The sequence below is a fragment of the Pseudomonas sp. GW822-FHT07A10 genome (assembly GCF_058798795.1).
The window spans coordinates 55,267-112,416 of the sequence record NZ_JBXAKV010000019.1 but is presented as its reverse complement, the minus strand read 5'-3'; the positions used below and the strand labels follow the sequence as shown (position 1 = coordinate 112,416).

Annotated in this window: 52 protein-coding genes (1 of these 52 only partly in view); 23 read left to right on the top strand and 29 right to left on the bottom strand. The window is 60.0% G+C overall.

Annotated features, from left to right (window positions below; all coding sequences use genetic code 11):
* The first annotated feature begins 24 nt into the window (after positions 1–24).
* The gene (gene bglX / locus AC1RL4_RS26010) at positions 25–2,316 is read left to right on the top strand and encodes a beta-glucosidase BglX (RefSeq protein WP_018926848.1); all 2,292 of its coding nucleotides are present in this window, start codon (positions 25–27) and stop codon (positions 2,314–2,316) included.
* A 54-nt stretch (positions 2,317–2,370) separates the two neighbouring features.
* Here the strand turns inward: bglX and AC1RL4_RS26005 are convergent, their stop codons facing one another.
* The 5 genes from AC1RL4_RS26005 to AC1RL4_RS25985 form a co-directional block, all read right to left on the bottom strand.
* Entirely contained in the window at positions 2,371–3,528 is a 1,158-nt protein-coding gene (locus AC1RL4_RS26005; protein ID WP_018926849.1) for a phospholipase D-like domain-containing protein, read from the bottom strand.
* A gap of 1 nt (position 3,529) precedes the next feature.
* On the bottom strand, positions 3,530–4,120 hold the full coding sequence (locus tag AC1RL4_RS26000; RefSeq protein ID WP_028939271.1) for a YceI family protein: 591 nt from the start codon (positions 4,118–4,120) through the stop codon (positions 3,530–3,532).
* A gap of 99 nt (positions 4,121–4,219) precedes the next feature.
* A complete protein-coding gene (locus tag AC1RL4_RS25995; RefSeq protein ID WP_028939270.1) occupies positions 4,220–4,549 on the bottom strand; it encodes a hypothetical protein in 330 nt (109 codons plus the stop codon).
* Entirely contained in the window at positions 4,546–5,640 is a 1,095-nt protein-coding gene (locus AC1RL4_RS25990; RefSeq protein WP_028939269.1) for a serine hydrolase domain-containing protein, read from the bottom strand. The genes AC1RL4_RS25995 and AC1RL4_RS25990 overlap by 4 nt, the downstream gene beginning before the upstream one ends.
* Positions 5,641–5,705: 65 nt before the next feature.
* Complete coding sequence (locus AC1RL4_RS25985) at positions 5,706–6,593, bottom strand: acyl-CoA dehydrogenase middle domain-containing protein (RefSeq protein ID WP_493120459.1); 888 nt, start codon at positions 6,591–6,593, stop codon at positions 5,706–5,708.
* A 154-nt stretch (positions 6,594–6,747) separates the two neighbouring features.
* Between AC1RL4_RS25985 and olsB the strand changes: the two genes are divergently transcribed.
* Together olsB and AC1RL4_RS25975 are read left to right on the top strand one after the other, a co-directional pair.
* Positions 6,748–7,503: an L-ornithine N(alpha)-acyltransferase gene (gene olsB, locus AC1RL4_RS25980; RefSeq protein ID WP_019580897.1), complete on the top strand. Its 756-nt coding sequence runs from the start codon at positions 6,748–6,750 to the stop codon at positions 7,501–7,503.
* Complete coding sequence (locus AC1RL4_RS25975) at positions 7,503–8,297, top strand: lysophospholipid acyltransferase family protein (RefSeq protein ID WP_028939268.1); 795 nt, start codon at positions 7,503–7,505, stop codon at positions 8,295–8,297. Before olsB ends, AC1RL4_RS25975 begins: the two co-directional genes overlap by 1 nt.
* A 112-nt stretch (positions 8,298–8,409) precedes the next feature.
* Here the strand turns inward: AC1RL4_RS25975 and AC1RL4_RS25970 are convergent, their stop codons facing one another.
* Positions 8,410–8,979, bottom strand: coding sequence for an acyl carrier protein phosphodiesterase (locus tag AC1RL4_RS25970; RefSeq protein ID WP_028939267.1), 570 nt, complete (start codon positions 8,977–8,979; stop codon positions 8,410–8,412).
* A gap of 155 nt (positions 8,980–9,134) precedes the next feature.
* Here AC1RL4_RS25970 and AC1RL4_RS25965 point away from each other — a divergent pair, with 155 nt between their 5' ends.
* The 3 genes from AC1RL4_RS25965 to AC1RL4_RS25955 are packed head-to-tail and all read left to right on the top strand — an operon-like array spanning position 9,135 to position 11,700.
* Complete coding sequence (locus AC1RL4_RS25965; RefSeq protein ID WP_018926857.1) at positions 9,135–9,437, top strand: ArsR/SmtB family transcription factor; 303 nt, start codon at positions 9,135–9,137, stop codon at positions 9,435–9,437.
* Between the two features lie 25 nt (positions 9,438–9,462).
* Complete coding sequence (locus AC1RL4_RS25960; protein ID WP_028939266.1) at positions 9,463–10,629, top strand: MFS transporter; 1,167 nt, start codon at positions 9,463–9,465, stop codon at positions 10,627–10,629.
* A 21-nt stretch (positions 10,630–10,650) separates the two neighbouring features.
* Positions 10,651–11,700, top strand: a complete 1,050-nt coding sequence (locus AC1RL4_RS25955; RefSeq protein ID WP_028939265.1) for an alkene reductase — start codon at positions 10,651–10,653, stop codon at positions 11,698–11,700.
* A 300-nt stretch (positions 11,701–12,000) separates the two neighbouring features.
* Here AC1RL4_RS25955 and emhR read toward each other — a convergent pair whose 3' ends face one another.
* A complete protein-coding gene (gene emhR, locus AC1RL4_RS25950) occupies positions 12,001–12,633 on the bottom strand; it encodes an efflux system transcriptional repressor EmhR (RefSeq protein WP_019580902.1) in 633 nt (210 codons plus the stop codon).
* A gap of 264 nt (positions 12,634–12,897) precedes the next feature.
* Here emhR and emhA point away from each other — a divergent pair, with 264 nt between their 5' ends.
* Genes emhA through emhC form a run of 3 tightly spaced genes read left to right on the top strand, consistent with a single transcriptional unit; the run spans position 12,898 to position 18,680 of the window.
* Positions 12,898–14,055, top strand: coding sequence for an efflux RND transporter periplasmic adaptor subunit EmhA (gene emhA / locus AC1RL4_RS25945; protein WP_019580903.1), 1,158 nt, complete (start codon positions 12,898–12,900; stop codon positions 14,053–14,055).
* Positions 14,056–14,058: 3 nt separating this feature from the next.
* Positions 14,059–17,220 (top strand): efflux RND transporter permease subunit EmhB, encoded by a 3,162-nt coding sequence (emhB, locus tag AC1RL4_RS25940; protein ID WP_230175631.1) that lies wholly within the window; start codon positions 14,059–14,061, stop codon positions 17,218–17,220.
* A complete protein-coding gene (gene emhC, locus AC1RL4_RS25935; RefSeq protein WP_019580905.1) occupies positions 17,220–18,680 on the top strand; it encodes an efflux RND transporter outer membrane subunit EmhC in 1,461 nt (486 codons plus the stop codon). The genes emhB and emhC overlap by 1 nt, the downstream gene beginning before the upstream one ends.
* Before the next feature lie 71 nt (positions 18,681–18,751).
* Here the strand turns inward: emhC and AC1RL4_RS25930 are convergent, their stop codons facing one another.
* The 4 genes from AC1RL4_RS25930 to AC1RL4_RS25915 all read right to left on the bottom strand — a co-directional run bounded on the left by AC1RL4_RS25930 (position 18,752) and on the right by AC1RL4_RS25915 (position 22,765).
* Positions 18,752–20,722, bottom strand: coding sequence for a multinuclear nonheme iron-dependent oxidase (locus AC1RL4_RS25930; protein WP_230175632.1), 1,971 nt, complete (start codon positions 20,720–20,722; stop codon positions 18,752–18,754).
* Between the two features lie 16 nt (positions 20,723–20,738).
* Entirely contained in the window at positions 20,739–21,899 is a 1,161-nt protein-coding gene (locus AC1RL4_RS25925; RefSeq protein WP_019580907.1) for an aKG-HExxH-type peptide beta-hydroxylase, read from the bottom strand.
* 14 nt (positions 21,900–21,913) lie between these two features.
* Positions 21,914–22,390: a GNAT family N-acetyltransferase gene (locus AC1RL4_RS25920; RefSeq protein WP_026286480.1), complete on the bottom strand. Its 477-nt coding sequence runs from the start codon at positions 22,388–22,390 to the stop codon at positions 21,914–21,916.
* 111 nt (positions 22,391–22,501) lie between these two features.
* The gene (locus tag AC1RL4_RS25915) at positions 22,502–22,765 is read right to left on the bottom strand and encodes an Os1348 family RiPP precursor (protein WP_018926867.1); all 264 of its coding nucleotides are present in this window, start codon (positions 22,763–22,765) and stop codon (positions 22,502–22,504) included.
* A 619-nt stretch (positions 22,766–23,384) separates the two neighbouring features.
* On the opposite strand from AC1RL4_RS25915, the gene AC1RL4_RS25910 reads away from it, so the two are divergent.
* Positions 23,385–24,644: an OprD family porin gene (locus AC1RL4_RS25910; RefSeq protein WP_230175513.1), complete on the top strand. Its 1,260-nt coding sequence runs from the start codon at positions 23,385–23,387 to the stop codon at positions 24,642–24,644.
* 112 nt (positions 24,645–24,756) lie between these two features.
* On the opposite strand, the gene pcaC is transcribed toward AC1RL4_RS25910, so the two are convergent.
* The 12 genes from pcaC to AC1RL4_RS25850 all read right to left on the bottom strand — a co-directional run bounded on the left by pcaC (position 24,757) and on the right by AC1RL4_RS25850 (position 36,282).
* Positions 24,757–25,149, bottom strand: coding sequence for a 4-carboxymuconolactone decarboxylase (gene pcaC / locus AC1RL4_RS25905; RefSeq protein ID WP_028939260.1), 393 nt, complete (start codon positions 25,147–25,149; stop codon positions 24,757–24,759).
* Positions 25,150–25,159: 10 nt separating this feature from the next.
* Positions 25,160–25,966 (bottom strand): 3-oxoadipate enol-lactonase, encoded by an 807-nt coding sequence (gene pcaD, locus AC1RL4_RS25900; RefSeq protein ID WP_230175514.1) that lies wholly within the window; start codon positions 25,964–25,966, stop codon positions 25,160–25,162.
* A gap of 11 nt (positions 25,967–25,977) precedes the next feature.
* Entirely contained in the window at positions 25,978–27,342 is a 1,365-nt protein-coding gene (locus tag AC1RL4_RS25895) for a 3-carboxy-cis,cis-muconate cycloisomerase (protein WP_230175515.1), read from the bottom strand.
* 45 nt (positions 27,343–27,387) lie between these two features.
* Positions 27,388–28,683 (bottom strand): MFS family transporter, encoded by a 1,296-nt coding sequence (locus tag AC1RL4_RS25890; RefSeq protein ID WP_019580913.1) that lies wholly within the window; start codon positions 28,681–28,683, stop codon positions 27,388–27,390.
* Positions 28,684–28,915: 232 nt separating this feature from the next.
* Entirely contained in the window at positions 28,916–29,482 is a 567-nt protein-coding gene (pcaG, locus tag AC1RL4_RS25885) for a protocatechuate 3,4-dioxygenase subunit alpha (protein WP_018926873.1), read from the bottom strand.
* 1 nt (position 29,483) lies between these two features.
* Positions 29,484–30,188 (bottom strand): protocatechuate 3,4-dioxygenase subunit beta, encoded by a 705-nt coding sequence (gene pcaH, locus AC1RL4_RS25880; RefSeq protein WP_230175516.1) that lies wholly within the window; start codon positions 30,186–30,188, stop codon positions 29,484–29,486.
* 37 nt (positions 30,189–30,225) lie between these two features.
* Positions 30,226–31,431, bottom strand: a complete 1,206-nt coding sequence (pcaF, locus tag AC1RL4_RS25875; protein ID WP_172901227.1) for a 3-oxoadipyl-CoA thiolase — start codon at positions 31,429–31,431, stop codon at positions 30,226–30,228.
* Positions 31,428–32,207: a CoA-transferase subunit beta gene (locus AC1RL4_RS25870; protein WP_019580916.1), complete on the bottom strand. Its 780-nt coding sequence runs from the start codon at positions 32,205–32,207 to the stop codon at positions 31,428–31,430. The genes pcaF and AC1RL4_RS25870 overlap by 4 nt, the downstream gene beginning before the upstream one ends.
* On the bottom strand, positions 32,207–33,064 hold the full coding sequence (locus tag AC1RL4_RS25865) for a CoA transferase subunit A (RefSeq protein ID WP_018926877.1): 858 nt from the start codon (positions 33,062–33,064) through the stop codon (positions 32,207–32,209). Before AC1RL4_RS25865 ends, AC1RL4_RS25870 begins: the two co-directional genes overlap by 1 nt.
* Before the next feature lie 293 nt (positions 33,065–33,357).
* Complete coding sequence (pcaK, locus tag AC1RL4_RS25860) at positions 33,358–34,704, bottom strand: 4-hydroxybenzoate transporter PcaK (protein WP_019580917.1); 1,347 nt, start codon at positions 34,702–34,704, stop codon at positions 33,358–33,360.
* A gap of 288 nt (positions 34,705–34,992) precedes the next feature.
* Positions 34,993–35,835: a pca regulon transcriptional regulator PcaR gene (pcaR, locus tag AC1RL4_RS25855; RefSeq protein ID WP_007935836.1), complete on the bottom strand. Its 843-nt coding sequence runs from the start codon at positions 35,833–35,835 to the stop codon at positions 34,993–34,995.
* Between the two features lie 261 nt (positions 35,836–36,096).
* On the bottom strand, positions 36,097–36,282 hold the full coding sequence (locus tag AC1RL4_RS25850; RefSeq protein WP_138866217.1) for a hypothetical protein: 186 nt from the start codon (positions 36,280–36,282) through the stop codon (positions 36,097–36,099).
* Positions 36,283–36,492: 210 nt separating this feature from the next.
* Here AC1RL4_RS25850 and AC1RL4_RS25845 point away from each other — a divergent pair, with 210 nt between their 5' ends.
* Both AC1RL4_RS25845 and AC1RL4_RS25840 read left to right on the top strand, forming a co-directional pair.
* Positions 36,493–36,693 carry a hypothetical protein gene (locus AC1RL4_RS25845; protein WP_007935837.1) on the top strand — a complete coding sequence of 67 codons (201 nt, stop codon included), beginning with the start codon at positions 36,493–36,495 and terminating at the stop codon, positions 36,691–36,693.
* Positions 36,694–37,070: 377 nt separating this feature from the next.
* Entirely contained in the window at positions 37,071–38,546 is a 1,476-nt protein-coding gene (locus AC1RL4_RS25840) for an inorganic phosphate transporter (protein ID WP_019580918.1), read from the top strand.
* Between the two features lie 192 nt (positions 38,547–38,738).
* On the opposite strand, the gene ccoM is transcribed toward AC1RL4_RS25840, so the two are convergent.
* The 3 genes from ccoM to AC1RL4_RS25825 form a co-directional block, all read right to left on the bottom strand.
* The gene (gene ccoM, locus AC1RL4_RS25835) at positions 38,739–38,855 is read right to left on the bottom strand and encodes a cytochrome c oxidase subunit CcoM (protein WP_018926882.1); all 117 of its coding nucleotides are present in this window, start codon (positions 38,853–38,855) and stop codon (positions 38,739–38,741) included.
* Positions 38,856–38,999: 144 nt separating this feature from the next.
* The gene (locus AC1RL4_RS25830; RefSeq protein ID WP_007935839.1) at positions 39,000–39,161 is read right to left on the bottom strand and encodes a hypothetical protein; all 162 of its coding nucleotides are present in this window, start codon (positions 39,159–39,161) and stop codon (positions 39,000–39,002) included.
* A 104-nt stretch (positions 39,162–39,265) separates the two neighbouring features.
* Positions 39,266–39,607, bottom strand: coding sequence for a hypothetical protein (locus AC1RL4_RS25825; RefSeq protein WP_019580919.1), 342 nt, complete (start codon positions 39,605–39,607; stop codon positions 39,266–39,268).
* A gap of 229 nt (positions 39,608–39,836) precedes the next feature.
* Here AC1RL4_RS25825 and rapA point away from each other — a divergent pair, with 229 nt between their 5' ends.
* Positions 39,837–42,683 (top strand): RNA polymerase-associated protein RapA, encoded by a 2,847-nt coding sequence (gene rapA / locus AC1RL4_RS25820; protein ID WP_028939254.1) that lies wholly within the window; start codon positions 39,837–39,839, stop codon positions 42,681–42,683.
* Between the two features lie 145 nt (positions 42,684–42,828).
* Here the strand turns inward: rapA and AC1RL4_RS25815 are convergent, their stop codons facing one another.
* The gene (locus tag AC1RL4_RS25815; protein WP_269210591.1) at positions 42,829–44,196 is read right to left on the bottom strand and encodes a spinster family MFS transporter; all 1,368 of its coding nucleotides are present in this window, start codon (positions 44,194–44,196) and stop codon (positions 42,829–42,831) included.
* 262 nt (positions 44,197–44,458) lie between these two features.
* Between AC1RL4_RS25815 and AC1RL4_RS25810 the strand changes: the two genes are divergently transcribed.
* A complete protein-coding gene (locus AC1RL4_RS25810) occupies positions 44,459–44,824 on the top strand; it encodes a YkgJ family cysteine cluster protein (protein WP_018926887.1) in 366 nt (121 codons plus the stop codon).
* Positions 44,825–44,972: 148 nt separating this feature from the next.
* Positions 44,973–47,249, top strand: a complete 2,277-nt coding sequence (locus AC1RL4_RS25805) for a putative bifunctional diguanylate cyclase/phosphodiesterase (RefSeq protein WP_028939253.1) — start codon at positions 44,973–44,975, stop codon at positions 47,247–47,249.
* Here the strand turns inward: AC1RL4_RS25805 and AC1RL4_RS25800 are convergent.
* Positions 47,140–48,036, bottom strand: coding sequence for an NAD(P)-dependent oxidoreductase (locus AC1RL4_RS25800; protein ID WP_172901171.1), 897 nt, complete (start codon positions 48,034–48,036; stop codon positions 47,140–47,142). The two genes, AC1RL4_RS25805 and AC1RL4_RS25800, sit on opposite strands and share 110 nt — an antisense overlap.
* Positions 48,037–48,233: 197 nt before the next feature.
* Between AC1RL4_RS25800 and AC1RL4_RS25795 the strand changes: the two genes are divergently transcribed.
* Positions 48,234–50,432 carry a hypothetical protein gene (locus AC1RL4_RS25795; protein ID WP_019580924.1) on the top strand — a complete coding sequence of 733 codons (2,199 nt, stop codon included), beginning with the start codon at positions 48,234–48,236 and terminating at the stop codon, positions 50,430–50,432.
* A gap of 238 nt (positions 50,433–50,670) precedes the next feature.
* Here the strand turns inward: AC1RL4_RS25795 and AC1RL4_RS25790 are convergent, their stop codons facing one another.
* A complete protein-coding gene (locus tag AC1RL4_RS25790) occupies positions 50,671–50,976 on the bottom strand; it encodes a DUF2288 domain-containing protein (RefSeq protein WP_026286481.1) in 306 nt (101 codons plus the stop codon).
* Positions 50,977–51,326: 350 nt separating this feature from the next.
* On the opposite strand from AC1RL4_RS25790, the gene AC1RL4_RS25785 reads away from it, so the two are divergent.
* The 7 genes from AC1RL4_RS25785 to bufB all read left to right on the top strand — a co-directional run.
* Entirely contained in the window at positions 51,327–52,454 is a 1,128-nt protein-coding gene (locus tag AC1RL4_RS25785) for a branched-chain amino acid ABC transporter substrate-binding protein (RefSeq protein WP_019580926.1), read from the top strand.
* Between the two features lie 227 nt (positions 52,455–52,681).
* Entirely contained in the window at positions 52,682–53,605 is a 924-nt protein-coding gene (livH, locus tag AC1RL4_RS25780; RefSeq protein ID WP_018926893.1) for a high-affinity branched-chain amino acid ABC transporter permease LivH, read from the top strand.
* Positions 53,602–54,858 carry a high-affinity branched-chain amino acid ABC transporter permease LivM gene (locus AC1RL4_RS25775; RefSeq protein WP_019580927.1) on the top strand — a complete coding sequence of 419 codons (1,257 nt, stop codon included), beginning with the start codon at positions 53,602–53,604 and terminating at the stop codon, positions 54,856–54,858. Before livH ends, AC1RL4_RS25775 begins: the two co-directional genes overlap by 4 nt.
* On the top strand, positions 54,855–55,622 hold the full coding sequence (livG, locus tag AC1RL4_RS25770) for a high-affinity branched-chain amino acid ABC transporter ATP-binding protein LivG (RefSeq protein WP_230175518.1): 768 nt from the start codon (positions 54,855–54,857) through the stop codon (positions 55,620–55,622). The genes AC1RL4_RS25775 and livG overlap by 4 nt, the downstream gene beginning before the upstream one ends.
* Positions 55,623–56,324 (top strand): ABC transporter ATP-binding protein, encoded by a 702-nt coding sequence (locus tag AC1RL4_RS25765; protein WP_019580929.1) that lies wholly within the window; start codon positions 55,623–55,625, stop codon positions 56,322–56,324.
* Between the two features lie 223 nt (positions 56,325–56,547).
* Entirely contained in the window at positions 56,548–56,853 is a 306-nt protein-coding gene (locus tag AC1RL4_RS25760) for a BufA1 family periplasmic bufferin-type metallophore (protein ID WP_019580935.1), read from the top strand.
* Positions 56,854–56,879: 26 nt separating this feature from the next.
* Positions 56,880–57,150, top strand: partial view of an MNIO family bufferin maturase gene (gene bufB / locus AC1RL4_RS25755; protein ID WP_204125340.1) — the 5' portion only. The gene runs 584 nt beyond the window's last position; only the first 271 of its 855 coding nucleotides appear in the window; the start codon lies at positions 56,880–56,882; its stop codon lies beyond the right edge, outside the window.

The window sequence follows — 57,150 nt, the reverse complement described above, 5'->3', positions numbered from 1 at the left end:
TTGGGCCTTTTGAGAAGAACATTCATGAAGAAGCTGTGTTTGCTGGGCCTGTTCGTCAGCCTGGCCAGTCATACTGTATTGGCCGCCACGACGCCCGCACCGATAGAGAACAAGGACGCCTTCATCAGCCACCTGATGAAACAAATGACCCTCGATGAAAAAATCGGCCAGTTGCGCCTGATCAGCATCGGCCCGGAAATGCCTCGGGAGCTGATCCGCAAGGAAATCGCGGCCGGTAATATCGGTGGCACCTTCAACTCGATCACCCGCGCCGAAAACCGCCCGATGCAGGACGCGGCCATGCGCAGCCGGTTGAAGATCCCGATGTTCTTCGCCTATGACGTGATCCACGGCCACCGCACCATTTTCCCGATTCCCCTGGCCCTGGCCTCGAGTTGGGACATGGACGCCATTGGCCGGTCCGGGCGCATCGCCGCCCAGGAAGCCGCGGCTGACAGCCTCGACATCACTTTCGCGCCGATGGTCGACATCTCCCGCGACCCACGCTGGGGCCGCACCTCCGAAGGCTTCGGCGAAGACACCTACCTGGTTTCGCGAATCGCCGGCGTGATGGTCAAGGCCTTGCAGGGCAGCGGTGCGAACGCAGCCGACAGCATCATGGCCAGCGTCAAGCATTTTGCCTTGTACGGCGCGGTCGAGGGCGGTCGCGACTACAACGTCGTCGACATGAGCCCGGTCAAGATGTACCAGGATTACCTACCGCCGTACCGCGCCGCCATCGACGCCGGTGCCGGCGGGGTGATGGTTGCGCTGAACTCGATCAACGGCGTACCGGCCACCGCCAACACCTGGCTGATGAACGACCTGCTGCGCAAGGAATGGGGCTTCAAGGGCCTGGCAGTCAGCGACCATGGGGCGATTTTCGAACTGATCAAACACGGCGTCGCCCGCGACGGTCGTGAAGCGGCGAAGCTGGCGATCAAGGCCGGCATCGACATGAGCATGAACGACACGCTCTACGGCAAAGAGCTGCCGGGACTGCTCAAATCCGGCGAGATCGAACAGAAAGACATCGACAACGCCGTGCGCGAAGTGCTCGCCGCCAAGTACGACATGGGCCTGTTCAAAGACCCGTACCTGCGCATCGGCAAGGCCGAGGATGACCCGGCCGACACCTACGCCGAAAGCCGCCTGCACCGTGCCGAAGCCCGTGATGTCGCGCGCCGCAGCCTGGTGTTGCTGAAGAATCAGGGCGACACCCTGCCCCTGAAGAAAACCGCGAAAATCGCCCTGGTCGGCCCACTGGCCAAGGCGCCGATCGACATGATGGGCAGTTGGGCCGCCGCCGGTAAACCTGCGCAATCGGTAACGCTGTTCGACGGCATGACAAATGCCCTCGGCGCGCAGTCGACGCTGATCTACGCCCGTGGCGCGAACATCACCGACGACAAGAAAATCCTCGATTACCTGAACTTCCTCAACTTCGACGCCCCGGAAGTGGTGGACGATCCGCGCCCGGCCAACGTGTTGATCGACGAAGCGGTAAAAGCCGCCAAAGATGCCGATGTGGTAGTGGCCGCAGTAGGCGAATCCCGTGGCATGTCCCACGAATCGTCGAGCCGCACCGACCTGAACATCCCGGGCAACCAGCGCGAGCTGATCAGGGCGTTGAAAGCCACCGGCAAACCGCTGGTGCTGGTGTTGATGAACGGTCGTCCGCTGTCGATTCTCGAAGAGAAAGAGCAGGCTGACGCGATTCTGGAAACCTGGTTCAGTGGCACCGAAGGCGGTAACGCTATCGCTGACGTACTGTTCGGCGACTACAACCCGTCGGGCAAGCTGCCGATCACCGTTCCGCGCTCGGTGGGTCAGATTCCGACCTACTACAACCACCTGAGCATCGGCCGGCCGTTCACTCCCGGCAAACCGGGCAACTACACCTCGCAGTATTTCGAAGACACCACCGGGCCGCTGTTCCCGTTCGGCTTCGGCCTGAGCTACACCCAGTTCAGCCTGACCGACATGGCATTGTCGTCGACCACGCTGAACAAGACCGGCAAGCTCGATGCCAGCGTCGTGGTGAAGAACACCGGCAAGCGTGACGGCGAAACCGTGGTGCAGTTGTACATCCAGGACGTGACCGGCTCGATGATCCGCCCGGTCAAGGAACTGAAGAACTTCCAGAAAGTGCTGCTCAAGGCCGGCGAACAGAAAGTCGTGCACTTCACCATCACCGAGGATGACCTGAAGTTCTACAACGCCCAGCTCAAGTACGCGGCGGAACCGGGCAAGTTCAACGTGGAGATCGGCCTGGACTCCCAAGACGTGACGCAGCAGAGTTTTGAGTTGCTGTAACCCCGCTTAATTGATCGTTCCCACGCTCTGCGTGGGAACGCTCTGAAAAAGTGTTCAGCCCCGTCGATCCAGCAGATTCACCACCACCCGATCCACCCAACCCCACACCCTCTGCTTGACCCGCCGCCACAACGGTCGGCGCTTCCACGCCTCAAGACTGACTTCCTGGCTCAAGGCAAAGTCATTCTCGAAACTCGCCGCCACCGCTCGGGTCAACCCAGGGTCCAGGGCTTCGAGGTTGGCCTCCAGATTGAAGCGCAGATTCCAGTGATCGAAATTACATGAGCCGATGCTCACCCAATCGTCGATCAACACCATTTTCAGGTGCAGGAAACACGGCTGGTACTCGAAGATCTTCACCCCGGCCCTGAGCAGTCGCGGATAGTAGCGATGCCCGGCGTAGCGCACCGACGGGTGATCGGTGCGTGGCCCGGTCAGCAGCAAACGCACATCGACGCCCCGATTCGCCGCCCGGCGCAGCGAGCGGCGGACTTTCCAGGTTGGCAGGAAATAGGGCGTGGCCAGCCAGATCCGCTGCTTGCCACTGTTCAGCGCGCGAATCAGCGATTGCAGAATGTCCCGATGTTGGCGGGCGTCGGCATAAGCGACCCGGCCCATGCCCTCGCCCATCACCGGCACTCGCGGCAGGCGCGGTAAACCGAAGTGCGAAACGGGTTTCCAGGCACGCCGATAGCGGTTGGCGATCCATTGGCGGTCGAACAGCAATTGCCAGTCGATGACCAGGGGACCGGTGATTTCCACCATCACTTCGTGCCATTCGCAGGTGTCTTCGCCCGGTGACCAGAACTCATCGGTGACCCCGGTGCCACCGACGACCGCCAGGGATTGATCCACCAGCAGCAACTTGCGGTGATCGCGATAGAAGTTGCCCACCCAGCGTCGCCAGCTCAGGCGATTGTAAAAACGCAACTCGACCCCGGCGGCCATCAGGCGCTGACGCAAAGTCAGGGTGAAGGCCAGGCTGCCATAGTCATCGAACAGACAGCGTACCCGCACGCCACGCTCGGCCGCCTGGACCAGCGCCTGAACCATCGCCTCGGCGCACGCTCCCGCCTCCACCAGGTACAGCTCCAGTTCGACTTGCTCTTCGGCGCGCGCAATCGCCACCAGCATGCGCGGGAAAAACTGCGGGCCGTCGATCAGCAGTTCGAAGCGATTGCCTTCGCGCCACGGAAAAATTGCACCACGCATGTCAGCGCGCCGTGAAAATCAGCACCGCACCCACCGGTACCGACAGACTGATGGCCGACAAACCGGCGAGCTTGCGCAAGCTTTCCAGGCCTGGGGCCAGGTCGAAATCTTCGGCGCTGATCACCAAAGGCTCGAGGGTCACCACTTGAAAGCGCCGGTCATCGAGACGGGTCGCCAGCAGTTCGGCGTTGTATTGGTGTTGCTTGCCGTGCAGGTTGACGGTCACCGGCAAGCGCAGTTCCAGTTGCGCACCGGGCGCCAGGTCGTTGATTGGCCGCAAATCGATCTGCGTGGTGATCAGCGCTTCGGGAAACGTCTGGATCTGGAACAGTTCCTTGCGCATGCGTTCGTCACGTAGCGGAATGCCGCTGTTGACTGACTCCAGCTCGACTTCTACCTCGGCCAGCCCCTTGGGGTCGACCTTGCCGTGCAGCACCAGAAAGCGCTGCACTTCGGAGATGTTGGCGTTTTTGGTGCTGACAAACGACAGCCGCGAGGACTCGCCGTCCAGGTACCAATTGGCCTGGGCCGACACGGTGACACCGGCCAGCAGCAGGGAAGCGAGGGTTTTGCAGATGAACCGCTTGAACATAGAAACTCGGGGGCAGATAAACCTGAGCGAACCTTAACTGTCCGCGAGTCAGTTGCAAACCTGTAGCCGCTGCCTTCGGCAGCTGCTACAGGGGAAAGTTCAGGGTTGCAGGCGACATCCCTGCCGTTCGCCAACCCAAGCGGCGCTGTTGCTGCGCCCCAATCCGCCGACCGTCACCCGCTTGCTCGCGGCATCATCGACGAAACCGTTGGTGGGTAAGTACTGCTTCACATAACCCTGGCAATACGCCGCCGGATTGTTCATCACATAACGGCACGAGCAGTATTCCTTGGCGGTGTAAGCGCTGATGATGTCGGGAAAAGCCCACAGCGCCACGCGTTCCTGCCAGCCCCAGCCGAGCAAAGCGATCAGCAGCACCAGCAACAATGTGCTGAACGGCCGACGGCGAATAAAACTGCGACGGCTCATGGCTGCACCTTCATGGCAAACGCCTTGAGCGCGAGTTTGAGCAGTTCGTTGTGCCGGTAACTTCCATCGCGATCATCGCCGTAGCGGACGATCACCAGCTTTTCGCTGGGAATCACGTACATCGCCTGGCCCCAATGACCCAGCGCGGCGAAGGTGTCGACGGGCGCATCGGGCCAGGGTTGTGCTGCACCGTCCACCGCTCGATTGAGCCACCAATGGCCGCCGGGCACCGCTTCATCCTGGTTGGCTCGGTAGCGGGCGAACGGCTCGCGGCTGAAGTCGACCCACGCCTTGGGCAGCAGCTGCCGCTCGCGCCAGCGACCGTCGCGCGCCATCAACAGGCCAACCCGTGCCAGGTCCCGGGCGGTGAGGTAGGCATAGGACGAAGCGACAAATGTCCCCGTGGCATCCGCTTCCCAAACCGCGCCGCGAATGCCCAGGGGTTCGAACAATGCGGTCCACGGATAATCCGGATATCGGGCCGGGCCGACAATGGCTTTCAACGCGGCGGAAAGCAGATTGCTGTCGCCGCTGGAGTAGCGGAAGGCCTGACCGGGCCTGGCGTACGCGTCGTGGTCGGCGGTAAACGCTGCCATGTCGCGATGACCTCGGGTGTAAAGCATCGCCACCACCGAGGACTTCAACGGTGCGTACTCATAGTCTTCCTGCCAATCCAGGCCCGAGGCCCAGTGCAGCAAGTCGGCCATGGTCATGGCGGGGTGTTTTTCCAGCGCTGGATAGAACTGCACCACCGGGTCCTGCAATTTGAACAGACCTTCGCCATAGGCCACGCCGAGCACCGTGGCCATCAGGCTTTTGCTGATCGACCAGATCAGGTGCGGGGTGTCGGCACGGGTCGGGTCGGCGTAGCGCTCGTAGACGAGTTGGCCGTCATGGATCACCAGCAAGGCATCGCTGCGGATGCCCTCGCGGGTGGTGTCGTTGCGGAGTGGGAAAGCGTAGTTTTCCAGGGCTTGAACGGCCGGGCCGGCGACTGTCGGGCCGGTTGGCCACTGCTCGCCCGGCCAGTTTTCGGCATTGGCCGTGAAGCTGAACAGCAGGATGGAAATCAGCGACAAGCCTTTGAACATGGAGGACGCTCGGAGGATGAACCTGCTGAGCCTAGTCGAGGTTGATGACAGTTTTGGGAGACCCGTCACCCTAACGAAGATCCCGCCAACGCATTGGCCAACCGCTTGCCCCGCGCCCCTGCCGCCAGATCCATCACGGCCTGATCGCGTTGCCACACCGCCGCCCATTGCGGCGGGCCATCGGTCATGGCCTGATTCACTTCAGCCTTGAGCCCATCGAACTGCGCAAACAAACCGCCCAGCAACACATGCCCGGCCGGATTGTTCGGCGCCTGGCGGCTGACTTCCGCGCACCCGGCCAGCAGCGCCAGTAAACGCAGTTGCAAGGTGTGCGGCCAGTCGTTGTCCTGACCAATGCCGAACAGCCACGCGGTCATGGCGCTCAGCACATAAATGTCTTCCAGGGTGCGGAACGGTTTGACGTAAGCATCCCAGCCATCCCCCGCCAGCAATTCGCACAGCGCGTTGTCGAGAAACAGCCGACCGTGGCTGATCTCGGGCATCAACGGCAACGGCGCGAGTTTCTCCAGACGCACGCCCGGTTCGCCGGGGTAAACCACTGCCAGACTCAGGCGCGGGTCGCTGCCTGGCTCTTCGCTGCGAGCAGCGACCAGCAGCCAGTCGGCGGCATCGCCGGCGGTGACGAAATCCTTGCGTCCGCTCAGACGCAGATCCCGCAGCCGGGTCTGCATGTCCGCCACCCGCAAGCTGCGCTGCTCGGTCGCGCACAACGCACCGAGGCTCAGCGGCGCGCTCGGCCAGAGCATCCGCAGCGCCGCCTGATACCCCACCAGAAACGCCAACCCCGGAGTCGCCATCAGCCGTCCGCCGTTCACCGCCAATTCGAACGGGGTGACCGTGCCCAAGCGGTGCAACAAGGTCGCGAAGCCTTCGCCAAGGTCGGTATCGGCGGGCAGGCGATCGCTGCGGTTCAACAGGGTTTGCCAGGGCATAAGAGGCTCCTTGTGGGCTGTCATATAAGCATCACCAAAGCTTCATGGCGATGACACCGGGGCTACATAGCCTGACTTTGCACAACACGGCTGCATAAAGAAAGTCGATCGGCTGCAACCCAAGACGGGTGGCCAGCCCGTACGGAGATTCGCAATGACTCAGATCGCCCGCATCAGCGACACCGGCAATGAACGCCGCCTGCAAGCCGAACGCCTGGTGGGCGCCGAGGCGCTGCAGGAAGCCCAGGCCTTGCGCTTCAACGTGTTCAGCGGCGAATTCAACGCCAGGCTGAAAGGCGCGGAATTGGGTCTGGACATGGATGACTATGATGTTCACTGCGCCCACATCGGCGTACGTGACTTGAACACCGGGCGCCTGGTGGCGACCACTCGCTTGCTCGACCACACGGCCGCCAGCAGCCTGGGCAAGTTCTACAGCGAAGAAGAATTCAGCCTGCATGGCCTGGTTCATCTGAAAGGCCCGATCCTGGAAATCGGTCGCACCTGCGTCGACCCGGCCTACCGCAACGGCGGCACCATCGCCGTGCTCTGGGGTGAACTGGCCGAAGTGCTGAACCAGGGCGGCTATAGCTATCTGATGGGTTGCGCGAGTATTCCGATGCAGGACGGCGGCATCCAGGCCCACGCGATCATGCAACGCCTGCGCGAACGTTACCTGTGCACCGAACACCTGCGGGCCGAGCCGAAGAAGCCATTGCCGACGCTGGACATTCCATCGAACGTCATCGCCGAAATGCCGCCGCTGCTCAAGGCTTATATGCGCCTGGGGGCGAAAATCTGCGGCGAGCCGTGCTGGGACGAAGACTTCCAGGTGGCCGACGTGTTCATCCTGCTCAAACGCGACGAGCTCTGCCCGCGTTACGCCAAGCACTTCAAGGCGGCGGTGTAATGAGCCGCTTGCGGGTGTACGCGCGAATTGCGCGAGTGCTGATGGTAGTGGCGCTGGGCTTGAGCATGGCCAGTGTGTTCGGTGTGTTCGAACGACTGGGGATTGCCCATTCAATGGTCCGTCGCCAGCGCTGGTCGCGGTTTTTCATGGCGCGGCTGAGCAATGCCCTGCCCTTTCATGTCACCGTCCATGGTCAATTGCCGAGGGCGCCGATGCTCTGGGTCAGCAACCATGTGTCCTGGACCGACATTCCGCTGCTGGGCATGCTCACGCCGCTGTCATTCCTGTCCAAGGCTGAAGTGCGCACCTGGCCGGTGGCGGGCTGGTTGGCGGCCAAGGCTGGCAGCCTGTTCATTCGCCGTGGTTCAGGCGACAGTCAATTGATCCGCAAACAGATGACTCGCCATCTGGAACAGGAACACCCGCTGCTGATGTTCCCGGAAGGCACCACCACCGATGGGCGTTCGCTGCGCACGTTTCATGGTCGTTTGCTGTCAGCGGCGATCGATTCCGAAGTGGCGCTGCAACCGGTGGCGATTCGTTATCTGCGCAACGGCGAGCTGGATACCCTGGCACCGTTCATTGGCGATGATGATTTGCTGTCGCACCTGATGCGCCTGTTCGCCAATGATCGGGGTGAGGTGGAGATTCATCTGCTCAAGCCGATCGAGTGCCAGGACCGGGAACGCGCGGCGCTGGCGTTCGAGGCGCAGCAGGCGGTGCAGAAGGCGTTGTTTGGTGAAGTCGCGAAACCTGCCGAGCCACGGCGTGCCGGCGAACTGATCGCCGCCTGATTTTGCGTTTGTAGGAGCGAGGCTTGCCCGCGAAGCTTTTGGCGCCCTCGAGGACCTCTTCTCGGGCAAGTCGGATCGCCGCACCGCTCGCTCCTACAAAGCAGGATTGGTGTCAGCGGTTTTGTGCGAAGTCTTGAAGCTGCGGATAGAACAACCGGAAATCCTCGCTCAACGGTTCATACAACCGCCGCAACTCCTGCATTGCCGCGGCCAGCTCCTCGGGCCGCGTCAGTCTGCGTGAAATCCCCCGCAGCACCTGCTCAAGCACTTCGAACTCCTGATAAGCCCCCAACCAGTCATTGGCCACCATGTGCGGCGCAATCTTCGCCAGGCGCTCCGGCAACTGCGGCTCGGCCAGCAGCACCCGGTAAACATCCGAGGTGAACTGCGTAAGCGGACGGTCGGCGTACAGCGCCCAGTCCCGCGCCAGGCAGTGGTCGAAAAACACGTCGAGCACGATCCCGGCGTAACGCCTGCGCGTGATGGAAAACCGTGACAACGAGACATCCACCAACGGATGACGGTCGGTGAAGACATCGATGCTGCGATGCAACTGGATGGCCGCTTCGATCTCTGGATCGAACTGCCCCTGCAGCCGTCCCTTGACGAAGTCGCCATACAGACTGCCGAGCATTTGACCGGGGCGTTGGCCACCGAGGTGCAGATGTGCGAGATAGTTCATCCGCGCAGCTTAGCACTGCCTCACCAATATCGTTATAACCCGATATACCGATTTACGCAGTCATCAGACCGAAATCATATTGGTATATCGCGAAATACCGATTTAAAGTTCGCCCCATCGCGATATAACGTTTTACTCATCACGAGCCCCAAGCCATGAACCTCGACCTCGACGAAATAATAAAAGCCCTGGCACATCCGGTACGGCGAGAAATCCTGCACTGGCTCAAAGACCCGGCCGTCGAATTTCCCGACCAGACCCACAGCAACGAGCACGGCGTCTGCGCCGGGCAGATCGATCAACGTTGCGGTTTGTCGCAGTCCACGGTGTCCGCACACCTGGCGACCCTGCAACGCGCCGGCCTGATCAGCAGCCGCAAAGTCGGCCAGTGGCATTTTTTCAAACGCAACGAGGAAACCATCCAGGAATTCCTCCGCACCTTCAGCAAAGAGCTCTGACCCTTTGGCCGATAAGGAATCAATCATGCCCCTCTCGCTACTCATTCTGGCCTTGAGCGCCTTCGCCATCGGCACCACCGAGTTCGTCATCATGGGCTTGTTGCCCGATGTGGCGGCGGACCTCGGCGTGTCGATCCCCGGCGCCGGCTGGCTGGTGACCGGTTACGCCCTGGGCGTGGCCATCGGCGCGCCGTTCATGGCACTGGCCACCGCCAGGCTGCCGCGCAAGGCCGCATTGGTAGCGTTGATGGGGATTTTCATCATCGGCAACCTGCTCTGCGCCCTGGCCAGTGACTACAACGTCCTGATGTTTGCCCGTGTGGTCACCGCCTTGTGCCATGGCGCGTTCTTCGGCATCGGTTCGGTGGTGGCGGCAGGCCTGGTGCCGGCCAACAAACGTGCGTCGGCCGTGGCCCTGATGTTCACCGGCCTGACCCTGGCCAACGTCCTCGGCGTACCGCTGGGCACCGCGCTCGGTCAGGAAGCCGGTTGGCGTTCGACCTTCTGGGCAGTAACCGTGATTGGTGTGATTGCGCTGATCGGCCTGATCCGCTTCCTGCCGGCCAAGCGCGATGAAGAGAAACTCGACATGCGCGCCGAACTGCGCGCCCTCAAGGGGGCTGGTATCTGGCTGTCGTTGAGCATGACCGCCTTGTTCGCCGCGTCGGTCTTCACCTTGTTCACCTATGTCGCGCCGCTGTTGGGCGAAGTCACCGGTGTTTCCCCGCGTGGCGTGACCTGGACCCTGGTGCTCATCGGCCTGGGCCTGACAGTCGGCAACATCATCGGCGGCAAGCTGGCGGACAAAGGCATGGCGGCGACGCTGATCGGCGTGTTCATCACCATGGCGGTGGTCTCCACTGTGCTGACCTGGACCAGCGTGGCCCTGATCCCGACCGAAATCACCCTGTTCCTCTGGGCCACTGCGTGCTTTGCCGCCGTGCCGGCACTGCAAGTCAACGTGGTGACCTTCGGCAAGGCTGCACCGAACCTGGTGTCGACCCTGAACATCGGCGCCTTCAACGTCGGCAACGCACTCGGTGCCTGGGTCGGCGGCAGCGTCATCGCCCACGGCTTCGGCCTGACCCGCGTGCCGCTCGCGGCCGCCGCACTGGCGGTGCTCGCCCTGCTGATAACCCTGATTACTTTCCGTCAGAGCGGCGATGCCGAACTGGCCCCTGCTACTAACTGATCGCTAAAAGAGAGCTATTAAATGACGACTATTTTCGATCCGATCAAACTGGGCGACCTTGAGTTGGCCAACCGCATCATCATGGCTCCGCTGACCCGCTGCCGCGCCGACGAAGGCCGTGTGCCGAACGCGCTGATGGCCGAGTACTACGTGCAGCGCGCCTCTGCCGGCCTGATCCTCAGCGAGGCCACGTCGGTCACGCCGATGGGCGTCGGTTACCCGGACACTCCCGGCATCTGGTCCAACGACCAGGTGCGCGGCTGGAGCAACGTGACCAAAGCGATCCACGGCGCGGGCGGCAAAATCTTCCTGCAACTGTGGCACGTAGGTCGGGTTTCCCACCCTTCGTACCTGAACGGCGAAGCACCGGTCGCACCGAGTGCCATCCAGCCTAAAGGCCATGTCAGCCTGGTTCGTCCATTGGCCGACTACCCAACCCCGCGCGCCCTGGAAACCGCTGAAATCGCCGACATCGTCGACGCTTACCGTGTGGGGGCCGAGAATGCCAAGGCCGCCGGTTTCGACGGCGTGGAAATCCACGGCGCCAACGGTTACCTGCTCGACCAGTTCCTGCAAAGCAGCACCAACCAGCGCACCGATAACTATGGTGGCTCCCTGGAAAACCGTGCGCGCCTGTTGCTGGAAGTGACTGACGCCGCGATCGAAGTCTGGGGCGCAGGCCGCGTCGGCGTGCACCTGGCACCGCGCGCCGATTCCCATGACATGGGCGATGACAACCTGTCTGAGACCTTCACCTACGTTGCTCGTGAACTGGGCAAACGCGGCATCGCGTTCATTTGCTCTCGTGAGAAAGAAGGCGCCGACAGCCTCGGCCCGCAATTGAAAGAAGCCTTCGGCGGCCCGTACATCGCCAACGAGCGTTTTACCAAGGACAGCGCCAACGAGTGGCTGGCCAGTGGCAAGGCCGACGCGGTAGCGTTTGGTGTGCCATTCATCGCCAACCCGGACCTGCCGGCGCGCTTGAAGGCCGACGCGCCGCTGAACGAGCCGCGTCCGGAACTGTTCTACGGCAAGGGCCCGGTCGGTTATATCGACTATCCGACGCTGTAAGCCTCGACCGTTGAAATGCAAAAGCCCCGACTCGAAAGAGCCGGGGCTTTTGCGTATGGAAGATCAAAGGTCACTGAGGCAAATGCGATGCCTTTGGTCGGCTATTCGGCGCCCTTGTAGCCGGGGCGTTCACACTCATTCACATACTCGACACAAAATCCCTACAAAATACGTAGCTCGCTACCTATCAACCTGGCGAACGTACGTATATAAAAGCATCCCATTGCAAAAAGGCGCGCGAAGCAGGGACATTCCCTGCGTCATGCCTTGACACAAACGGATCCAATTACGCATTTTGTTTCAATTGCGCAGGCTGGGACTCAAGCGCAGCATATCCAAACCTGTGTCGACCCAACGCTCGGCTTCGATGTGCAGTTGAAAACTGTCGGGAGCCAACAGCCACTGATACAGGATGCCATCGATGTAGGCATGCAAGCTGATGGCCGCGCGGGCAGCGTCGAGGTTTTCCGGTAACTGCCCGCGATTCACCGCATTACTCAGGGCCAGCGCGATTCGCACATTGCAATCGAGACTGACCGTTCGGCGCTGCTGGCGCAGGTCGCACATTTCATCGGTGAATTCGCACTTATGAAACAGAATCTCGTTGATGCGTCGGGTTTTCGGGTCCATGGCAACTTGATGAAACAAATGAATCAGCAGTTTGCGCATGCAACCCAGCGGGTCGAGTTCGTCTTCGCTTTCACTGGCCTTGGCCATTTCATTCAGCGGCTCGTGCAGGGTATCGAGCATCGCCTGCAGCAGATCCGCCTTGTTACTGAAATGCCAGTAGATAGCCCCACGAGTCACCCCGGCCAGGGTAGCGATATCCGCCAGCGTCGTGCGTGCCACGCCCCGCTCGAAAAAAGCTTTTTCTGCCGCTTCGAGTATCTGGCTTCGGGTTTCTTGAGCTTCCTCTTTGGTGCGACGGACCATGGCAGTAAAACCTCAATCAGAGTGCCTCAGCGATGTCTGAACATCCGCTGAATAGAAGTGGGACGAGCGCTTTCGGGCTTCGTCTCAGGCCTACAATTCAAATCTTTGGACGGCTTTTGTAACGGTGTGGGTACGCCGCCAAGGTATTTACAAACAAGCATGAATGTAAGTATATTCCTTAGCAAGCTACTTATCCACCCGGTAAAATTTTTTAACCTTCCACCTTTCTTGTGCGCAACTTGCGCGCCTGACCCGAGGATCTTCATGCAATTCAAGCCAGCTGTTACCGCTCTGGTTACTGCCGTCGCCCTGGCATCGCTGCTCAGCGGATGTAAAAAGGAAGAGGCGGCACCTGCCGCACCCACCCCTCAGGTCGGCGTCGTAACCCTGCAACCACAAGCCTTCACCCTGACGTCTGAACTTCCGGGGCGCACCAGTGCGTTCCGCATTGCCGAAGTTCGCCCACAGGTCAACGGCATCATTCTCAAACGACTGTTCAAGGAAGGCGGCGACGTCAAGGCCGGTCAGCAGCTGTATCAGATCGACCCGTCGGTCTATGACGCGACCCTGAAAAGCGCCGAAGCCAACCTGCGTTCGACCAAATCGATCTCCGATCGCTACAAGCAACTGGTCGACGAACAGGCCGTCAGCCGTCAGGAATACGACACGGCACTGGCCAACCGCCTGCAATCGGAAGCCTCCCTGCAGACCGCCCAGATCAACGTGCGCTACACCAAGGTCTACGCACCGATCTCCGGTCGAATCGGCCGTTCGTCGGTGACGGAAGGCGCGCTGGTCAGCAGCGGCCAGAGCGACGCCATGGCGGTCATCCAACAACTGGACCCGATCTACGTCGACGTGACCCAGTCCTCGGTGGAGCTGCTTGAGCTGCGCCGCGAACTGGAAAGCGGTCGTCTGCAAAAAGCCGGCGACAATGCCGCCGCGGTCAAGCTGACCCTGGAAGACGGCAGCCAGTACGCCGTGGACGGCAAGCTGGAGTTCTCTGAAGTCTCGGTAGACCAGACCACTGGTTCCGTGACCCTGCGCGCGGTGTTCCCGAACCCTGATCACACCCTGCTGCCGGGCATGTTCGTTCACGCTCAGTTGCAATCCGGCGTGAACAGCGCGGCGATTCTCGCTCCGCAACAAGGTGTGACCCGCGACCTCAAAGGCACCCCGACCGCGCTGGTCGTGGGTCCAGACAACAAGGTCGAACTGCGTCAGCTCAAGGCCAGCCGTACTGTCGGCAACCAATGGCTGATTGAAGACGGCCTGAAGGCAGGCGATCGCCTGATCACTGAAGGGCTGCAATTCGTCAGACCTGGTGTTGAAGTCAAGGCCACTGAAGCCACCAACGTCAACGCCAAGAGCCCGGTCCCCGCACAGGCAGCCAAAGTCGCTGTCGGCGGCAAAGGGGAGTAAACCATGTCGAAATTTTTTATCGACCGTCCGATTTTCGCCTGGGTAATTGCCCTGGTGATCATGCTGGTCGGGGCTTTATCGATCCTCAAGCTGCCCATCAACCAATACCCGAGCATTGCGCCTCCGGCCATTGCGATCTCCGTGACTTACCCTGGCGCGTCTGCACAAACCGTGCAGGACACCGTGGTGCAGGTGATCGAGCAACAGCTCAACGGTATCGACAACCTGCGTTATGTCTCGTCGGAAAGTAACTCCGACGGCAGCATGACCATTACCGCGACCTTCGAGCAGGGCACCAGCTCCGATACCGCGCAGGTTCAGGTCCAGAACAAACTGAACCTGGCCACCCCGCTGCTGCCGCAAGAAGTGCAGCAGCAGGGTATCCGCGTGACCAAGTCGGTGAAAAACTTCCTGATGGTCATCGGTGTGGTGTCGCGTGACGGCAGCATGACCAAGGACGACCTGTCCAACTACATCGTGTCGAACATGCAGGACCCGATCTCGCGGACCGCCGGTGTCGGTGACTTCCAGGTCTTCGGTGCCCAGTACGCGATGCGGATCTGGCTCGATCCGGCCAAGTTGAACAACTTCAACCTGACCCCGGTGGACGTGAAAACCGCCATCGCGGCGCAGAACGTCCAGGTCTCGTCCGGTCAACTCGGCGGCTTGCCCGCCCTGCCCGGCCAGCAACTGAACGCTACGATCATCGGCAAGACCCGTCTGCAGACCGCCGAGCAGTTCAAGGAAATCCTGCTCAAGGTCAACAAGGACGGCTCGCAGGTTCGCCTCAAAGACGTCGCCGAAGTAGGCCTGGGTGGCGAGAACTACAGCGTCAGCGCCCAGTTCAACGGCAGCCCGGCTTCCGGTCTGGCAGTAAAGCTGGCCAACGGTGCCAACGCCCTCGACACCGCAAAAGCCTTGCGCAAAACCATCAACGACCTGAAGCCGTTCTTCCCGCAAGGGATGGAAGTGGTGTTCCCGTACGACACCACCCCGGTGGTGACCGAGTCGATCAAAGGCGTGGTTGAAACCCTGGTCGAAGCGATCGTGCTGGTGTTCCTGGTGATGTTCCTGTTCCTGCAGAACTTCCGCGCCACCGTCATCACCACGATGACCGTGCCGGTGGTATTGCTGGGTACATTCGGGATCCTCGCGGCATTTGGCTTCAGCATCAACACCCTGACCATGTTCGGCATGGTGCTGGCCATCGGCTTGCTGGTGGACGACGCCATCGTCGTGGTGGAAAACGTCGAACGGGTCATGAGCGAAGAAGGCCTGTCACCCAAGGAGGCCACCAAGAAATCCATGGGGCAGATCCAGGGTGCGCTGGTCGGTATTGCCCTGGTGTTGTCGGCGGTACTGCTGCCGATGGCGTTCTTCAGTGGCTCCACCGGTGTGATCTACAAGCAGTTCTCGATCACCATCGTTTCGGCCATGGCCTTGTCGGTGCTGGTTGCATTGATCTTCACCCCGGCGCTTTGCGCCACCATGCTCAAGGCGATTCCGAAAGGCGAGCACGGCACGCCGAAACGCGGCTTCTTCGGCTGGTTCAACCGCAACTTCGACCGTGGCGTCAAAAGCTACGAGCGCGGCGTCGGCAACATGCTCGCGTACAAGGCTCCGTACCTGCTGGCGTACCTGATCATCGTGGTCGGCATGATCTGGCTGTTCACCCGCATTCCAACGGCGTTCCTGCCGGAAGAAGACCAGGGCGTACTGTTTGCCCAGGTGCAAACCCCGGCCGGTTCCAGCTCCCAGCGCACGCAAGTGGTCGTGGATGAAATGCGCGAATTCCTGCTGCGGCCGAGCAAGGATGGCGGCGAAGGCGATGCGGTGGCCTCGGTGTTTACCGTGACCGGCTTCAACTTCGCCGGCCGTGGCCAGAGTTCGGGCATGGCGTTCATCATGCTCAAACCGTGGGACGAACGTAACGCCGACAACAGCGTGTTCAAACTGGCGGCCCGTGCCCAACAGCACTTCTTTACTTTCCGCGACGCCATGGTGTTTGCCTTCGCGCCACCGGCGGTACTGGAACTGGGTAACGCCACCGGTTTCGACGTGTTCCTTCAGGACCGCGCCGGTATCGGTCACAACAAGCTGATGGAAGCCCGTAACCAGTTCCTCGGCATGGCGGCGCAAAGCAAGGTCCTGTCGCAAGTCCGTCCGAACGGCCTGAACGACGAGCCGCAGTACCAGCTGGAAATCGACGATGAGAAGGCCAGCGCCCTGGGCGTGACCCTCACTGACATCAACAACACCCTGTCGATTGCCCTGGGCAGTAGCTATGTGAACGACTTCATCGACCGCGGTCGTGTGAAGAAGGTTTACGTGCAAGGCCTGCCCGGCGCTCGCATGAGCCCTGAAGACCTGAAGAAGTGGTACGTGCGCAACAGCGCCGGCACCATGGTTCCGTTCTCGGCGTTCGCCAGGGGTGAATGGATCTACGGTTCGCCGAAACTGGCCCGTTACAACGGCGTGGAAGCGATGGAAATCCTCGGTGCCCCGGCGCCCGGCTATTCCACCGGTGAAGCCATGGCCGAAGTCGAAGCCCTGGCCAAGAAACTGCCGGCAGGTGTCGGTATTTCCTGGACCGGCCTGTCGTACGAAGAGCGCCTGTCCGGCTCGCAAGCGCCAGCGCTGTACGCCTTGTCGCTGCTGATGGTGTTCCTGTGTCTGGCAGCGTTGTATGAAAGCTGGTCGATCCCGATCGCGGTCATGCTGGTCGTGCCGCTGGGGATCATCGGCGCGCTGATGGCGACCAGCCTGCGCGGCCTGTCCAACGACGTGTATTTCCAGGTGGGGCTGTTGACCACCATCGGTCTGGCGGCGAAAAACGCCATTCTGATCGTCGAGTTCGCCAAGGAGCTGCATGAGCAAGGGCGTAGCCTGCGCGATGCAGCGATCGAAGCCTGCCGGATGCGTCTGCGACCGATCATCATGACCTCGCTCGCATTCGTGCTCGGCGTGGTACCGCTGGCCATTTCCACGGGCGCAGGTTCGGGTAGCCAACATGCGATCGGTACCGGGGTGATTGGCGGTATGCTCACGGCCACGATCCTGGCGATCTTCTGGGTTCCATTGTTCTTCGTCACCGTGTCGTCCATGGGCCAGCGCAAACTCGCCGACCAAGATGACGCCATTGAAACTTCTCAAGAGGCTGGCTAATGAGCAAGTCGCTACTCTCCCTGGCAGTCACCGCTTTCGTGCTGAGTGGCTGCTCGCTGATACCCGATTATCAGCGGCCTGAAGCACCGGTGGCGGGCCAATACCCGCAAGGCCCGGCGTATTCGCCGGCCCAGGCGCCTAACCAGGCCGCCGCTGAACAGGGCTGGAAGCAGTTTTTCCACGACCCGGCGCTGCAACAGGTGATTCAGACCGCGCTGGAGAACAACCGTGACCTGCGCGTCGCGGCGCTGAACATCGACGCTTATGCGGCTCAATACCGCATCCAGCGCGCCGACCTGTTCCCGGCGGTTTCGGCCACCGGCAGCGGTAGTCGTCAGCGGGTTCCGGCACGGGCCTCGCAAACCGGCGAAGCGAACATCAGCAGTTCCTACTCGGCCACCGTCGGCATCAGCGCCTACGAACTCGACCTGTTCGGTCGGGTGCGCAGCCTGAGCGAAGAAGCCCTGCAGAAGTACTTCGCCACTGAAGAAGCACGGCGCAGCACGCAGATCAGTCTGGTGGCCAGCGTGGCCAATGCCTACCTGACCTGGCAGGCCGACAAGGAACTGCTGAAGCTGACCCAGGAAACCCTCGGTGCCTTCGAGGAGAGCTACAAGCTCACCTCGCGCAGCAACGAAGTGGGCGTAGCCTCGGCGCTGGATCTGGCCCAGTCACGTACCTCGGTGGAAAACGCTCGTGCGCAACAGGCCAAATACACCCGTCAGGTCGCCCAGGATGAAAACAGCCTGGTGTTGCTGCTCGGCACCGGAATCCCGGCCAATCTGCAAGCAGCCAAGCCTCTGTCGGACGACCTGCTGAGCGATGTGCCGGCGGGCCTGCCGTCGGACTTGCTGCAACGTCGCCCGGACATCCTCCAGGCCGAATACAACCTCAAGGCCGCCAACGCCAACATCGGCGCGGCGCGGGCAGCGTTCTTCCCGAGCATCAGCCTGACCGCCAATGCCGGCTCGCTGAGCCCGGACTTGTCCGGTCTGTTCAAGGGCGGTTCGGGCACCTGGTTGTTCCAGCCGCAAATCAACCTGCCGATCTTCAACGCCGGCAGCCTGCGCGCCAGCCTGGATTACTCCAAGATCCAGAAAGACATCAGCGTGGCGAACTACGAGAAGTCCATTCAAACGGCCTTCCAGGAAGTCGCCGATGGCCTGGCTGCACGCCAGACCTACACCGAGCAGTTGCAGGCTCAGCGTGATTTCGTCAGCGCCAACCAGGACTACTACCGTCTGGCCGAGCGTCGTTATCGCATCGGGGTCGACAGCAACCTGACCTTCCTCGACGCCCAGCGCCAGCTGTTCAGTGCCCAACAGGCGCTGATCACCGACCGCCTGGCGCAGCTGACCAGCGCGGTCAACCTGTACAAGGCGTTGGGCGGTGGCTGGAATGAACAGACGGCGAAGAACGAGCCGTTGAAAGAAGAAGCGCCGAAGATGAAGTTGTTCTGATAGCGCCGTAAACACGAAGCCCACCGTTTGGTGGGCTTTTTGTTGGCCGCGAAAAAGGCAGTGCTTACGTATCAGCCCCCGACTCCATTGACCAGAAACACCGGTTCTTCCAGATAATCGAGCCCCAAGCGGTTTTCGAACATTTCGTCGCGTAACGCTGCGGTCGTGAAACTGCCCAGGCCCAGCGCGGTGGCCAGCAGGGAAAAGGTCTGACTCAGATGCCCGGCATCCATCAGCGCCACCCGCAATGCGCGGCTGAATTCGTATTTCCAGGCCATCCGCTCGACCCGCGCCGTGGAAACGAACACCGCTGCCGCCTCCTCTATCCATGTCTGACCACCACAGGCCTCGCTGATCCAGACCCGTGGATCTTCCAGGGAAAGCAGCTCCAGCCCGTGACGACGCACCGAATAATGGTAAAGCCCCCGCTCGAAACCTTGCACATTCATCAGCACCGCATACACCTCGGTGCCCTGCAACGAACCGCCCGCCGGCGAGGTTTTCTTCAGGAAGTAGTCGCCCATGCGGTTGTGCTGCACGACGGTCGCGCCCCAGGTGTAGTAGAGCAACAAAGACAGTTGTTCCGAACTCAACGGCTGATCACTGAAGGTTCGCGACGTGCGGCGATTGCACAGCGAGTCCAGCAGCGTCGGCTGAGCGATCGCACAGGCAGGCAGCAGCGGGTTTTCCAGGGCGATGAACGGATGGGACCAGTAGTCCTTGAACGCCGACGGCTGAGGTTGCGCCGAGGCCTTTTGCTCCAGCTCCGTTTCCAGCTCGGCGACGCTGATGTAGGGCGTGTGCGAGCCGGTCCGGGTACTCAGGTAAAACTCCAGCGCTGCATCCCAACGGGTCCAAAGGTTGAGCGAATGCTTACCCTGGTTATACGTAACCGAACACGATTGATTCACCACGGGCAGCAAAACACCGTGGCTGACCAGCGTCTTCAGGAATGCCAGGTTGTCGTCCTGCGCCGGACTCTGCAAAACCCCCGGCAGCAACAAGGCACTCTCCAGCGTCTGTGGGCTCAGGAAGTGGCGCAGTAACGGCAGCAACGTCACGTCAAACTCCAGGCTCAAGTCCTGCTGCCGGTCCCGGATAAAAAACGACGCTGAGCCAACGCTGAGCCAGGTGCTTTCCCTGAGTTTCAGCAGGGTCTGCGCGCCCTCCGACGGCGTCTGTTGATCGCCCTGTTGATCAAGCCCCTGCCAGAACAGGGCCTTGGGCCTCAAGGACTTGATGACCTTGATCAAGGTCAACAGTTCCGCGTCATCGGTTTTGCGCGAAATATCCCACTCCAGGGTGATCGCTTTCACCGGGGATGACTTAAACAATTCACGCAAAATGTCCCAATCCCGCCGTGGATGGCTGGTGTGAATCTCAATCAACCGGTCCAGCGGCAACGAACGCAAATAGTCGTTCAGGTCGTAACCCTGGGTTCTGGCGGTCGTGATCGCGCTGTCGAGATCCAGCAAAAATCCCGAGCCGCTGCGCGCCACCACACTGGAAATGAACTCGCCTTCGGACTGCTCTTGTGCGCCCGGCAACGAAAACAACCGCGGTGCGTTTTCCAGCACCAACAGCGTTGCCGTCAGCTCGCGCAATTCGATGGCATTGGCCACCACCGTGTCCGCCACCTCTTGGGCCAGGGTCGGCAAAATGAAGTGCTGCGTATCGCCACCGTGGAAACGCGACCAGGAAATATGCTCGGCCAGCCACGGCGAGCGGGTTTTGTCGCACAGTCGCCGCGTCATGTGCAGAAACTCGCGATCCATCGCGATGCCCACGCTGCCCAGGGACAAACTGGACGAGTGCAGCAGGCTCGGTACGTGAGCGCTGAGATCAAGTAAACGAGGCTGCAGGATGCAGTGGGTCGGCTGAAACTCGACGTAATCGAAATGCGGCAGGCCCTCAGCGAGAATTCGCTCAACCGTCGGGTCAAGTCCATCCTCCGACCGGTCATCCTGTGCCCTGCGCCGTGGCAAATGGTATTCCAGCCCTACGCCGGCCTCGGGATAGGACGAGGCATCAAACATCCCCATGTGAGCCTCCCCGGCTTCAGGCGGTCAGACCCAGCAAGCGTTGTTGCTCAGTATCAGTCCCCGATATCGCCAACAGCCCGGCATATTGGTTTTCCTGTGCTCTGACCTCTTTGGCGAGGTTTTCCAGAAGTTGACGTCCTTGTGGGGTGAATTCAGTGCTGGCCTCAAAGTCCGGCAATGCCTTGATCAAGCCTCGCAGAATGTACAACAGACGGTTTTGCGCCCTCTGCAGCTCATCGGTCGAACGCGAACGAACCCGCCCCAGGTATTTGACCAACGCGATGTACACGTAAAACGCGTGGAAGTAGCCATAAAAGTCACGCTTCTGTCCCGACCACGGCAAGGTGTACAAAGGCTCCCGCGAGGTCTCTTCCTTAACGACCGGGCACGCCTCGACAATGTGATAGAGCAACTGATGAGTGGCCTCATGCACCAGGGACTCTTCCAGATCGAGTATCGAATCATCCCGGCTCGACAACAGGATGATTCCGGTGAAACGGGACGCCGAACAGCTTCGAAATGAACCATCGGGTAAATAAAAAATCGACTTGACCAGTTTTTTGATTTGCTCACGGCAGGCGGGCCATGTGTGCTCTATGCGCAACAGGGCAATATTCACCACGTCGCAAAAAAACCGTACGGAGTAACCGCTACGCTCCAACTGTTTGCGGACGGCTTCATCCTCCGGAAACTCATAGCTGGGCGGCATCACTATCGCTACCAGCGGATCGACATCAAATCGATGCACAGGGGGGCAATAATGATTCACGCGGGAACTATCGGATGCTTTGACACGCACTAACATCTCTGGAAATTCAAACAGCATTTTTTCCAGCTCACTCCTGTCCTCGGTCTTTTTCGTGATGACCAGATTGGCATAATGAGCCGTCAGCACATTCCACACTTGAAACACCGGATCATTAATAATCAAGCGCTGTTCACGGGTCGGAGGAACGATAAGATTAAATGCCTGCTCAAAAAACTCTGCCAGATGTGGAGCGTTGGGAAACAACTGAAAAAGTTCGGTGTACAGCGCAACAAAGCTGGTGTATCGATTTCGACTGACACGCTCCAGCAAGACTTCAAATCGCGAAGGCTCCGAATCCGCAAGGAAGGTCGTACCCTGAAATAAATCCTCGACCGAGAGCTCACGTTGACCACTGTTACCGATGTCCATTTCTCAACCTTCCCTTAGGTTGGCGGCAACGGCTTCGCCATTGTCAGACTGGCAATGCCATAACCCAGTTGTTCATAAAGACGACGCGCCGCATCGTTGCGACCAAAGACATGCAACCGCACTTCCTTGCATCCCGCCTGGCTCGCCCATGACTCCAGGGCCAGCAGCGATTGTTTTGCATAACCCTGGCGGCGTTCGCCGGGGTCAATGTAAATATCCAGAATGAAGGCGATCCGACCGGCGCCAGCGTGTCGTTCGGCAACCCATAATTCACCGATGCGCCGCGCTTGATCCTGGATTACCCAGAGTTGATTCTTTTCAGTCAATCGCCCTTGCGGCAACAATTGCTCGAAGACGCTGCGTGCCCTTTGCGACGCCTCCTCCTGGCCCCACTCGCCGGCGGCGACCATCCCGTCGCCATATTCAGCAAGCGCTCTGTCGGCGAACGTAGCAAAGTCCGCGTCATTCATTGGAGCCAAGGTGACAGACATGCGTCATTCACTCCGTGCCCGAGTGCTTCAGGTCATGAGTCTGATAAGGCCATTCGGCGTACCACCGTAAAAGCCCACCTTTCGTGGCACGCCAAATGGCATCACCCACCGTTAATCCATGCGCGCTTGTTGCTGCTGGTTCTGTGTATCGAATACCGCGCGTATCCCCAGGTTGCTCCGAATGCTGGAGGAAGCTGCCGTCAGTTTTGCAGCATCAATACCTTTAACCGCCGCGATCTCGTCAGTACTTAAGTGCACGCCAATATTTTTAGCCGCCCCTGCCGGATCACTGTGTAAGGCGTTGGCAAATTTTTCGTCCAGCACGGCCCGTCCCAGAACCGAGGCCAAACGTTCCTGATTGACTTTATTACCCATGGTACTTCTCCTTGTTATTTCGGCATGACGAAAAACATCCCCTGACGAAGCATGAGAATTTCTTTTGCCCGCCTGAGGAATTTGAATATAGCAAGGCCTCTTTTCTTTTCCAGCCAAGCCCATGGCTCTCTTTAAATCTTTTTACGATAACCGACAACACCAATTCTTAAGTTTAACCGGCGACTATTGATCTACCTTTAATGACAGCCAACACTGTAGGAAACGTCTTACAACTAAAGCAATAAACACTTCCATCTAACATCAACAAAGCAACAAGGCGCCATTAATAGAACACACCTGCGGATGCCCCTTATCAACCCGAATAACTATGGGATTTTATTAAGAATGCCTCATACCGTCCGCGCCCAGGCAGACGTCGATTAGTGTTCGTTAATCGCCCAAAACCCCATCCCCCCCAATTGAATCCCCCCGCCCATCCCTCGCACCATTGTCCGCACCTGCAAAAATCAATAACAACAAGGTCCGACACCATGACTACGCGCCCTCTGCGCTCCGGCTGATCTCGCCTCCCCCTTATCCGAATTCGATTTTTTGTCTGCGCCCCCTTGGTTGCGGCTGAGTAGTGCTTTATCCCTGACAATTAGAGAGACCCGAGCCCATGACTTCCTCCACCACGCAGTATTTGTTTCCCAGCCTGATCGCCATCGCATTGGCCGGCGTGGCCCTGCCCGCCTTGGCCGAGGAAGCGGGCTTTGTCGAAGGAGCCAAGGTCAACCTGAACCTGCGTAACTTCTACATCAACCGTAACTTCACCAATCCGACCAAGAGCCAGGGCAAGGCTGAAGAGTGGACGCAAAGCTTTATCCTCGACGCCAAATCCGGGTTCACCCAGGGCACCGTCGGGTTCGGCATGGACGTGCTGGGGTTGTATTCGGTCAAGCTCGACGGCGGTAAAGGCACCGGCGGGACGCAGTTGCTGCCGCTGGATCACGATGGCCGCCCGGCGGACAACTTCGGTCGCGCCAACGTGGCGTTCAAGGCGAAGCTGTCCCAGACCGAAGTGAAGGTCGGCGAATGGATGCCGGTGCTGCCGATCCTGCGTTCGGACGACGGTCGCTCGCTGCCGCAAACCTTCCGTGGCGGCCAGATCACCTCGAAGGAAATCGACGGCCTGACGCTCTACGGCGGCCAGTTCCGCGCCAACAGCCCGCGCGACGACAGCAGCATGAGCGACATGTCGATGACCGGCAAAGCGGCCTTCAAGTCAGACCGCTTCAACTTCCAGGGCGTCGAATACGCCTTCAACGACAAGCGTACTCAGATCGGCCTGTGGAATGCTGAACTCAAGGACATCTACAGCCAGCAATACGTCAACCTGATCCACACCCAACCGCTGGGCGACTGGACCCTGGGCGCCAACCTCGGGTTCTTCTACGGCAAGGATGACGGCAGCGCCCGGGCGGGCGAGCTGGACAACAAAACCTGGTCGGGCCTGTTCTCGGCCAAATACGGTGGCAACACCTTTTACGTCGGCCTGCAAAAACTCACCGGCGACAACGCCTGGATGCGGGTCAACGGCACCAGCGGCGGCACCCTGGCCAACGACAGCTACAACTCCAGCTATGACAACGCCCGGGAAAAATCCTGGCAAGTGCGCCACGACTACAACTTCGCCGCCCTTGGCGTGCCGGGCCTGACCCTGATGAACCGCTACATCAGTGGCGACAACGTCCACACCGCCACCACCAGCGACGGCAAGGAATGGGGCCGCGAAAGCGAACTGGGTTATACGGTGCAGAGCGGTACGCTCAAAAACCTCAACGTCAAATGGCGCAACTCCACCATCCGCCGTGACTTCAGCAACAACGAGTTCGACGAGAACCGCTTGATCGTCAGCTATCCGATCAGCCTGCTGTAAGACTCCAAAACGCCTTCGCGGGCAAGCCTCGCTCCTACAAGATTAACCATGACCTTGTAGGAGCGAGGCTTGCCCGCGAAGGCGTCAGCTCAGGCAACACAACTTTCGCGGATCACTCCCGCGACTCAACCCCCAACTCATCCCACACCGACTCGGCCAAGTGGAACGTCGCGTTGGCCGCCGGAATGCCGCAATAGATCGCGCTCTGCATGATCACTTCCTTGATCTCGCCACGGGTTACGCCGTTGTTGGCGGCGGCGCGCAGGTGCAGTTTGAGTTCTTCGTTGCGGTTCATGCCGATCAGCATGGCGATGGTGATCAGGCTGCGGGTGTGGCGCGGCAGGCCCGGGCGGGTCCAGATGTCGCCCCAGGCGTGGCGGGTGATCATCTCCTGGAACTCCGAGTTGAACTCGGTCAGCGCGTTCAGGCTGCGGTCGACGTGGGCGTCACCGAGCACTGCGCGACGGACTTTCATGCCCTCGTCGTAACGTTGTTTCTCGTCCACAAAAAATTCCTCAATGACCTGAAAGAAACGCCAGCACCCGCTCGCTGAACGCAGCGCCGGCCTGGACGTTGGACAGGTGCGCGGCGTAGAACTCGGCGTACTCGGCGCCCCGCACATGTTCCTGAATGAAATGCCCGCCAGACGGCGGTGTGACCGCATCTTCGGTGCCGGCGATCACCAGCAGCGGCGCCTTGATCGAGGACAACTGATCACGGAAATCGGCATCACGCACCGCCGCGCAATTGGCCGCGTAACCTTCAGGCGAGGTAGCCGCGAGCATGTCGGTGATCTGCTTCGCCGCTGCCGGATTGGCTGAGGAAAAGTCCGGGGTGAACCAGCGTGCAATCGACGCATCACGCAATGCCACCATTGCCGCGGCGCCGTCACGCAGAACGGTTTCAATCCGTGGGTTCCACACCGATGGATCGCCGATTTTCGCCGCGGTGTTGCACACGATCAGTTTGTTCAAACGCTGACCGGCATTGATCCCCAGCCATTGGCCGATCAACCCGCCCATGGACAGACCGCAGAAATGCGCGCGCTCGATGTGCAACGCATCCAGCAGCGCCAGCACGTCGCGGCCCAGTTGCTCGATGCTGTACGGCCCTGGCGTCACCAATGACTTGCCGTGACCACGGGTGTCAAAACGCAGCACCCGGAAATGCTCGGTGAACGCCGGGATCTGCGCGTCCCACATGTGCAGGTCGGTGCCCAGTGAGTTGGACAGCACCAGTACCGGCGCATCCGCCGGTCCATCGAGTTGCGGCCCTTGAATTTGGTAGTGCAGTTCGCCCTCGGCGAGTTGTACGAATGCCACAGCAGTCTCCTTCAGGCAGTCAACGCAAAATGTTCAGCCACCGCTCGCTCGACCCAGGTATGGGCCTGACCGAGGTAATGGGCGGGGTCCAGCAGATGATCGAGTTCAGCGTCCGACAACTCGGCGGTCACTTGCGGCTCATCGCCGAGTACCGCGCGCAGATGACGTTGCTCGGCTACAGCACGCTTGCAGCATTGCTCCAGCAGATGATGCGCGGTGTCGCGACCGACCCGTTGCGCCAGGACGATGCTCACCGCCTCGGCCAGCACCAGGCCCTGGGTCAGGTCGAGGTTGCGGGTCATGCGCGTCGCGTCCACTTCCAGTCCGTCGGCCACCAACAGTGCTTGTTGCAGGCTGCCCGACACCAAGCAGCAGATCTCCGGCAGGGTTTCCCATTCGGCATGCCACAGGCCCAGGCTGCGCTCGTGTTCCTGGGGCATCGCGCTAAACAAGGTCGAGAGCAAACCCGGCACCCGCGTCGCCGCACCGATCAGCACCGCCGCGCCCACCGGGTTGCGTTTGTGCGGCATGGTCGAGGAACCGCCCTTGCCCGGCGCGGACGGTTCGAACACTTCACCGGCTTCGGTCTGCATCAACAGGCTGATGTCGCGACCGAGTTTGCCGAGGCTGCCGGCGATCAAGCCAAGCACCGCGCCGAACTCCACCAGACGATCACGCTGGGTGTGCCAGGGTTGTTCCGGCAAGGTCAGTTGCAGTTCCGCGGCCAAGACTTCGGCAATCGGCATCGCTTGCTCGCCGAGGGCCGCGAGGGTGCCGGAGGCGCCACCGAATTGCAGCACCAGCAGGCGTGGTTTGAGTTCCAGCAGACGCTGGCGGCTACGAGTCACGGCGCCCAGCCAACCGGCGATCTTCATGCCGAGGGTGACCGGCGTCGCGTGTTGCAACCAGGTGCGTCCGGCCAGCGGCATGGCGACGTATCGCTTGGCCTGGGTCGCGAGGGTTTCCCCCAGCTGCGCCAGATCAGCTTCGATCAGTTGCAGCGCGCGGCGCAATTGCAACACCAGGCCCGTGTCCATCACGTCCTGGCTGGTCGCGCCCAGATGCACGTAGCGCTCGGCTTCGGCATCGCTTTTGGCGATCTGCTTGCCCAGCGCCTTGACCAAAGGGATCGCCGAATTGCCCGCCGTGGCAATCGCCTCGCCGAGGGCGGCGAAATCGTAATGCTCGGCTTTACAAGCCGCTTCAATAGATGCGACAGCCGCTTGCGGAATCAGGCCAACCCGTGCTTCGGCCCGGGCCAATGCGGCTTCGAAATCCAGCATGGCCTGGACCCGGCCCTGATCACAGAACACCTCACGCATGTCGCGTGCGGTGAAGTAGGCATCGAACAACTGATTGCCCGGTCGCTGATTCATAAACAGTCCTTGCAGGCGAGGGCCAGTACGGCCCCCGCGGAAAGATCAAAGGTCGTTTTCCAGATACTTCGGCTGTTTCGGCAGACGCAGGCTGAACAGGAACGCCACCGCCATCATCACCGTCACGTACCAGTAGAACGAGTTTTCCATGCCCCCGGCTTTAAGGCTCAGCGCTACATATTCCGCCGAACCGCCGAAGATCGCATTGGCCACCGCATACGCCAGGCCAACGCCCAAGGCGCGCACCTCTGGCGGGAACATTTCGGCTTTCACCAGACCGCTGATCGAGGTGTAGAAACTGACGATCGCCAGCGCCACGGTAATCAGCACAAAGGCCAGGAACGGATTGCTGACACTTTTCAGGCTCAACAGGATCGGTACGGTGCACAACGTGCCGAGGGCGCCGAACCAGAGCATCGAATTGCGCCGGCCAATCTTGTCGGCGAGCATGCCGAAGAACGGTTGCATGCACATATAAAGGAACAGCGCGCCGGTCATGATGTAGCTGGCGGTCTTGGCGTGCATGCCAGCGGTGTTCACCAGGTACTTCTGCATGTACGTGGTGAAGGTGTAGAAAATCAGCGAACCGCCGGCGGTGTAACCCAGCACGGTGATGAAGGCGGCCTTGTGATCGCGGAACAGCGCACCAATGCTGCCGGCGTCTTTGTTTTCACGCATTTCCTTGCTGCTGGTTTCCTTGAGCGCACGACGCAGGAACAACGAAATCAACGCCGCCGCCGCACCGACCACGAACGGAATCCGCCAGCCGTAGGCACGCAATTCATCCTCATTGAGGAACTGCTGCAGGATCACCACCAGCGACACCGCCAGCAACTGTCCGCCAATCAGCGTCACGTACTGGAACGACGCGAAGAACCCGCGCTGGCCCTTGAGGGCGACTTCGCTCATGTAAGTCGCGGTGGTGCCGTATTCGCCGCCCACCGACAAGCCCTGCAGCAAGCGCGCGAACAGCAACAGGATCGGCGCCCAGACACCGATACTGTTGTAGGTCGGCAGGCAAGCGATGAGCAGCGAGCCGAAGCACATCATCAGAATCGAGATCAGCATCGAATTCTTGCGCCCGTGCTTGTCCGCCAGCCGGCCGAAAATCCAGCCGCCGATGGGGCGCATCAGAAACCCGGCGGCAAACACGCCCGCGGTATTGACCAACTGCACCGTGGGGTTATCGGACGGGAAAAAGGCCGGGGCAAAGTAGATCGCACAGAAGGCGTAGACGTAGAAGTCGAACCACTCGACCAGATTGCCGGACGAGGCGCCGACAATCGCAAAGATTCTTTTGCTGCGTTCTTCACCGGTGTAGACAGCTGTGGAGGTTGTCATTGTTTTTTCACTCTGTGGGGACCGTGAGAGTCTAGACATATTTCGCAACAGCTGTGGCGAGGGGGCTTGCCCCCGTTGACTTGCGAAGCAAGCCCTAGACCGGTTGGCGCGACCTGTTAGGTAGATCGCGCCAACCGGTTTACGACTGCTTCGCAGCCGAACGGGGCGGTTCGGCGATCCGACAAGCCCCCTCGCCACAAAAAAGCTCCTTGGTCAGCAGAGCCCTCGCCACTCAATAGTCGAAGAACACCGTCTCCGCATCCGTCCCCTGCAGAATCACATTCCACTGATAAACACCCGCAGCATCCTGCTTCGCCAACAAGGTGCCACGACGTTCGGCGGGCACGCATTCGAGCAGTGGGTCCGCCACGTTGGCTGGCTCACCATCGAAGTAAATCCGCGTCAGTAAGTGCTTCACCAACCCGCGAGCAAACACCAGCACCACCAGATGCGGCGCCTGGGTCGTGCCCTTCAGGCCTTCCACGGTGCCCGGCTTGATCGTGGTAAAGCGAAAGCGCCCTTGTGCATCCACCGGCACCCGGCCAAACCCTTCGAAGTTCGGGTCCAGGGGCTTGTCCTGATCGTCTTCGGGGTGGTCGTACTTGCCAGCGGCGTTGGCTTGCCAGACTTCGAGCATGGCGTCGTTGACGAAGTCGCCATTGCCATCGACGACTTGCCCGGTGATCGCCACACGCTCGCCGAGGGTCTGTTCAACGGTCAGGTCTTCACGGTTCAGCCAGGTCAGGCCGATGTGATAGTACGGTCCGACGGTGTGGGATGTGGTCGCGTTCAGCGTCATCTTATTTCTCCATCGGCGTGGCGTCGCGGCCGCGCAAAACGATGTCCCAACGATAAGCGAGGGCATAGGAAGGGATGGTTTTTTCCAGGTCGAAACTGGCGATCAAACGCTCTTTGGCGCTGGTATCGGGCACGCAGTTGTAGATCGGGTCGTAGGCCAGCAACGGGTCACCCGGGAAATACATCTGGGTCACCAGGCGCGTCAGAATACTCGGCCCGAACAGGGAGAAATGGATATGCGCCGGGCGCCAGGCGTTATGGTGGTTACCCCACGGATAAGCACCGGGCTTGATGGTCTGGAACTGATACCAACCTTCGGCGTCGGTCACGGTACGACCGGTGCCGGTGAAGTTCGGGTCCAGCGGCGCGTCGTGCAGGTCGCGGGCATGGTTGTAACGACCGGCGGCGTTGGCCTGCCAGATCTCCACCAGAATGCCCGGCACCGGCAGACCGTCTTCATCCAGCACACGGCCGTGGATGATGATCCGTTCACCCAATGGCTCGCCCGAGTGCTGGGCGGTCAGGTCGTTGTCCCGCTCCTGAATACGCTCGGCGCCGATGGTCGGGCCGGTGATTTCCGACAGCGAATGAGGCAAAAACACCAACGGCTTGGACGGCGAGCGAAGGTTGGTGGATTGATAAGAAGGGTGCAGGTATTCCGGCTGAGTGCCCGCCTGCGGGCGACGGTAACCTGGTTTGTCAGTCATTGCGCTTTCCTCAATTCTTATTAGTCGCTTCTGTGCGTCAGACCCGTTCGATCGCCAGGGCCAGGCCCTGACCGACACCGACACACATGGTCGCCAAGCCTTTCTTGCCGCCCGTCTTTTCCAGTTGATGCAGTGCGGTCAGTACCAAACGTGCGCCGCTCATGCCCAGAGGATGGCCCAAGGCAATGGCTCCACCGTTCGGGTTGACCTGGGCCGCGTCATCCGCCAGTCCCAGTTCACGCAGCACCGCCAGACCCTGGCTGGCGAAGGCTTCGTTGAGTTCGATCACGTCGAAATCGTTGACCGCCAGGCCCAGGCGCTCAGTCAATTTACGCACCGCCGGCACCGGGCCAATACCCATCACCCGTGGTGCGACACCGGCGCTGGCCATGCCGAGCACTTTGGCGCGGGCGGTCAGGCCGTGTTTCTTCACGGCTTCGGCCGAAGCCAGAATCAGCGCTGCAGCACCGTCGTTCACACCGGAGGCATTGCCGGCGGTGACGGTTTTGTCGGGGCCGTTGACCGGTTTGAGTTTGGCCAGGGTTTCGAGTGTAGTGTCGGCGCGAGGATGTTCGTCCTGGCTGACCACTGTTTCACCCTTCTTGTGGGCAATGCGTACTTCAACGATTTCTTCGGCGAAAAATCCTGCGGCTTGCGCGGCGGCTGTCCGTTGCTGACTGCGCAGTGCGAAAGCGTCCTGATCCTCGCGGGAAACCTGGTAATCGTCGGCCACGTTATCGGCGGTTTGCGGCATTGCATCAACGCCGTACTGGGCTTTCATCAACGGGTTGATGAAACGCCAGCCGATGGTGGTGTCTTCCAGCTTCATGTTGCGCGAAAACGCGGCGTCCGCCTTGCCCATCACGAATGGCGCGCGGGACATCGATTCGACGCCACCGGCAATCGCCAGCTCCATCTCACCGCTGGCGATGGCCCGAAACGCAGTGCCGATAGCGTCCATGCCCGAAGCGCAGAGGCGATTGAGGGTGACGCCAGGAATGGTTTCCGGCAGCCCCGCCAGCAGCAACGCCATGCGAGCCACGTTGCGGTTGTCTTCGCCGGCCTGGTTGGCGCAGCCAAGGAACACCTCGTCCACCGCGTTCCAGTCCACCGACGGGTTGCGCGCCATCAGCGCCTTGATCGGCACGGCGGCCAGGTCATCGGCGCGAACCGCCGACAGGCCACCGCCGAAACGGCCGATGGGGGTACGAATCGCGTCGCAGATATAAACGTCACGCATCAGGCTTCTCCGGGTGCTTGGCCGTGGGCCGCCGCAGTGCGGGCTTCCAGATCACGCAGCGCGGTCAACTCGACTTCAGTTGGCTCGGCAGTGTTTTCAACGGTGTCGGCAAAACGAATCGGCCAACCGGTGGCCGCGATCACTTGCTCGCGGGTCACCCCTGGGTGCAGCGCGGTGACCACGAATTCATGGGTGCCGGCTTCCGGTTCCATGATGCACAGGTCGGTAATAATGCCGACAGGACCGGCGCCTGGCAGGCCGAGACGTTTGCGCGAATCACCGCCCTCGCCATGACCAACCGAGGTAATGAAGTCGAGCTTGTCGACGAACGAACGCGCCGACTGCTTGAGGATGATCAGCACGCTCTTGGCGGAACCGGCGATCTCCGGCGCGCCACCTGCACCTGGCAGGCGAACTTTCGGCTGGTGGTAGTCGCCGACCACCGTGGTGTTGATGTTGCCGAAACGGTCGACTTGCGCGGCACCGAGAAAACCGACGTCAATGCGCCCGCCCTGCAGCCAGTAGCGAAAAATCTCGCCGGTCGGGACGACGGTGTCGGCGGTTTCCGCCAGCTCACCGTCACCGATCGACAATGGCAGTACGCTTGGCTTGGCACCGATCGGACCCGATTCGTAGATCAGGACTACATCGGGCGAGGACGTCAGTCGCGCCAGGTTGGCGGCTTTCGACGGCAGGCCGATACCAACGAAGCACACCGAACCGTTTTTCAGGCGGCGGGCGGCGGCGACGGTCATCATTTCATTGGTGGTGTAAGTCATTACTTGGCCTCCGAAGCAGCGGCCAGCTTGGCCTGGAACTCGCTGAAGTCAGCGCAGCCGTGGATGTACTCGTTGATCCACGCGGTGAAGGTTTCACGGTCGCGGGCAATCGGATCCCAGGCCTGGTAGAAGCGGTTGTCACGCTCGGTGTAACCGTGGGCGTAGGACGGATGCGCGCCGCCCGGTACGTGGCAGACCGCGCTCAGAGCCCAGGTCGGCAGCACGCAAGCGTTCATCGGTGCGTTGAGGTCATCGACGATTTCTTCGACGGTGACGATGCAACGCTTGGCCGCCAGCGCCGCTTCTTTCTGCACCCCGAGGATGCCCCAGAGCAGCACGTTGCCTTGGCGGTCGGCTTTCTGCGCGTGAATCACGGTGATGTCCGGACGCACCGACGGTACCGCCGCCAGCACTTCGCCGGTGAACGGGCACGTGACGGTTTTGATCAGCGGGTTGACCTTCGGCAGGTCGGAACCGGCGTAGGCACGCAGCACCGCGAACGGTAAGCCCGAAGCGCCCGCGACGTAGGCATTGGCCAGGTCGGCGTGGCTGTGCTCTTCGATTTCCAGCGCATGCGGCCACTGCCGCTCGACTGCGTCACGCAGACGGTGCAGCGAACCGACGCCGGGGTTGCCGCCCCAGGAGAAAATCAGTTTGCGAGCACAACCGGCACCGATCAACTGGTCGTAGATCAAGTCAGGCGTCATCCGCACCAGGGTCAGGTCTTTCTTACCCTGACGAATGATTTCGTGACCGGCCGCCGTAGGAATCAGGTGAGTGAAGCCTTCGAGCGCGACGGTATCGCCGTCGTTGACGAACTGCTTCACCGCGTCATGCAGCGAAAGGATTTCAGCCATGGGGCAGGCTCCCGTTTATTGTTAACCGACAGTGTGGGAAAAAGGCGCCGATGCGCAGCGCCGGAATGACTGAAGATTAAGCCCCTGGAATGACCCAAACAATCCGATAATCGACTGAGCGTTCGTTTATCGAACAGATTGTTACCTCACTATCGTTCTCTTTCAGATCGTTCCCACGCTCTGCGTGGGAATGCAGCCAGGGACGCTCCGCGCCCCAAAAGCGGACGCAGAGCGTCCATTGAGGCGTTCCCACGCAGAGCGTGGGAACGATCGAACAATCTCGGAAATCGCCCTCAGGTCGCATCCGCATGGCTGACCATGCCCTTGATCACCACCGCCGTGGTCGCCAACGCGGCCGGAATCACCAGCGCCGTCAGCACCTGCTCGAAGTTCCAGCCCAGGCCCAGCAACGTCGCGCCCATCCACGCCCCGAGGATCGCGCCGAAGCGGCCAATCCCAAGCATCCACGACACACCGGTCGCCCGCCCTTGCGTCGGGTAAAAACGCGCCGCCAGCGACGGCATTGCCGATTGCGCGCCGTTGACACACATCCCAGCCACCAGCACCAGGGTCGCCAGCACGGCGATGTTGCCCAGGCTCTGCCCTACCGCGTAGGCAAACACCCCGGCCAATAGGTAGAAAGTGCCGATGACCTTGTGCGGATTGAACCGGTCCATCGCCCAACCTACGCCCACTGCGCTCAACACCCCACCAAGCTGGAACAGCGCACCAATGAATGCGGCCTGCTCCATGCTCGCGCCGCTGTCACGCATCAGCGTCGGCAACCAACTGGTCAGCAGATAAACAATCACCAGCCCCATGAAGTACGTTAGCCACAGCAACAATGTGCCGGTGCTGTAAGTACCGGAGAAGATCACCGCGAACACATTGCGTGCCTTCACGGTTTTCTGTTCCGGCACACTGAAACTCGAAGCCTGGGCCACCACCGCTGGGTCGATCGGTGCCAGGGCCTTGCGCACTTTGTCGGTACCGCGATTGCGCACCACCAGATAGCGCGCCGATTCAGGCAACCACAACAGCAAAACGACGGTGAGTATCAGCGGCAGAATCCCGCCGATCATCAACAGGCTGTGCCAGCCGAAGGCCGGGATCAGTTTGGCCGAGATGAACCCGCCCCCGGCCATGCCGAGGTTGAAGCCGCAGAACATGCTGGTCACCAGCAGGGATTTCTTGCGTTCCGGGGTGTATTCGGACAGCAGCGTGGTCGCGTTCGGCATGCCGGCGCCCAGGCCCAGGCCGGTGAGGAAACGCAGCACCAGCAGTTGATCGACATTGGTGCTGTAAGCCGATGCCAGGCTGAACGCACCGAACAACAACACCGCGCCTACCAGTACGACTTTTCGCCCGAAGCGGTCAGCCAACGGCCCGGAACCCAAGGCGCCAAAGACCATGCCGATCAGTGCCGCACTCATCACCGGGCCGAGGCTGGCGCGATCGATGCCCCAGTCCTGGGACAATGCCGGCGCGATAAACCCCATGGCCGCGGTGTCGAGGCCATCGAGGAAGACAATCAGGAAACACAGGATCACCACCCGCCATTGGTAGCGCGAAATGGGTTGAGCGTTGATGAAGGACTGCACGTCGAGGCAGTTCCCTACAGCAGACTGAGGCTGGTTCATTATTTTTATTCCACGCAAAGAACGCAGTCGAACAAGTGCCAGCCGAGGCTGACGCCGTCACAAGAAAAGAAGGTCGGGATCAGACGATCCGGTTTCGGCAGTTAGGGCGGTGGGAACAGCGACAGTGGGGAAACGTGCACATGACGATGCCTCTTCTCATTATTATTGGGTCGTCGTCCGGCAACCGGCTGAGGGCCAGCAGCGCCGGATGACGCTGCCGCGACATTAATGATCCGAGAGAAACAGCGTCAATTCGATAAACGCGACTCTGTGCGTTTATCGAACAGCTTAGGCGAAGAGCTGCGCGCTAAGGTCGCGGCTGGCACTCAACAAACCTGGCAGGAAACGTTGCTCCAGCTCGCTGCGGCTGACCCGGCCGGCATGGGTGCTGACGTTCAGCGCCGCCACTACCTGGCCAGAAGCGTCATACACCGGCACGGCAATCGAGCGCAGGCCTTGCTCCAGTTCCTGATCGACGATGCACCAGCCTTGTCGCCGTACTTCTTGCAAGCATTCGAGCAAGGCCTCGGGGGTGTGCAGGGTGCGACTGGTCTTGGCTTGCAAGTCTGCATGGTCGAGGTATTCGCGCAGCGACGTGTCGTCCAGCGCGGCGAGCAGAATCCGGCCCATGGAGGTGCAATAGGCCGGCAAGCGCCCACCCACCGAGAGGTCGACGGAAATCAGCCGTTGGGTAGTCGCCGAGCGCGCGATGTACAAAATGTCATCGCCCTCCAGCGTGGCCATGTTGCAGGCCTCGTGCAGTTGCTCGCTCATGCGGTCCAGGTACGGCTGGGCAGACACCGCCAGTGGAGTCGACGACAGATAGGCATGGCCCAGGGTCAAGACTTTGGGCAGCAGCGAATAGGTGCGCCCGTCGGTGGTGGCGTAGCCGAGCTTGATCAGCGTATGCAGGCAACGTCGCACAGCGGCGCGGGGTATTTCCGTGCGGTGGCTGATCTGTGCAATGGTCAGGTGCCGCTTGCGCTCCTGGAACGCTTGCACCACCGCCAGGCCACGGGCCAGGGAAGTCATGAAATCCGGGTCACCGGTCAGGGCCTGGATTCGCTTGGCGGGCGAGGCGACGATCGGCGGCGCCACTGAAGCGAAGGAATTGCGCATTTGATCGTTCATATCAGGTTCCCCATACGGATCAGCGACTATTACAAGCGGCCCCGGTCTGACACACAAGCCAGCGACTGCCAGGATTGGGCGATTATCGAACCATAGGCCGATAATCGCAATCGTGCTGCGTACATTCAGCCATCCTGCTTTCACTCACCCACAATACGGTTGTTATTTTCGGTCACTGGTTTAAAGGAGAACGATGTAATAATTTGTCCGGCTTAATGGCGCCAGAAAGTCACCACTGCAACTGGCATCAGTCCACCGTAGTTACCGGCAAGTTGCGAGCAACAAAACAATCACACATGAGGAACTACTTTTAACTGCCAAGAGATAGTGTTCTTCGAATCGACCGCTATAATGCATTTCAGAGGCGACCGGTTTTTTTGTACCGATTCCGCCCGCCGGCAGCGCGATATCCATCGCCGCTGTCCGCAGCAAGCGCTTGACGCTCATTTAATATGTTCCGCCAACGCGCTCGCTGAAACAGGAGACTGATGCTGCGTCAGCTGTTTTGCTCTGGTGCCGTGGCCGCCTGCAACATTGAAGTATTGATTGTGCCGTGGGAACGATGTCGTATCAGGCATTGTCCTTTCGACGAGCATGGTCAATAGATCGATGCAGCGCGTTTCACCAGAATTAATCTCAACTCAATCAGGTAGCACTGTGACGAAAGACGAACTGCGCGCGGAACTTGAGCGCCAGGAACAACGTTACAAGGAAGTTTACGGCGGGGAAGTCACCACCTACGCCGCTCAGCCCGAACCCGAACGCAAACCCTGGCGTAAACGCGCCACCGTTCAGGATCAGGCCTTCACCCAGGAATTGCAGAAGATGGAAAAGGAACTCAAAGCCGAAGAGCCATGACCGCCTCGACTTGAATCCTTTCAAGAGCCTGCGTCTGCGCCCGTTAAAAGCGGGTTGTATCGATGGTGCTTTTCGCGCCCGCTACAAGCGGGCAGCGGCTTCCTCATCCATTCGATGAGGCAAACGGCTCTTGCCTGACCTTCTTCTCAGATATTTCACACAAGCGTTCAAGCCTCTCGTCCCAACGAGAGAAACCCTTGTGGCTGCTGCCTTTCCAAGCGAATTCAATGACTTGTAGGCCCCTGAAAAAACCTGGGATTCAGGGGATTGCCACCCACTAATTCATTGAAGAATGTAACCGATGAGCAGCAAGTGCATCGATTATCAGTCTTTTCTGGCATAATCGCGCCCCCTTACGAACGGGTCAGAAAACCTTCATGATCGATTTATTCAGCGGACTGGATGCTTGGGTGCTTGTGAGCCTCTTGCTCGCCCTGGCCTTTGTCCTCGCCTTCGAGTTCATCAACGGCTTTCATGACACCGCAAACGCGGTGGCCACTGTTATCTACACCAAAGCCATGCCGCCTCATCTGGCGGTGTTCTTTTCCGGTGTGTTCAACTTCCTCGGCGTGCTGCTGGGCGGTGTGGGGGTGGCGTATGCCATCGTCCATCTGCTGCCAGTAGAACTGTTGATCAATGTGAACACCGGTCACGGGCTGGCCATGGTGTTCTCGTTACTCGCCGCCGCCATCACCTGGAACCTGGGCACCTGGTACTTCGGTATCCCGGCCTCCAGTTCCCATACGCTTATCGGTTCGATCCTCGGTGTCGGCCTGGCCAACGCCCTGATCAACGACATTCCGTTGGCCGACGGCGTGAACTGGCAGAAAGCGATCGACATCGGCGCGTCCCTGGTGTTCTCGCCTATGGCCGGCTTCCTCGTTGCCGCCCTGGTGTTGATCGGCCTTAAATGGTGGCGTCCGCTGTCCAAGATGCACAAGACACCGGAACAGCGCCGCAAGATCGACGACAAGAAACACCCACCGTTCTGGAACCGTCTGGTACTGGTGATTTCGGCGATGGCGGTCAGCTTCGTGCACGGTTCGAACGATGGCCAGAAAGGTATCGGCCTGATCATGCTGGTGCTGATCGGTATCGTCCCGGCGCAATTCGTACTCGACCTGGGCAGCACCACCTACCAGATCGAACGGACGCGCGATGCAACCCTGCACCTGAGCCAGTTCTACAAGCGCAATGCCGATACGCTGGGTGAATTCCTGGCCCTGGGCAAAAGCGTGGAAGGTGATCTGCCGGAGAAATTCCGTTGCAACCCGCAACAGACCGAACCGACCATCGCCGCCCTGCTCGACACCCTCAAGGGTGTAGCCGACTACCACTCGCTGCCGGCGGAAAGCCGCATCGAAGTGCGTCGTTACCTGCTCTGCCTGGACGACACGGCGAAGAAAGTCAGCAAGCTGCCTGGCCTCGCTGCCCGTGAAAAGGCTGACCTGGACAAACTGCGCAAGGACCTGACCACCACCACTGAATACGCCCCGTTCTGGGTGATTCTGGCGGTCGCACTGGCCCTCGGCCTGGGTACCATGGTCGGCTGGAAGCGCGTGGTACTGACCATCGGCGAGAAAATCGGCAAGCAAGGCATGACCTATGCCCAAGGCATGTCGGCGCAGATCACCACCGCGAGCATGATCGGCCTGGCCAACATCTTCAGCCTGCCCGTCTCCACTACCCACGTCCTGTCCTCAGGCGTGGCCGGTACCATGGTCGCGAACAAAAGCGGCCTGCAAGGCGGCACCGTCAAAACCATCCTGCTGGCCTGGGTCCTGACCCTGCCAGCCACCGTAGGCCTGTCGGCCGGCCTGTTCTGGCTGGCCTCCAAGGCACTGGGTAGCTGATACACCGCTACTGAAAAAGGCGCGTTCCGTGAGGTTCGCGCCTTTTTTATTGCCCACATTTCGGTATTAGATCGTTCCCACGCGCAGCAAAGGAATGCAGCCCGGGACGCTCCGCGTCCCTTTCGATCGCACAAAAAAAAGGGCGACCGAAGTCGCCCAAAATGCCTTGCGTGCTCATTGCTCTAGAAAGACCTACGGTTTTCTCCGCTTATGCGAATCCTTCCAGATAAAAAATCCAAACCCTGCAAAAAACAGAACCATGAGGCCGACTGTCAGCACTCCGGCGATCACCACGTTATCGAAAAACATGACTGGCCTCCTGGACTTGCCCTGTTGCGATGGGGCTAAGTTAACCAATCGGGCAGGAGAGAAAATTGACCGGGATCAATGCCGCCCGCGACGGGACGTAAAGGAAGGGAAATAACTGACCTGCATCAACAGATGCAGGGTGTTTCAACGCTTTTTCGGTTTGTTCTTCGGCTTTTTCTTCGCTTTACCCAACGGCATGGCCTGCTCAAATGCCTGGCGCACTTCGTTCAGGCGCTTTTCATTAAGGTCATGAACCCGTTTGGCACGTTCAGAATTGAGGTCGATCAGCTTGTCATCTTGGCTCATGGCGTTCAGTGCATCGCTTGGAAATGAATTCAGCTGCCGGCTAAAGGCGACAGGATTGCGCCAATAATGCGGTCTGGCGCGGGCGCTGACCAGTCTCCGACACTTCAGATCTCAATATCGACCCACAACCCCTGACGTGGCTGATTCTCCATCAACGGGACCACCGGCACGGTATTGTCGGCATTGAGCTCATTGCCGGGGATCGCCAGATGCTCTTCAGGATCCTCATCGGCCTCGCGACGGCGCCGCTCCCGCTCCTGCTGCCGACGCTGTTCCTCGCGCAGCTGCAGGCCCGCCTCTTCCGGGTCGCGCTTTTGCAGGTCGATAGTGCTTTCATTGGAGCTTTCCTGCACCGGCACCACGGGGGGAATATCCGGACGCTGGCGGATCGGATCCTGCTGTGAAGTGATCGGCACGGCGCTCAAGGGGAGCATCGGTGGCAGCATATTATTAGTCTCCTGTCAGAAGTCTGTCGGCTGCGGGGATGGCGACTTGAGCCATTGGTCGCAAACTTGTGATCCGCTTGGCACGATCTTCCATCGGACAACGTAGAACTCAAGCGTTCCCGAAGATCGAAAGATCGCAGCCTTCGGCAGCTCCTGCGCACGTAAACCTTTGGTCTGGGGCCTGATTCCGTTAAGATAGCCCGCTTTTTCAAGGTGGGAGTCAGGCAGCATGGCGCAGCAGTATCAACCGGGGCAACGCTGGATCAGTGACAGCGAAGCCGAGCTGGGTTTAGGCACCGTTCTGGCACAGGACGGCCGCTTGTTGACCGTGCTCTACCCGGCCACTGGCGACACTCGCCAGTACGCGCTACGGAATGCGCCCCTCACCCGCGTGCGGTTTTCGCCGGGTGACTCGATTACTCACTTCGAAGGCTGGAAACTGACCGTACAGGAAGTCGACGACATCGACGGCCTGCTGGTCTACCACGGCCTCAATGGGCAGAACGAAGTGGTCACCCTGCCGGAAACCCAGCTGTCGAACTTCATTCAGTTCCGACTGGCGAGCGACCGTCTGTTCGCTGGCCAGATCGACCCGCTGGCCTGGTTCTCCCTGCGTTACCACACCCTGGAACACACCAGCCGCCAGTTGCAGTCATCGCTCTGGGGCCTGGGTGGCGTGCGCGCGCAACCGATCGCGCACCAGTTGCACATCGCCCGTGAAGTCGCCGACCGCATTGCGCCGCGGGTTCTGCTGGCCGACGAAGTGGGCCTGGGCAAGACCATCGAAGCCGGTCTGGTGATCCATCGCCAACTGCTCTCGGGCCGCGCCAACCGCGTGCTGATCCTGGTGCCGGAAAACCTCCAGCACCAGTGGCTGGTGGAGATGCGCCGCCGCTTCAACCTGCAAGTTGCGCTGTTCGATGAAGAACGCTTCATCGAAAGCGATGCCACCAACCCGTTCGAAGACACCCAGCTCGCCCTGGTGGCGCTCGAATGGCTGGTGGAAGACGAGAAGGCCCAGGACGCGCTGTTCGCCGCCGGCTGGGATTTGATGGTGGTCGACGAAGCGCACCACCTGGTGTGGCACGAAGACCAGGTCAGCCCTGAGTACTCCCTGGTGGAGCAGCTTGCTGAAACGATCCCGGGCGTATTGCTGCTGACCGCAACCCCGGAACAACTGGGCCAGGACAGCCACTTCGCCCGTCTGCGCCTGCTCGACCCGAACCGTTTCCATGACCTGCATGCCTTCCGCGCCGAGAGCGAAAACTATCGCCCGGTGGCCGAAGCCGTTCAGGAGTTGCTGGACAAAGGGCGCCTGTCGCCTGAAGCGCACAAGACCATTCACGGCTTCCTCGGCAACGAAGGCGAAGCCCTGCTGAGTGCAGTCAACGATGGCGATACCGACGCCAGCGCCCGTCTGGTCCGCGAACTGCTGGACCGCCATGGCACTGGCCGCGTGCTGTTCCGTAATACCCGCGCCGCCGTGCAGGGTTTCCCGGAGCGCAAACTGCACCCGTACCCGCTGCCGTGCCCGGCCGAATACCTCGAACTGCCGTTGGGCGATCACATCGAGCTGTACCCGGAAGTCAGCTTCCAGTCCCAGCCGGACGCCAACGAAGAAGAACGCTGGTGGAAATTCGACCCGCGCGTCGAGTGGCTGATCGACACCCTGAAAATGCTCAAGCGCACCAAAGTGCTGGTGATCTGTGCCCACGCCGAAACCGCCATGGACCTGGAAGACGCCCTGCGCGTGCGTTCCGGCATTCCGGCCACGGTGTTCCACGAAGGCATGAACATCCTTGAGCGTGACCGCGCCGCCGCCTACTTCGCCGACGAAGAATTCGGCGCCCAGGTGCTGATCTGCTCGGAAATCGGCAGTGAAGGTCGTAACTTCCAATTCTCGCACCATCTGGTGCTGTTCGACCTGCCGTCGCACCCGGACCTGCTGGAGCAGCGTATCGGTCGTCTCGACCGGATCGGCCAGAAGCACGTCATCGAACTGCACGTGCCGTACCTGGAAACCAGCCCGCAAGAGCGGCTGTTCCAGTGGTACCACGAAGCGCTGAACGCCTTCCTCAACACCTGCCCGACCGGCAACGCCTTGCAGCATCAGTTCGGCCCGCGCCTGCTGCCGCTGCTGGAAGAGACCGACGATGGCGAGTGGAAAGCGCTGATCGACGAGGCCCGCGCCGAGCGTGAGCGTCTGGAAGACGAACTGCACACCGGTCGCGACCGCTTGCTGGAGCTCAACTCCGGCGGCGCGGGTGAAGGTGATGCGCTGGTCGAAGCGATTCTCGAACAGGACGATCAGTTCGCCCTGCCGATCTACATGGAAACCCTGTTCGACGCCTTCGGCATCGACAGCGAAGACCATTCGGAAAACGCGCTGATCCTCAAGCCCAGCGAAAAAATGCTCGACGCCAGCTTCCCGCTGGGCGACGACGAAGGCGTGACCATCACCTACGACCGCAACCAGGCGCTGTCTCGCGAAGACATGCAGTTCATCACCTGGGAACACCCGATGGTTCAGGGTGGCATGGACCTGGTGCTGTCCGGCTCGATGGGCAACACCGCCGTGGCGCTGATCAAGAACAAGGCACTGAAGCCGGGCACCGTGTTGCTGGAACTGCTCTACGTCAGCGAAGTGGTTGCCCCGCGTTCGCTGCAACTGGGTCGTTACCTGCCGCCGGCCGCCCTGCGCTGCCTGCTCGACGCCAATGGCAATGACCTGTCGGCCCGGGTGTCGTTCGAAACCCTGAACGATCAACTGGAAAGCGTGCCCCGCGCCAGCGCCAACAAGTTCATCCAGGCCCAGCGCGACCAGCTGACGCCAAGGATCAACGCCGGCGAAGAGAAGATCACCCCGCGTCACGCCGAGCGCGTGGCCGAGGCACAACGTCGCCTGGCGGCCGATACCGACGAAGAACTGGCGCGCCTGACCGCCTTGCAAGCGGTCAACCCGACCGTGCGCGACAGCGAACTGGTTGCCCTGCGCAAGCAGCGCGAGCAAGGCCTGGCCATGCTCGACAAAGCGGCATTGCGACTGGAAGCGATTCGGGTGTTGGTAGCGGGTTAATCCCCCTACTCCACCGCTATAAAAAAGGCCCGCAGCGATGCGGGCCTTTTTTTGTCTGCTGGATTGTTTTGGTGTTGTTGATGGCCTCATCGCGGGCAAGCCCGCTCCCACAGGTTATATGAACGACATAAGTCCCTGTGGGCGATCAGGCAGTCACCGCAGAGCCTGCAGGCTCAACCACCGCCACCAACCCTTCTTTCATCCGCTTCGCATCCCGCACAAAACACCGCGATGCCAAAAACAGAAACACCATGGTGAAAAACAGCGCCACCGGGATCAGGTACATCGCGTCATGCAGGCCGACAGCCTTGAACGCCTCGGTCATCTGCTCGGCACCCGCCGAGAGCATCGCGGTATGGGCGAAGTGATCGGACAGACCGCCCACCACCACCGGCCCCAAACCACCGCCCAACAGATACAACCCGGCAAAGAACAACGCCATCGCCGTCGCCCGCAGGCGTGGTTCGACCACATCCTGAATCGCCGTGTACACGCAGGTGTAGAAGTTGTAGGCGAACAGCCACCCCAGGCTGAATACCGCGACAAATACCCCGATCTCGATCCGCCCGGCATGCAGCGCCCAAGCCGTGCACAACGTCGAAATGATCAGGCTGAACGCGGCGAACAGCAGTCGCCCGTTGGCCACCCGCTGGTGAATCTTGTCGGCAATCCATCCGCCTAATGTCAGGCCGAACAACCCGGTCACCCCGACGATCACCCCGGTCGCCACCGCCGCGTCCTGTAACGGCATCAGGAAATAGCGCTGCAGCATCGGCACCAGAAACGAGTTGCAGGCATAAGTGGCGAAGTTGAAGCACAGCCCCGCCATCACCAGCCACAGAAAAGTCGGCACCGCCAGCACTCGACGGATCGGCCGGTCCACGCGCTCCTGAGACACTTGCACACTTTCCGCCGCGCCACGTTTCGGCTCTTTGATGAAGAACATGAAGACCGCCAGGATCAACCCAGGCACCGCGGCGATGAAGAATGGCGCTCGCCAGCTGTCGAACGCCTTGACCATCGCACCAATGGTGAAGAACGCCAGCAGCAGGCCCAGCGGCAAGCCGAGCATGAAAATGCCCATGGCCCGTGCCCGACGATGCGCCGGGAACAAATCGCCGATCAACGAGTTGGCGGCCGGCGCGTAACTGGCTTCACCGATGCCGATGCCCATCCGCACGATCAGGAAACTCCAGAAACTGCCCACCAACCCGTTGACCGCGGTCAGCCCGCTCCACGCCGCCAGGCCCCAGCCCATCAGTTTGCTGCGCGAACCGGTATCGGCCAATCGCCCCAGAGGCAGGCCGGCAATGGCGTAAACGATGGTGAATGCGGTGCCGATGATCCCCAGCTGAAAGTCGCTGAGGTGCCACTCCATGCGGATCGGCTCGATGATGATCGCCGGAATGGTGCGGTCGAAGAAGTTGAACAGGTTGGCCAGGAACAACAGGAACAGAATGCGCCAGGCATTCGCCGCTTGGGTCGAGTTCTGCATGGGTCCGTCTCTTTTTATTGTTGTTGGGGCCGTCACTGTCCCCGGAACCTCCAATCTAGTCAGGCCCGTCAGGGCTGTCTGTCATTATTCGCAAGGCTGATATCAGCCCATGGCGCCACACATAACTTGTGGGATCAATGCTGTCAGGGAGTCAGGTTTTTCACCATCAGTCGCAGGCTGGAAAAATACCTCCGTACCCCCCTTCCCAACGGCATGGCGAAGCCTAGAATAGCGGCCTTGTCTGCCCACCCTGCCCCCATTCCTCTTTTGATCATTGCCCATGTCCGAAGCCAGTCCGTGTCTGAATTGCGGTGCCTGCTGTTCTCATTTCCGCGTGTCTTTTTTCTGGGGTGAATGCACCTCGGCCGGGGGCACGGTGCCTGACGAACTGGTCACGTCCATCAGCCCCAGCCGGGTGGCCATGCTGGGCACAGACTGCAAACCTGTTCGCTGTGTCGGTCTGGTGGGCGAAGTGGGCAGCACCGTGCAGTGCTCGATCTACGATCAGCGCTCCAGCACTTGTCGGGAGTTCGACGCCTCTTGGGCCAATGGCGAGGCGAACGTGGATTGCGATGCGGCACGGGCCGCGTTCGGGCTGCCCGCCCTGCAACCTGAATTCGAAACGCCTTTTGAGCAGATCGCCTAAGGCTTGGCAGCGACCGCAATCAAGCCATTCGAAAAATATTTGACATCATTGCGCTATCATCCCTTGCGCTCCATGTAAGCCCTCTATACTGCCAGCATTCGCCAGCGCGCATGACGCAGGCCAAGATGACTCACAGACGGGACATGCTATGGAGTGGCTTGGTTTGCATTTCATGACCGGGCTGCCGGAAAGCGGGCAGGTCATACTCAATTGCACCCATAACCCGTTTCTGGTGTTGCTGGCCTATCTGGTCGCCTGCACGGCCGGTTTCGCCACGCTGGACATGACCGAGCGGGTGGGTCATGTGGAAAAGTCCGCCTCTCAACGACTCTGGCGCTGGGTCGGCGCCGGGTGTCTGGCGGGCGGTATCTGGTCCATGCACTTCATCAGCATGCTGGCGTTCCAGGTGCCGATCGAAATCCATTACCACCTGCCCACCACCCTGATCTCGCTGTTGTTCGCCCTGACCGCCTCGTGGCTGGCCATGTACACCCTGAGCCATCCCCAACTGAATTTCTGGCAATACCTGCGGGCCGCGGTGTGGATCGGCCTGGGCATCGCGACCATGCACTACGTGGGCATGGCCGCACTGCGATCGAATGCGCTGGTCTATTACCAACCCGCCCTGTTCGTGCTCTCCGTCGTGATCGCCATCGGTGCCAGCCTGGCTGCCCTGTTGATTTCCAGTCACTTGCGCGATGACACCGGTGCATATCATCTACTGGTCAAGTACACCGCCAGCCTGGTGCTCGGAGCCGGCATCGTCAGCATGCATTTCACCGGCATGGCATCGCTCAACCTGGTGCTGCCCGATGACAGCCTTCAACCGCTGCCCGGCGACAACAATCACCTGCAATTGGGGCTGACCGTAGCCGTGATGGCGCTGCTGATCATCGGCAGCAGCATCAGTGCCGCTCTGGCGGACAAGAAGCTGCAACACAAGGAGTCCGACCTGCAGCGGGTCAACGCCCTGCTCAGTCAACTGGACCAGGCACGCATGTCGCTGCAACAGGTGGCGCATTACGACCCCTTGACCAACCTGCTCAACCGCCGGGGTTTCAACCAGCTCTTCGCCGAGAAGCTCATCGAAAAAACCAACGAAGGCGGCATGCTCGCGGTGATATTCCTCGACATCGACCACTTCAAGCGGATCAACGACAGCCTTGGCCATGACGCCGGCGACGAATTGCTCAAAGTCCTTGCCAGTCATATCAAGGCCTCGGTGCGCAGCCACGAAGACGTGGTGGCGCGTTTCGGAGGCGACGAATTCTGCCTCCTCATCAACCTGTACGACCGTGAAGAAGCGCGGCATATGGCCCAGCGCATCATGCTGAAAATGAAGGACCCCATCGAGCTGTCCGGACGGCGCATGGTCATGACCACCAGCATCGGTATCAGCCTGTTTCCGGAAGACGGCAAGACCTGCGAAGAACTGCTGAAGCACGCCGACCTGGCGCTGTATCAGTCCAAGGGTAGCGGTCGCAACAGCTTGCACTTTTTCAGTTCCAACCTGAAAGCCCGCGCCACCCTGGAGTTGCAGCTCGAAGAAGAACTGCGTCACGCCCTGCGCGAAGACTCCGGGTTGATGCTGTATTACCAGCCGATCTATGACCTGAGAATCGGCCGAGTCAGCAAACTGGAAGCGCTGGTCCGCTGGCAACATCCGGTTCACGGATTGCTGACACCGGATCGGTTCATCGCCATCGCCGAGGCCAACGGCCTGATCGCTGAACTGGACAATTGGGTATTGCGCAAAGCCTGCGAAGACCTGGGCGAACTGTCCCGCCACGATTGCGACGACCTCAAGATCGCAGTGAATTGCTCGCCCCTGAACCTGGCGCGAGAAGAGTTGGCCGATGAAATCGAACACGCCCTGCACGTCTACGGGGTGACGCCCCAGCGACTGGAGCTGGAGGTGACCGAAAATGCCCTGATGGGTAATATTTCCAACACCCTGGTGTTGCTGCGGCAGATTCGCGCCCTTGGTGTTTCGTTGTCGATCGACGACTTCGGCACCGGCTATTCATCCCTGGCCTACCTCAGGCGCCTACCATTAAACACGCTGAAGATCGACCGCTCGTTCATTCAGGACATTCCCATGGCCACCCAGGACATGGAAATCGTCCAGGCCATTATCGTCATGGCCCATACCCTGCATTTGCAAGTCGTCACCGAAGGTGTCGAGACCCTCGAGCAATATGACTTTCTCCAACGCCACGGCTGCGATTTTGTCCAGGGCTACCTGCTTAGCCATCCGGTGCCGCTGGCTGAGTTGCGGCCGGTGCTGGCCGAAATCAACCAGCACACGCATGCCGTCAATCCGTTGAATCTGGCTCACGGTACAACTGCACTAACGTCGAGGGATCCTTTTCCAGGAACCCCTGCCCCCCATGGAGGCGCATCAGTTGTGCGGCCAATCCGCTGATCGGCGTGGCCGAACCCTGTTCGCGGGAAAACTTCACGGCGGTATCGAGATCCTTGAGCAACGTGCGTACGTGCCATTTCACGGGCTCGAAACGGCTTTCGGCCATTTGCGGCGCGAGAATCTGCAACGGTTTTGAATCGGCGAAACCACCGGCCAGCGCCTCGGCAATCAGGCTGGCATCGACCCCGGAGCGCTCAGCCAGGGCCACCACTTCAGCAATGACCAAGGCATTGCAGGCGACGATCATCTGATTGCAGGCCTTGGTCACCTGCCCCGCACCGACCGCGCCCATGTGGGTCACGCGCTGGCCAAGGGTCAGCAACACCGGCCGCACGCGCGCAAGGTCTGCCGCCTCGCCACCGACCATAATCGCCAGACTGCCGGCCTCGGCGCCGACCACCCCGCCGGACACTGGCGCATCGAGCCAACCCATCCCGGTTTTATTGGCCAGTGCTGTGGCCATTTCCCGCGTTGCGGTGGGCTCCAGGCTGGAAAAATCCACCAGCAACTGGCCGCTTTTCGCCCCCTCGGCAACGCCAGCCGCGCCAAACACCACCTCACGTACCACCGCGGTATCGGCCAGGCACAGCATCACCGCGTCGGCGTGCTGACACAGCTCGGCCGGTGTCGCCACTTGCCGCGCGCCGGCCTCGACCAGCGCTGCACACTTGGCCGGGTTGCGGTTCCACACCGTCAGCGGATAACCGGCCGCCAACAAGCGTCGGCACATCGGCAAACCCATCAGGCCGATTCCGGCGAACCCCAGCGCAGGCAACGTTGCCATCATTTAGCCTCTCTCTGATTAAAGATCATCGAATATTGGCCGATTCATCATGGTTAAGGAAAGGATTCCCCCGAGCGATGTTCAGGCCAAGGCCCTGACGCTTGGGCCACATTCGCGCTAAAAAAAGACGCGAGATCCCATTCCGTGATGACTCGATGACACTTGTCGCCGAGCCGACCAGTCCAGGTATATGGCGCACAATGACTTCTAAAAACAATCCGGCCACCGCGGTATCCGACCTGACCCTGAGCCCCGCGGCAAACAGCCCCTCATCGTCGAAGCCATTGCCCCCGTCGCGTCCGCTGTCGACTCAGCAATACCTGTACTTCACCGAAACCAATACCGACCGCATCCTCGACAACCTCGACGGCCTGCGCGACCTGGTGTTCCCGCGCCCGCCCCATCTGGAAGGCGACAACGAACAGCACAACGACCAGGAATTCCCCTCGGTGTGCCTGATCGGCCTGGGCCGCTGCGGTTCGAACATCGCGCTGGACGTGGCGGAGCTGGTGTACAACGCCCGCAAGTTCTACCTCAACGAATTCAACAACGAAGACCGTCTGTCGCCGGATAAACGCTACGCCGAAAAGGGCTACAGCCCGGCGCAGTGGATTCGCAACAACCTGCGCCTGGGGCCGAACAAGGCCACCAAACCGGTATTCCTGGTGGAACCGCTGGTGATGCTCGGCGACCTGGACAAGGACATCGCCGGTCGCATCCGTTTCTCGCGCAAGGGCGAAAAAAGCGGCTTTTTGCGCGACTACAGCAAAATGAAAATCATGGACTTGTCGGAAGTCCACGCCGGTGGCGCCGGTAACGCGCCGATCCTCGGCCAGTACCTGGCCAAGATCATCCTGAACAAGGACACCCAGCGCTTCTCCAGCCCCGACTGGAAGATGATTCACTCGTACCTGATCGACAGCTGCGGGATCAAGGCCAACCAGTCGCGCCTGTACTTCTCGATCTTCAGTGCCGGCGGCGGTACCGGTTCGGGCATGGCCTCGGAATTCGGCCTGGCCCAGCAGCACTCGTACATGAACAAGACGTTCGACACCAAGCCGATGGACGAACACGACGGCAAGAGCGGCCATTCCTTCGTCTTCGAGCCGATCTTCACCAGCGGCATCTGCGTACTGCCGAACATTTCCGATCACCGCAGTGAAATGTCCGAAGCGCTGCACATCAACGCCGGTCGCCTGCTGTGCAAATACCTGTCGGAAGAGTGGGACTTCTCCTACAACTTCGCCAACGAGGACAGCAGCGAAGCCAGCGTCATGGGCCGTATCCGCCCATGGAACGCGATGATGCTGATCTCCAACGACATCATGCGTTATGCCGAAGAAAGCGATGACGGCAACATCCAGAACATCGACGTCAACGCGATGGAAAAGCACGCCAACCAGTACATCTCACAGCAGATCTTCAACATTCTGACGGCGCAGGCGGTCACCACCGACTACGACCAGAACTATTTCCGTCGCGCTGGCATCGACATCGGCGAAACCATTCGCCTGGACGCCAACGACCTGTTCATGAGCCTGGCCGGCCCGGTGGCAATTGCCTACGCCGAGTCCGTGGTGCCGGAAACGCCGCCGCCAAGCAGCGACAAGTTCAAGGTGTTCGAGAAAGAGCCGCAGCGCCTGAACATCGACGACCTGTTCTTCCGCTCCATCGACCTCCCGCACTTCAACAAAGTCACCCAGGCGATTGAAGGCATCAGCCTGTTGCCGATCGAGTCCAAGCGCTACCGCGCCTCGCTCGAGCAGTACAAGAATTCGGGCTATGACGCGGCCGCGCTGCACGACCTGCACTTCTTCAAGAATTGCTCGTCGGTGGTGTCGATCGTGTCCTTGCCCAAAGACTACAAACTGTCCTACATGGACCTGAACCGGTTGAAGACTCACCTCAACAGCTTGTTCCCCAACACCACGCTCAAGCGTTATGCACTGGTGATCGGCGCCTCGGCCAACCTGTCGCTGACCACCCTGATCGCCAAGAGCCCATGCCTGTCGGACGACTTCCTGACGCTGATCGTGGCGTTCATCAAGCGTTGCTTCGCAAAAAATCCGTATCGCTTCGACGAAACGCTGGATAACTCGATCCTGGACTTCATCATCCATGAAGACTTCGACGAAGACCGGATCGACGACCTGCTCAACGAATTCGAAAACCCGGCGAAGATCCTCGACACCAACTGGTACGCGATCAAACCGATGTACGAGAAGAAGTACCGCGAGCTGATCAACGACAAGGACAAGTTCGTCTCGATCAATGACATTCGTTTGTCGCGCGATTGCGTGAAGAAGGCGATCAAGTACCTGCGCGAGATATACCGTCACCGGATTGGCAAGACCAAGGTTATTTCGCTGAATAACCATACGGGCAAGACGGCTTATTGAGGTCGAGCCTTTAACGATCGCAGCCTTGTGATGATCGTTCCCACGCAGAGCGTGGGAATGATCACAACACCCAGAAACAATTGAGCAGCCCATCGGCTGCTCAATAAACTGTTCCCGTTACGTTTACGTCACCGTTATACCGGCCTTTCTGTGGCCTTTCTCCACGGCAACGTGCCATCACGCTACTCGGCTACACACTTTTGCCCGACAAAACCAAGCACCAAATCGGTGCAAGCATTCAAGCCTTCGCCCTTTCCTGGATCATAATCCACGGCGAAACAACCACGGCCCACAGCTCCGGATCACGCTCGAAAAGATCCAGCGCCCGCGTTTCAGACAGCTTGGCGACCTTGTCGGCGGCCAGCCAGGCAGCGACTTTCTCGCCTTCATCGGTCGCCACCGCCTCCGCCGCAGCAATCAAATCCAGGCCTGGGTCGACCCACAATAGGGCACCCTTGGCGAAGAACGGCTCCAACTCTTTCCAGGTAATAGATGCGGTTTCACCAAGCAGCTTGGCATAGAGGGTGCTAGGTTCTTGAGTCATGGGTTGCTGTCCGCAAAAGAAATCGATGTGAATGATAACGTCGGTGTTGCGCCAGAAAAACCCGGATGCAATTGCGTTACCGATTGAAAAACCCGGGAAAGCCAGGGAATGCTGCTGCTTCAAGTATTAGCCAGCTAACATCCTGCCGCGATTCTGTCTTTTTCTTTCAACAAAGCGACACCCTCAGGTTTTGCCCCCTGGCGCCAGCTTCCCAGGCTAACAATCGGCGCTCTACACTGTACCGGTACAGTTGCCGGGGGCATTTTCCGGAGGATATCGACGATATCTGACCCGGTTCTGCTGCTACGGCGCCAGGACTATAAAAACTACAACAGTAAGAGTGGAGCACTATGACTAAGGCTACTAAGCAGATTTCAAAACTGTTTGCCGCTATGGTTCTGGCCGGGGTTGCCAGCCATTCGTTCGCCGCCGACACCATCAAGATCGGCATCGCCGGCCCTAAAACCGGCCCGGTCACTCAATACGGCGACATGCAGTTCATCGGCGCCAAGATGGCCATCGAGCAGATCAACGCGAAGGGCGGCGTCGACGGCAAGATGCTCGAAGCCAAGGAATACGACGACGCGTGCGACCCTAAACAAGCCGTGGCCGTCGCCAACAAAGTGGTCAACGATGGTGTGAAATTCGTGGTCGGCCACCTGTGCTCCAGCTCCACCCAGCCAGCTTCGGACATCTACGAAGACGAAGGCGTGATCATGATCACCCCGGCCGCCACCAACCCGGACATCACCACCCGTGGTTACAAGCTGGTGTTCCGCACCATCGGCCTGGACAGCGCCCAGGGCCCTGCCGCCGGTAACTACATTGCCGATCACGTAAAACCGAAAATCGTTGCCGTGCTGCACGACAAACAGCAATACGGTGAAGGCATCGCCACCGCCGTGAAACAGACCCTTGAGAAGAAAGGCGTCAAGGTTGCCGTGTTCGAAGGCCTCAACGCCGGTGACAAGGACTTCTCCTCGATCATCCAGAAGCTCAAGCAAGCCAACGTCGACTTCGTCTACTACGGCGGCTACCACCCGGAGCTGGGCCTGATCCTGCGTCAGTCCCAGGAAAAAGGCCTGAAAGCCAAGTTCATGGGGCCTGAAGGCGTCGGCAACGACTCCATCTCGCAAATTGCCCAGAATGCTTCCGAAGGCCTGTTGGTCACCCTGCCGAAATCCTTCGACCAGGACCCAGCCAACAAAGCCCTGGTACAAGCCTTTGCCGACAAGAAGCAGGACCCAAGCGGTCCGTTCGTGTTCCCGGCCTACTCGGCTGTCGAAGTGATTGCCGAAGGTATCAAGGCAGCCAAGAGCGAAGACACCGCCAAGGTGGCTGAAGCCATTCACAAAGGCACCTTCAAGACCCCGACCGGTGATCTGTCGTTCGACAGCAAGGGCGACCTGAAAGACTTCAAATTCGTGGTCTATGAGTGGCACTTCGGCAAACCAAAAACCGAAGTTTCCCCTCAGTAAGCTAGCTCCATGATTAATAAAGCCCACTGCGCAAGCAGTGGGCTTTGTTTTACGAGATTAATGAGTCAGAGTCCCGCGATCCGGGAGTTGGCTTACCTGAAAATCTTAAAACCGTCACCAGCGGTTCGCTGGCAAACGCTCGTGCGAAGGTGGCCACAGACCACACAGCCCGGGCCGGAACATGACTCCACCAGTGAAATGCGTATCAGGTTTTTAGGAGCGCTGTAATGCCTGAGATCTATCACTTCTTCCAACAGCTGGTTAATGGGATGACCATTGGCAGCACCTATGCCCTTATAGCCATTGGCTACACAATGGTTTACGGCATTATTGGAATGATTAACTTCGCCCATGGCGAGGTCTACATGATCGGTTCCTACGTGGCCTTCATCGTCCTTGCCGGACTGGCCATGCTGGGTATCCATTCTCTGCCGTTGTTGATGACCGCCGCTTTCCTGGCGACCATCGTAGTGACCAGTGCCTACGGCTACAGTATCGAACGGATCGCCTACCGCCCTCTGCGGGGCAGTAACCGTCTGATCCCGCTGATCTCCGCCATCGGCATGTCGATCTTCCTGCAGAACTCCGTACTGCTCTCGCAGGACTCCAAGGACAAATCGATCCCCAACCTGATTCCGGGCAGCTTCAGTTTCGGTCCAGGCGGCGCACAGGAAGTGCTGATCTCCTACATGCAGATCCTGGTGTTCGTGGTGACCCTGGTGGTGATGCTCTGTCTCACCCAGTTCATCTCGCGTTCACGACTGGGACGCGCCTGTCGGGCCTGTGCCGAAGACATCAAGATGGCCAACCTGTTGGGCATCAACACCAACAACATCATCGCCCTGACCTTCGTCATCGGTGCCGCCCTGGCGGCCGTGGCGGCAGTACTGCTGAGCATGCAGTACGGCGTGATCAACCCTAACGCCGGATTCCTGGTAGGCCTCAAAGCCTTTACCGCGGCGGTGCTGGGTGGCATCGGCAGCATTCCGGGCGCCATGCTCGGTGGTCTGGTGCTGGGGGTAGCCGAAGCATTCGGCGCCGATATATTCGGTGACCAGTATAAGGACGTGGTGGCTTTCGGCCTTCTGGTCCTGGTGCTGTTATTCCGGCCAACCGGCCTGCTGGGTCGTCCGGAGGTTGAGAAAGTATGACTAGGAATCTTAAACAGGCGCTGTTCAGCGCCCTGCTGGTATGGGCCGTGGCCTATCCGGTACTCGGCCTGAAACTGTCCATCGCCGGGATCAACCTCGAAGTGGAAGGCGCCAGCACCTCCACGCTGATCATCATCGCCACCTGCTCGGTGCTGATGTTCCTGCGTGTGCTGTTCGACCGCGAATACTCGGCGGCCATGCGCTCCGTGCCCAAGGGCAAACTGATCCCGGCCAGCGCGAGCCACTTCCTGACCCTGCCGACCACCCAGCGCTGGATCATCATGGCGTTGATCGTCGTGGCACTGGTGTGGCCGTTCTTCGGTTCACGCGGTGCGGTGGACATCGCCACGCTGATCCTGATCTACGTGCTGCTCGGCCTGGGCCTGAACATCGTGGTCGGTCTGGCCGGCCTGCTCGACCTCGGTTACGTCGGCTTCTACGCCGTGGGCGCCTACAGCTATGCGCTGCTGTCGCACTACTACGGGCTGAGCTTCTGGATCTGCCTGCCGATCGCCGGCCTGATGGCGGCCACATTCGGCTTCCTGCTCGGTTTCCCGGTGCTGCGCCTGCGCGGTGACTATCTGGCGATCGTGACCCTGGGCTTCGGTGAGATCATCCGTCTGTTCCTGCGTAACCTGACGGGCCTCACCGGCGGACCGAACGGCATCAGCAACATCCCCAAACCGTCGCTGTTCGGCCTGACCTTCGAAAGAACGGCCGCCGAAGGCATGCAGACCTTCCACGAGTTCTTCGGCCTGACGTACAACCCGGTCAGCAAGGTGGTTTTCCTCTACCTGGTGGCGCTGTTGCTGGCACTGTTCGCGCTGTTCGTGATCAACCGCCTGCTGCGCATGCCGATCGGCCGTGCCTGGGAAGCCTTGCGCGAAGACGAAATCGCCTGCCGTGCCCTGGGCCTGAACCCGACCGTGATCAAGCTGTCGGCCTTCACCCTGGGTGCCTGCTTCGCCGGTTTCGCCGGTAGCTTCTTCGCCGCGCGCCAAGGGCTGGTCACACCGGAGTCGTTCACCTTCATCGAGTCGGCCACCATCCTCGCCATCGTGGTGTTGGGCGGCATGGGCTCGCAGTTGGGCGTGGTTCTCGCGGCTGTCGTGATGATCCTGTTGCCCGAACTGATGCGTGACTTCAGCGAATACCGCATGTTGATGTTCGGCGCCTTGATGGTGCTGATGATGATCTGGCGTCCTCAAGGTCTGCTGCCGATGCAACGCCCCCACATGGAGCTGCGCAAATGAGCCGTGAGATCCTGAAAGTAGATGGCCTGAGCATGCGCTTCGGCGGCCTGTTGGCGGTCAATGGCGTAGCCTTGAGCGTCAAAGAGAAACAAGTGGTCTCGATGATCGGCCCCAACGGCGCCGGCAAGACCACTGTATTCAACTGCCTGACCGGTTTCTACAAACCCACCGCCGGCACTATCCAGCTCAACGGTGAAGCGATCGAAGGCCTGCCCGGCCACAAGATCGCTGGCAAAGGCGTGGTGCGGACGTTCCAGAACGTGCGGCTGTTCAAGGACATGACCGCCGTGGAAAACCTGCTGATTGCTCAGCACCGGCACCTGAACACCAACTTCCTGGCAGGCCTGTTCAAGACCCCGGCGTTTCGCCGCAGCGAACGCGAGGCGATGGAATACGCCGAGTTCTGGCTCGACAAGGTCAACCTCAAGGAGTTCGCCAACCGCCCGGCCGGCACCCTGGCTTATGGTCAGCAGCGCCGCCTGGAAATCGCCCGCTGCATGATGACCCGTCCAAGCATCCTCATGCTCGACGAACCGGCCGCCGGCCTCAACCCGCGGGAAACCGACGACCTCAAGGCGCTGATCGGCACCCTGCGTGAAGAGCATAATGTGACGGTGCTGTTGATCGAACACGACATGAAACTGGTCATGAGCATTTCCGACCATATCTTCGTGATCAACCAGGGCACACCGTTGGCCAACGGCACGCCGGAGCAGATCCGCGACAATCCTGAAGTGATCAAAGCCTACCTGGGGGAAGCGTAAATGCTGCAGTTCGAAAACGTTTCCACCTTCTACGGCAAGATCCAGGCGCTGCACAGCGTCAACGTCGAAGTCCGCCAGGGCGAGATCGTGACCCTGATCGGCGCCAACGGTGCCGGCAAGTCGACCCTGCTGATGACCCTCTGCGGTTCGCCGCAAGCCCATAGCGGCAGCATCCGCTACATGGGCGAAGAGCTCGTCGGCCAGGACTCGTCGCAGATCATGCGTAAAAGCATCGCCGTGGTTCCGGAAGGCCGTCGGGTGTTTGCTCGTCTGACCGTGGAAGAAAACCTCGCCATGGGCGGGTTCTTCACCGACAAGGGCGACTATCAGGAACAGATGGACAAAGTTCTCGGACTTTTCCCACGCCTGAAAGAACGCTTTGCCCAACGCGGCGGCACCATGTCCGGCGGCGAACAGCAAATGCTCGCCATCGGTCGCGCGCTGATGAGCAAGCCCAAGCTGCTGCTGCTCGACGAGCCATCGCTGGGCCTGGCACCGATCATCATCCAGCAGATCTTCGACATCATCGAACAACTGCGCAAGGACGGTGTGACGGTGTTCCTGGTGGAGCAGAACGCCAACCAGGCCCTGAAAATCGCCGACCGTGCCTACGTGCTGGAAAACGGCCGGGTGGTGATGCAAGGCACCGGTGAAGCGCTGCTGACTGACCCGAAAGTGCGCGAAGCGTACCTCGGTGGTTAAGCCTTTGCGGTAAACAAAAAACGGCCTTCGGGCCGTTTTTTTTTTGTGCCTGGTACAAACCTCAAAACAAATGAAGAGCCCGCTCCCACAGGGGATTCGTTGTGTTTTGAGGGTTTCTGAAAAAAAACTCAGGGTGGGCTGTAACACCTCGCCCTGTCGTTTCTCTAGAGCGGTAAGCAAGCACAAACGCTTGCCAACCCAAGCTCAATTTCGGAGAAACATCATGACTGCTACCACCCGCACCCTGTCCGCCACCGCCCTGGTTCTGGCCCTTGGTTCTGCCCTGAGCATCGCCGCGGTTTCCACTGCCCACGCCGCTGACGCCAACATGGAAAAATGCTTCGGCGTGGCCATGAAAGGTCATAACGATTGCGCCGCTGGTGCTGGCACCACTTGCGCCGGCACCGCCAAAATGGATCACCAGGCCAATGCCTGGAAACTCGTCCCGAAAGGCACCTGCATGACCACCGAGAGCAAGACCTCGCCAACCGGCTTCGGCCAGATGGAAGCCTACAAAGCCAAGTCGTAATCAGCCCCCCAGCCAGAGTGTCGACCATGAACCATTCATTCTCCGGGCTCCCGCCCCGCTCCGGGCTGGGGCTCAAGACCGAGCACTTTCGTGAAGTGCTCGGTGCACAACCGGACATCGGTTTCTTTGAAGTCCACGCCGAAAACTATATGGTGGCCGGCGGCCCGTTTCATCATTTCCTGGGGTTGATCCGTGAGCAGTATCCGCTGTCGCTGCATGGCGTTGGCCTGTCCATCGGTGCCGAAGGTCCGCTGGATGGTCAGCACCTGCAAAGGCTGGCCGCGCTGATCGAGCGCT

Coding starts and splice junctions, on each gene's coding strand:
- bglX (WP_018926848.1), top strand. CDS start 25: ATGAAGAAGCTGTGTTTGCTGGGCCTGTTCGTCAGCCTGGCCAGTCAT.
- AC1RL4_RS26005 (WP_018926849.1), bottom strand. CDS start 3,528: ATGCGTGGTGCAATTTTTCCGTGGCGCGAAGGCAATCGCTTCGAACTG.
- AC1RL4_RS26000 (WP_028939271.1), bottom strand. CDS start 4,120: ATGTTCAAGCGGTTCATCTGCAAAACCCTCGCTTCCCTGCTGCTGGCC.
- AC1RL4_RS25995 (WP_028939270.1), bottom strand. CDS start 4,549: ATGAGCCGTCGCAGTTTTATTCGCCGTCGGCCGTTCAGCACATTGTTG.
- AC1RL4_RS25990 (WP_028939269.1), bottom strand. CDS start 5,640: ATGTTCAAAGGCTTGTCGCTGATTTCCATCCTGCTGTTCAGCTTCACG.
- AC1RL4_RS25985 (WP_493120459.1), bottom strand. CDS start 6,593: ATGCCCTGGCAAACCCTGTTGAACCGCAGCGATCGCCTGCCCGCCGAT.
- olsB (WP_019580897.1), top strand. CDS start 6,748: ATGACTCAGATCGCCCGCATCAGCGACACCGGCAATGAACGCCGCCTG.
- AC1RL4_RS25975 (WP_028939268.1), top strand. CDS start 7,503: ATGAGCCGCTTGCGGGTGTACGCGCGAATTGCGCGAGTGCTGATGGTA.
- AC1RL4_RS25970 (WP_028939267.1), bottom strand. CDS start 8,979: ATGAACTATCTCGCACATCTGCACCTCGGTGGCCAACGCCCCGGTCAA.
- AC1RL4_RS25965 (WP_018926857.1), top strand. CDS start 9,135: ATGAACCTCGACCTCGACGAAATAATAAAAGCCCTGGCACATCCGGTA.
- AC1RL4_RS25960 (WP_028939266.1), top strand. CDS start 9,463: ATGCCCCTCTCGCTACTCATTCTGGCCTTGAGCGCCTTCGCCATCGGC.
- AC1RL4_RS25955 (WP_028939265.1), top strand. CDS start 10,651: ATGACGACTATTTTCGATCCGATCAAACTGGGCGACCTTGAGTTGGCC.
- emhR (WP_019580902.1), bottom strand. CDS start 12,633: ATGGTCCGTCGCACCAAAGAGGAAGCTCAAGAAACCCGAAGCCAGATA.
- emhA (WP_019580903.1), top strand. CDS start 12,898: ATGCAATTCAAGCCAGCTGTTACCGCTCTGGTTACTGCCGTCGCCCTG.
- emhB (WP_230175631.1), top strand. CDS start 14,059: ATGTCGAAATTTTTTATCGACCGTCCGATTTTCGCCTGGGTAATTGCC.
- emhC (WP_019580905.1), top strand. CDS start 17,220: ATGAGCAAGTCGCTACTCTCCCTGGCAGTCACCGCTTTCGTGCTGAGT.
- AC1RL4_RS25930 (WP_230175632.1), bottom strand. CDS start 20,722: ATGGGGATGTTTGATGCCTCGTCCTATCCCGAGGCCGGCGTAGGGCTG.
- AC1RL4_RS25925 (WP_019580907.1), bottom strand. CDS start 21,899: ATGGACATCGGTAACAGTGGTCAACGTGAGCTCTCGGTCGAGGATTTA.
- AC1RL4_RS25920 (WP_026286480.1), bottom strand. CDS start 22,390: ATGTCTGTCACCTTGGCTCCAATGAATGACGCGGACTTTGCTACGTTC.
- AC1RL4_RS25915 (WP_018926867.1), bottom strand. CDS start 22,765: ATGGGTAATAAAGTCAATCAGGAACGTTTGGCCTCGGTTCTGGGACGG.
- AC1RL4_RS25910 (WP_230175513.1), top strand. CDS start 23,385: ATGACTTCCTCCACCACGCAGTATTTGTTTCCCAGCCTGATCGCCATC.
- AC1RL4_RS25895 (WP_230175515.1), bottom strand. CDS start 27,342: ATGAATCAGCGACCGGGCAATCAGTTGTTCGATGCCTACTTCACCGCA.
- AC1RL4_RS25890 (WP_019580913.1), bottom strand. CDS start 28,683: ATGACAACCTCCACAGCTGTCTACACCGGTGAAGAACGCAGCAAAAGA.
- pcaG (WP_018926873.1), bottom strand. CDS start 29,482: ATGACGCTGAACGCGACCACATCCCACACCGTCGGACCGTACTATCAC.
- pcaH (WP_230175516.1), bottom strand. CDS start 30,188: ATGACTGACAAACCAGGTTACCGTCGCCCGCAGGCGGGCACTCAGCCG.
- AC1RL4_RS25870 (WP_019580916.1), bottom strand. CDS start 32,207: ATGACTTACACCACCAATGAAATGATGACCGTCGCCGCCGCCCGCCGC.
- AC1RL4_RS25865 (WP_018926877.1), bottom strand. CDS start 33,064: ATGGCTGAAATCCTTTCGCTGCATGACGCGGTGAAGCAGTTCGTCAAC.
- pcaK (WP_019580917.1), bottom strand. CDS start 34,704: ATGAACCAGCCTCAGTCTGCTGTAGGGAACTGCCTCGACGTGCAGTCC.
- pcaR (WP_007935836.1), bottom strand. CDS start 35,835: ATGAACGATCAAATGCGCAATTCCTTCGCTTCAGTGGCGCCGCCGATC.
- AC1RL4_RS25850 (WP_138866217.1), bottom strand. CDS start 36,282: ATGAGCGTCAAGCGCTTGCTGCGGACAGCGGCGATGGATATCGCGCTG.
- AC1RL4_RS25840 (WP_019580918.1), top strand. CDS start 37,071: ATGATCGATTTATTCAGCGGACTGGATGCTTGGGTGCTTGTGAGCCTC.
- ccoM (WP_018926882.1), bottom strand. CDS start 38,855: ATGTTTTTCGATAACGTGGTGATCGCCGGAGTGCTGACAGTCGGCCTC.
- AC1RL4_RS25830 (WP_007935839.1), bottom strand. CDS start 39,161: ATGAGCCAAGATGACAAGCTGATCGACCTCAATTCTGAACGTGCCAAA.
- AC1RL4_RS25825 (WP_019580919.1), bottom strand. CDS start 39,607: ATGCTGCCACCGATGCTCCCCTTGAGCGCCGTGCCGATCACTTCACAG.
- rapA (WP_028939254.1), top strand. CDS start 39,837: ATGGCGCAGCAGTATCAACCGGGGCAACGCTGGATCAGTGACAGCGAA.
- AC1RL4_RS25810 (WP_018926887.1), top strand. CDS start 44,459: ATGTCCGAAGCCAGTCCGTGTCTGAATTGCGGTGCCTGCTGTTCTCAT.
- AC1RL4_RS25805 (WP_028939253.1), top strand. CDS start 44,973: ATGGAGTGGCTTGGTTTGCATTTCATGACCGGGCTGCCGGAAAGCGGG.
- AC1RL4_RS25800 (WP_172901171.1), bottom strand. CDS start 48,036: ATGATGGCAACGTTGCCTGCGCTGGGGTTCGCCGGAATCGGCCTGATG.
- AC1RL4_RS25795 (WP_019580924.1), top strand. CDS start 48,234: ATGACTTCTAAAAACAATCCGGCCACCGCGGTATCCGACCTGACCCTG.
- AC1RL4_RS25790 (WP_026286481.1), bottom strand. CDS start 50,976: ATGACTCAAGAACCTAGCACCCTCTATGCCAAGCTGCTTGGTGAAACC.
- AC1RL4_RS25785 (WP_019580926.1), top strand. CDS start 51,327: ATGACTAAGGCTACTAAGCAGATTTCAAAACTGTTTGCCGCTATGGTT.
- livH (WP_018926893.1), top strand. CDS start 52,682: ATGCCTGAGATCTATCACTTCTTCCAACAGCTGGTTAATGGGATGACC.
- AC1RL4_RS25775 (WP_019580927.1), top strand. CDS start 53,602: ATGACTAGGAATCTTAAACAGGCGCTGTTCAGCGCCCTGCTGGTATGG.
- livG (WP_230175518.1), top strand. CDS start 54,855: ATGAGCCGTGAGATCCTGAAAGTAGATGGCCTGAGCATGCGCTTCGGC.
- AC1RL4_RS25765 (WP_019580929.1), top strand. CDS start 55,623: ATGCTGCAGTTCGAAAACGTTTCCACCTTCTACGGCAAGATCCAGGCG.
- AC1RL4_RS25760 (WP_019580935.1), top strand. CDS start 56,548: ATGACTGCTACCACCCGCACCCTGTCCGCCACCGCCCTGGTTCTGGCC.